The sequence below is a fragment of the Hydrogenophaga sp. genome (assembly GCF_030158645.1).
In the GTDB taxonomy this organism is placed as follows: domain Bacteria; phylum Pseudomonadota; class Gammaproteobacteria; order Burkholderiales; family Burkholderiaceae_C; genus Hydrogenophaga.
On sequence record NZ_JAOASO010000085.1, the window covers coordinates 54133 to 110191 of the forward strand.

The window sequence follows — 56059 nt, forward strand, 5'->3', positions numbered from 1 at the left end:
ACCTGATCACCGGCGATCAGCCCCAGCGTGGCAGCCAGCCCGCCGCGCATGCCGCCTTTGCCGGTGGAAGTGACCAACGCCAGATTGCCTGGCCCCGGAATGAGCAGAAACACGACGATGGCGGCGACAAAAGCGCCGTAATCTGCGATGCCGAACATGGAGAACCCCCGGGAAGTGGAGGGTCGAGTTTACGTGAAGGGTGTTGGCGTCACGGGCGCCATCCGCGCGCCGCCTTGCTCAGGCCATCGCGGCAGGGCCGGGACGCATCCAGACGATGCAGCGCTCGGCGTCCAGCCCGGGCACGTGAAGCTGTTCCACGTGAAACACATCCACGGCAGGCGCCTCGGCAGCCAGCGTGGCCAACTCGTCACCGGGGTGTTTGCCCTTCATGGCCATCCAGACGCCGCCTTCGTTCAACGCGCCGCTCGACCAGTTCGTGAAATCCACCAGCGAGGCAAAGGCGCGCGAGCACACGACGTCGAAGCCCTGCCCCGACAAGGCGTTGAGGCTTTCCACGCGGGCGTGCAGCCCCCGCAGGTTGGGCAGCTTGAGCGTGGCGGCCGCCTGCTGGATGAACGCCGCTTTCTTGGCCACCGTGTCCACGCAGGTCACGTCGATCTGGGGACAGGCGATGGCGATCACCACGCCGGGCAGCCCACCGCCGGACCCGACGTCCAGCAGTTTCACCGGTCGTTCACCCACCTGTTGGAGCAAAGGCCGGATGGCCGCGAGGCTGTCGAGCAGGTGGTGGGTCATCATCTCGGCCGGGTCGCGCACGGCCGTGAGGTTGTAGACCTTGTTCCACTTCTGGAGCAGGCCCAGGTAGTCAAGCAACAGATCGACCTGGCGCGCGTCGAGCGCGAGCTGGAGCGACTGCAGCCCGGCCTGCAGTGTCGTCTTCAAATCGCTCATGCCTCGGCGTCCGCCGCCACCGCCAGGGTGGCGAAACCCTTGAACCCGCCCTTCTTGAGGTGGATCAGCAGCAGCGAGATGCTCGCCGGGGTGATGCCCGAGATGCGCGAGGCCTGGCCCAGCGTTTCGGGCCGGTGCTTGGCCAGCTTCTGCCGCGCTTCAAACGACAAGGCCGTGACCTGCAGATAGTCCAGGTCGGTCGGGAGCTTCAGGCCTTCGTAGTGCGACGCCCGCTCCACCTCGTTTTTCTGACGGTCGATGTAGCCCGAGTACTTGGCGGCGATCTCCACCTGCTCCACCACCACGGCGTGCAGATCGCCCAGGGTTTCACGTGAAACATCCGGGTGCATGTGTTGATGGCCGTTCATGGCCATCAAGGCGTCGTAGTGCACGCCCGGCCGGCGCAACAGGTCAAACAGGTTGTGCTCGTGCTCGATCGACTTGCCCAGCACCCGCTCGCTCTCCACCGGCGGCAGGTTGCGCGGGTTCACCCAGGTGGCTTTCAGCCGCTCTGTTTCACGTGAAACAGCGTCGCGCTTGCGGCAGAAGGCGTCCCACTGCGCGTCGCCCACCAGACCCATGCGGCGGCCGGCTTCGGTCAGGCGCATGTCGGCGTTGTCTTCGCGCAGCTGCAGGCGGAACTCGGCCCGGCTGGTGAACATGCGGTAGGGCTCGGTCACGCCCTGGGTGATCAGGTCATCGACCAGCACGCCCAAGTACGCTTCATCTCGCCCCGGCAGCCAGGCGCCCTCGCCGCGGCACTGCAGCGCGGCGTTGATGCCGGCGAACATGCCCTGCGCTGCAGCCTCTTCGTAACCGGTGGTGCCATTGATCTGGCCCGCGAAAAACAGGCCCTGGATCTGTTTGGTCTCGAAACTGCTCTTGAGCGAGCGCGGGTCGAAGTAGTCGTATTCGATGGCGTAGCCGGGCCGCAGGATGTGCGCGTTCTCCAGTCCCTTCATGCTGCGAACCAGCTGGTACTGGATGTCGAACGGCAGGCTGGTGGAGATGCCGTTGGGGTAGACCTCGTGCGTGGTCAGGCCCTCGGGCTCCAGAAAGATCTGGTGGCTGTCCTTGTCGGCAAAGCGGTTGATCTTGTCTTCCACGCTCGGGCAGTAGCGCGGGCCCACGCCCTCGATCTTGCCGGTGAACATGGGGCTGCGGTCAAAGCCGCTGCGGATGATGTCGTGCGTGCGCTCGTTGGTGTGCGTGATCCAGCACGGCACCTGCTGCGGGTGCATCGCCGCGTTGCCCATGAAGCTGAACACCGGCACGGGCTGGTCGGCGTTCATGCCGCCGGGCACCCCGTCGCCGGGCTGTTCGGTGCACTGGCTGTAATCGATGCTGCGACCGTCCAGGCGCGGGGGCGTGCCGGTTTTGAGACGGCCCTGTGGCAGCTTCAGCTCTTTCAGGCGGGCCGACAGCGACACCGCCGGCGGGTCGCCCGCGCGGCCCGCGGCGTAGTTGTTCAGACCCACGTGGATCTTGCCGTCGAGGAAGGTGCCGGCGGTCAGCACCACCGTGCGGCTGCGGAAGCGGATGCCCACCTGCGTCACGGCACCCACCACGCGGTCGCCCTCCACCATCAAGTCATCCACCGCCTGCTGGAACAGCCACAGGTTGGGCTGGTTCTCCAGCATGCGGCGGATCGCGGCCTTGTAGAGCACGCGGTCGGCCTGGGCGCGGGTGGCGCGCACGGCCGGGCCCTTGGAGCTGTTCAAGATGCGGAACTGGATGCCGCCTTCGTCGGTGGCCAGCGCCATGGCGCCGCCCATGGCGTCCACCTCTTTCACCAGGTGGCCCTTGCCGATACCGCCAATGCTGGGGTTGCAGCTCATCTGGCCCAGGGTCTCGATGTTGTGGGTCAGCAGCAGGGTTCTCTGCCCCATGCGGGCGGCCGCCAGCGCGGCCTCGGTGCCGGCGTGGCCGCCGCCGACGACGATGACGTCAAATTCCTGGGGATACAACATGGTGGTGGTCGCTTGTGGGGGGCTGTCTGCCCGGCGCCCCGGGCAACCCGCGATTGTCCCACCGTTGGGCGTTTTCTGCCCCACCCCGCGCGCACCGCCCACGGCGCTGGCCGGATGGCGCCGCCGCGCCCGAATTTCTAACCTGCATGGCAGCCCAATCCCGGGCCCACCACAGGAAACAAGCCCCATGAAAATCCCTTGGCTCGTGGCCAGCACCACCGCGCTGGCCTGTTTCAACGCACAAGCCGCCGGCTTCATGTTCGGCATCAGCCACAACTTCGGCGGCGACACCGGCGTCACTTTCAAGATCCTGTCGACCGACCGGCGCAACCGCCCCGTGGTGGCCGCCGGCGTGAGCTTCTTCCCCGGCGAGGGCCGACGCATCGGCCTGGACGTGGGTGTGGGCTACAACTTCCGCCAGACCACCGTCACCATCGGCCGCGACCTGGTGATGGAGCGGTTCCAGGTGGCCTGGGGCATCGCCAGCCGCCGCTGCCCGCCCGCTCAAGCCGCACCACCAGCCTCTCCCCCCGGGTTTGAAGACAGCGGCTTCTTCGACAGCTCGTTCTGAGCGAAGGCCGCGACAATGGCGGCATGAGCACACTCCCCTCCCTCCTCGTTTTCGCCGGCAGCACCCGCGCCCAGTCCTTCAACCGCCAACTGGCCGCCGCCGCCGCCCGGCACGCCGCAGCCCAAGGCGCCCAGGTCACCCACATCGAACTGGCCGACTTCGACCTGCCGCTCTACAACGCCGACCTCGAAGCACGCGGCACGCCCGCCGCGGCCGTGAAGCTCAAGGAGCTGTTCCACGCCCACCCGGCCTGGATCATTGCCTCGCCCGAATACAACGGCAGCTACACCGGCTTGCTCAAAAACACCATCGACTGGGTCTCCAGCCCCATCAAGGGCGACCCGCTCTGGTCCAGCGGCACCAAACCGTTCGCCGGCAAGGTGGTGGGTCTGCTGAGCGCCTCACCAGGTGCACTGGGCGGCCTTAGAAGCCTGTCCCACCTCGCTCCGTTGCTATCGAATTTGCAGTGCTGGGTGGCACCGAAGCAGTTTGCCCTGTCCCGGGCCGGCGAGGCATTTGACCCCGATGGCCAGCTCTCCACCGAGGCGGCGCGCAACGCGGTGCACGGCGTGGTGGACCAGGTGCTGTGGGCCGGCCAACGCTTGCACGCCTGAGGCTGACGCCACCGCCATGGCCTCAACCGCCCAGGCTTGCCGCCCCGGCTGCGCCGCCTGCTGCACCGCGCCCTCCATCAGCAGCGCGCTGCCCGGGCTGCCGCTGGGCAAACCAGCCGGCGTGGCGTGCCCGCAGCTGGACGCGGATCTGCGCTGCCGCCTGTTCGGCCTGCCCGAGCGCCCGCCGGTTTGCAGCTCGCTCGCACCCGGCCCCGAGATGTGCGGCGGGAGCCGCGAACACGCCATGGCCTGGCTGACCCGGCTGGAACACGCCACCCAACCGCAACGCACATGAACAGCACCGACCGGCAGGCCCTGGCCCAGCTCTACCCATCGCTCGCCGAGGCCGTGCCGGCATCCGATGCGCTGACCGTGATGGAGGTGCCCACCGGCACCACCCTGTTCCGCGAGCAGGAGCCCTGCGGCGGTTTCCCCCTGTTGCTCAGCGGCGAGGTGCGGGTCTCGCGCTCGGCCAGCAGCGGGCGCGAACTGGAGCTCTACCGCGTGGTGCCGGGCGACATGTGCCTGGTGTCGTCGTCGTGCCTGTTCGTGGACCAGCCGCTGAGCGCGCACGGCGTCAGCGTCAAACCGACCCGGCTTGCACTGCTCTCGCCCACCGCGTTTCGCGAAGCGCTGGCCCACGCCGGTTTTCGCGACTTCGTGCTCGGCCTCTTCGCCGCGCGCCTGGCCGACCTCACCGGCCTGATCGAAGCCATCGCCTTCCAGCGCCTGGACAGCCGACTGGCCGCCGCGCTGCTGGGCCACGGCACACAGGTGCACGCCACCCACCAGGCGCTGGCCGACGAGCTGGGCACGGTGCGCGAAATCGTCACCCGGCTGCTGCACCGCTTCGAGCGCGACGGCTGGGTCGAACTCTCGCGCGAGTGCATCACCGTGCGCGACAGCGCCGCCCTGCGGTCGCTGGCCGCGCTGCAGCCGCGCTGAAGTCCCACCGCCCGGCTCTGTGACCCAGGTCACATACCCAGGGCAGACATGAGGGCCCAATGGCTGCACCCCACCCGGTTCTGCGGTGGCCTCAGTCAACGGAGCAACACCATGACCCAAAACGTCGGCGGCATCGACCGCATCCTGCGCATCACCATCGGCCTGGCCCTGATCGCCGCGGCCGCCACCGGCACCGTGGGTTGGTGGGGCTACCTCGGCGTCGTCCCCCTGCTGACCGGCCTCATGGGCTGGTGCCCGCCCTACGCCCTGCTGGGCTTCAACACCTGCTCGATGAAGAAGTGAACGAGGCCATGGGGCTCACCAGCGTGGGCTGAGCCCCCGGCCAACGCCTTTGCGTGCAGCCCGGCGCGTGTGGTCCGCACACCGCTTGGCCAACCTCACCGTTCGTGTCAATCCTTCCGCAGCGCTGGGCGTGCGGGTCAGGGTTTGGTCACACGTTTTCATGCCGGAACATCCAGACTGAAGTCCCGCCGCCACCCGCTGCGGCCCTTCACGAAAGGACGCTCCATGTACGGTGTTCTGAACTGCGACCGCAACCAACTCAACCCCAACCTGCGCTTCTCTTGGGCGACTTACTACTGCGAAACCGGACCTGTGCCAACGACCCCGGCCGATGAGCAGCAGATCACCGCCGTCCTCACGCAACACCAGCCTGCGCTGGCGCCACCCGACCGGGACCGCGTGCACGCCGAGCTGAAGGCGCTGGTTGGATGGGTGTCGGGCTGCGAGGTTGAGATGCTCGAGTTCATGCTGCGGGTCGCCCTGGAGCACCACACGTTGCCGGCCCCTGAGAGGGCCCGGCGCGAGGCCCGGATCAACGCCGTGCTGACCAGTTACTTCGGCCCTGAAACGGGTTGGACAAACGAGCAAGCCGGCGTGCTCGGCGGCGTTCGACGCACCGCGGTGCTCACCCCCGACGACCTGCTGGACAACCACCTGCGATCCGTGTGCGGCAGCAAAACCCTGCAGTGGGAAGAAGCCCGGCTCAAGCAAAAGCCCTCACCACTGACACCCGAAGAAGTCCAAGAGCGCAATGACCTGCTGCGGCTCACCTTGTCGATGTCGGGCGGGCAGATATTTTTGTTCCAGGGCCTGGAAGGCCTTTGCCACCACGCCCTGCCCGGTGAACGCACGCAACGACGGGCATGCGTCAAGCGAATCATGAACTCCAGCCACAAGATTCGCCTGTGGGAATACGTCTACGCCGTCGGCACAGCCCAGACCACGGGACCCACGGTCATCCGCCAGGACGCCCTGTGGGAGGCACTGAGTGCGCTGGACGCCTGGATGAGCCAGCCCGACCATGACCCCAAAACAGACATCAGCACCGAGCTGATCCAGCTCGCCATCACCCGCATGCAGGCGCAACAGCTCGCAGCCGAGCGGCGGGCGCAAGCCGTGACCCTGGCAGCGCTGCACCGGGGTGTGAACCTCGGCGCCATGGGCCGCAAGACGCTGGAGAGTGAAGCAGCCATCGAAGCCTGGATCCTGGCGTTGTCCGCCAACTGGACACCCGCCATCCTGAGGACGCCGACGCCGACACCGGCCCCGGCGACGCCGCGACAACTCACCGTCACCGCCGGACAACGGCCCGAGACGGCCCAGACCTGGCGGACCAAGCGCAGCCTCGAAATTTACAAAGGTCCGGTGGCGCGACGGCGCGGCCCGGCCCAGGAGCGGGTCAACCGGGCAGCGGCGCGCCAGCAACTGCAAGACAGGGCACTCAAGGTCCGCCAACCGGTGCAAACCAGGCAGCCCACGGTCGTCGACACATGGACCGACCGCGACGTCGACCAGCTGCTGCGCGACACGCTCCTCCAGTCGGCCACCTTCTACCTGGCCGAGGCCAACGATCTCATCGAGCTGGCGCGAACGCTGGGTGCGCCCGAGCCAGCCATCCACGCCTGCACGGTCGACGCAGCGTCACTGGCCACCATCATCAAGGCCGAAGCCAGCGACGAGCTGCAGGCACGCGACATGTTTGCGCAGGCTGAACAGGCCATCACCGACCTGCGCAGGCAGGTGACCCTCGCCGAGGCAGAGGCCCGGCTGCGCGGGCGGTTCGACCACTGCCTCACGCTGGCCCTTGCCCGCGAGCCGATGGAGCATGGCAAAGCCCACGGTGGCGTGATCGCGCAACCCCTCGGACCCAAGGACTGGGGCTGGGTGCAGGCCCGCTACCACCGGCGCTGGCTCAGCGGCGTCACCCGCTACACCACCGAAGACGGCATCTCCACCGCCTTGCCCGACGACTGCGCCCTGGCCCTGCACGTGACCGCCAAAAGCCTCAGTGGCTACGCCTTCGACATCTCGGTGCACCTCTGGTACCGCCAGCCCGGGAAGAGCAGCGCCCCGAGCACCAACACCGAGCCCTACCCGCCCATGAACGAAGAGGACTGGTACGACAGCTACATCCCGTGTGCGGTGCTGCACATCCCGCACGCCACGTGAAGCCGGCCCGCCACCCACTCCTGACGAAACGGAGCAACCACCATGTACGCCTGGATCGAAAAAGCACCGCCCGACGACAAGCTGCAACTGCGGTGGTGGACATTGGACTGCACGTCTCCACCCGCGGCACCACCGCGGGGGCTTGAGGCGATCCGTGCGCTGCTCGAAGAACGGCGGCACACACAACCCGACGCCGAACAGACGCGCCTGCAGACCGCGTTGGAAGCGATGCTGCCGTGGCTCCCGGCCGAACCGGTGGCGCTGGAGCACGGACTGCGCCTGGGGCTGCTGCACCACAGCCAGCCCGCTGCTGAGCGTGCCCAACGGGAGCAAACCATCGCGCAGCACATGGCCGAAGTGCTCGGACCACCTGCGCAATGGCCAGCGAGTCGGCGCGAGGCACTGCAAGCCGTGCAACGCATGGCCGTGCTCACCCCCAACCCGTTCATGCACGACCACCTGCCCTCGGTCATCTATACCCATCTGGCCGCTGACTTCAGCGCTCGCAGCAGCATGCAGGCACTGACGAAAGATGAGCAAGCGTTGGAGCAGGCCGTCAACCACATCATCGAGGTCTGTGGTGGGCGCCACGTCCCTTGCGCCAAGTCAACCCTGATGGCAGCCTCGCTGCTCGCACCCCCTGGACTTCGGCTGAGCATGGTCGCAATGCTGCTCGATTTCAAAAACGCAGGACGCGCAGATTGGATCAACGCACTGTTGACAGGGGTGTCAGATCCTTCGTTTCCCGGCTACATCACAGCCCGCTGCGATGCCCTCAATCAGGGAATGATGCAGCTCAGGCACATGGTTGACAACAAGCTGGAAAGCCCTGCCGAGGCCGCCGAGATCGCCGCCGCGACCGGCCAACACATGCACAACGGCTTTGTTCAGGCTGCAGCAAAAGCCATGAACGAACTCGTCAACGCACTCGACCAGGGCGTGCCCATGGGCCAGCGCGGCACGCAGGCGCTGCAATGGTGTGCCGAGCAAGCGCAACGGGAGCAGGAACAGGCCGTGGCGCGAAGCGGCGGCTGGCTTCGCCGCCAGGCCGTCGGCAACCGCCCCCCCGAGACCGCGCCGCTGCCCGGCGCGATGTCGTCCGACGACGTGACCACGGCGTGGATCGACCAACAAACCGTCGACCTGCTCGAGGGGCCTGTGGCCACCACAGAAGAAGCTCCACCCCTCGACCGCCGCAAAGCCCGGGAAAAACTGCAGGCCCGCAACACCCGGGCACGCACACCATCCAGCGTGGTGCCCAACACCCCCCGCCAGACCCAACCCGCTGCGCCGGCCAAACCCACAAAAAACGACGACGACTGGACCGACAACGACGTCACCCTGCTGCTGCAGCAAGCCCTGAGCCACTCGGCGCACTACTTCCGCGACGAGATCAACGACCTGATCGAGCGCGCGAAGTTGCTGGGCGCGCCCACACCGGTGATCGAACAAGCGCATTCGCTGGTGTCCACGCTGGACGCCATCGCCAAAGACCCGCCTGTGCGTGAGTCGGGTCCTCGGCGCACCTTTGCACAAGCCGAGCTCGTCATCCAAGCCATGCGCCAGGCCATCAAGAAGGCCGAGGGCGACGAGCGCCTTCGCGAGCAGTTCGACCGGGCCCTGACCCTCGCACTGGCCCGCGAAACCCTCAAGCGCGGGCGGCGTTCGGGTGGGCAGATCGCCTGCCCCCTGAGTCCGGCCGATTGGGGCTGGGTAGAACAGCGCTACCACCGGCGATGGCTCAGTGGCGCGTCCACCCTGGTCACAGAAGACGGCGTGGTGACCCCGCTGCGCAACAACGAGGCCTTGGCGCTGCACGTCACCGCCAAAAGCCTCAGCGGGGCCTTGTTCGACGTGTCGGTGCACCTCTGGCGCCGCCACGGCGCAGCCCGCAGCGCCCCCAGCGACAACCAGGAGCCCTATCCACCCATGAACGAGCACGACTGGTACGACACCTACATCCCCTGCACGGTGCTGCACATCCCGCCCAAGTGACGCGGGGAATACCTGTCGTCGCCGCGACCCCCACGGGCCGCGGAGGTGCGTACAGTGAAGCGGCCACGGCCATCCGCTGCCGTGCCACCGGAGACACACCATGCACATCCCATCCCTCAAAGAAGTCGTCAGCGCCGAAGAATGGGCGCTGCGCTGCGACCTCGCCGCCTGCTACCGGCTGGTGGCGGCCTACGGCTGGAGCGATCTGGTCTTCACCCACATCAGCGCCAAATTGCCCGACTCGGTCACCGGTGGTGAACACCAGTTCCTCATCAACCCCTACGGCCTCATGTTCGACGAGATCACGGCGAGCAGCCTGGTCAAGGTCGACATGGCCTGCAACAAACTGCTGGACTCGCCCTTCCCGGTGAACCCGGCCGGCTTCGTGATCCACAGCGCCGTGCACGAAGCGCGGCCCGAAGCCGGCTGCGTGATGCACACCCACTCGCGCGCCGGCGTGGCCGTGAGCGCGCAGAAGGCCGGCATCCTGCCCATCAGCCAGCAAAGCACCTTCGTGCTCGCCTCGCTGGCGTATCACACGTACGAAGGCGTGGCCCTGCGGGCGGAAGAAAAGGTGCGCTTGCAGGCCGACCTGGGCACCGCCAACCACCTGGTGCTGCGCAACCACGGCCTGCTCACCGTGGGCAAAACCATCCCCGACGCCTTCCTGGCCATGTACACGCTGGAGAACACCTGCCGCATCCAGATCGACGCGATGGCCGGCGGCACCGAACTCACCCAGGTCGACCCCGCCATCCTGGCCGGCATGGCCGACGTGATGCGCGTGGCCACCGCCGGGCTGGGCTCGCAGCTGGCCTGGCCGGCGTTGTTGAGGAAGGTGGAGAAGTTGGATGCGGGGTACAGGTCCTGAGGATCTCTGAACGGCCAGGCAACACGACGTCCAACGGTGTGAAACGCAGAGGTCGTACGCTCATTTGCCCTCTGCGCAGCTACGCGTTGTTCGGTTTCTCCACGTAATTGCGAATCAGGTATTCGTTGAACATGGGAACGGTGAACGCAATGTCGCCATGCGATGGGCTGTAGATCATTCCCTTGCTGATGATCTGCGCACGCCGCGGGCCCAGGCTTTGGTGGGTTTCTTTCAATGCTTCCGCGACATCCGATGACCTGTATGGCCCGGCCCCAAGTTTGGCCATCGCAATGACATACTCCCGCTCCTTTGGCGTCAAGCGATCAAATCGCACCTTGAAGAAGCCTTCGTCCAGCCGTTTTGTCGCTTCTCCTGCAGCCTTCGTTGCATCGTCCAGCTGGATGCGCGGTCCCTTCGCGATATTCCAGCACTGATAGCCCCACTCTTGCAAAAAGTAGGGGTATCCCTTGGTCTTTGCCAGGATGTCTCTGATCGCCTTGTCGTCAATTTGCTCACCTTCATCCTCGATGGGCTGCCTGATTGCGATCCTCGCATCCCCCTCCGCAAGCGCACCAACCGCAGGGTAGTGAAAGAGACGCTCAGCGTAGGACTTCGCGTCTCCAGAAAGCGCTGCAACCTGTGGCAACCCTGCACCGAAGAACAAAACAGGCAAATCTTTCTGGTTGACCTTGTGGAGGGCGACGATCAGAGCTGCCAGATCCGCCGGACGCAGGTACTGAACTTCGTCAATGAGAAGTGTCCAGGCCTTACCAGCGGCTTTTGCGGCCACCCCTACGCGCACAAACAGTTCTGGCAGGTCCGTCTCCATATCGCCGCTGTCAGCGACCCCGACTTCCGGATCCACCGAAATGGAAGCATCGCCGTAAGAAAGCTTGAACGCAGAGGCGAACGAGCGAAGTGCCCGAAGAGCCTGATGGACTTTGGCCTTTGCGTTCGCTGAAGACGAGAGTTTGCGCAAGGCTTGATTGATCTTCGGTACGAGCAACTCACTGAGCGCCTTTCCCTCTGGCGCTTCGATCGAAGATGTGACGTGCCCGGCGGTTTCGGCCATCTCTTCGATCGTGTTCAGCAGTACCGTTTTTCCAACGCCACGCAGACCAAGCAGCATCTGCGAACGGCTTGGCTTGCCCAACAGCGCCCTTTGAATGGCTGTCTGCGCGTCTTGGAGGATTGCTTCACGTCCGGCAAGCTCTGGCGGCTTGCTCCCGGCGCCCGGAGCAAAAGGGTTTCTCACGGCATCCATGGGATCTCCTGCGGCTTGAACTCTATGGGTTGTTATCAAAGTATATCTCCATGAGACTATACATCCATAGAAAAAGGTAGGGATCCGAGGGACGGCAGCGACAGCCGTCTGCTTTCTCGACCCACGACCAGCCTTCAGACCTCCCGCGCCACGAACGCTGTCATGCCTTCGAGCACCGTGCGCAAGCGCATGAGTTCGCGCGAACCGTCCAGCCGGGGTGACCACGACGCCAGCTTCGACACCCAGCCCAGGCGCGGCAGCAGGTGCGCGATGAAGTCGCGCAGGGCGGGACCGCCGGTGCCCGCGTCGGCGTAGGCCTGCAGCACGGCGCGCACTGCATCGGCCCCCAGCGGCTGCAGGTAGCGCGCCAGCGACAAGAGCAGCTGCAGCGCGTCGTACACCTGCACCGTGGACAGCGCCATGCCGGGTTGCAGGCGCTCTTCAAAGTCAAGCCGGGCGAAGTGCTCGCCGTTCCAGGTGAGGTTGCGGGTCTGGGCGCCGCCGTGCCAGTGGCCGCGCGTGTGGAACGCAGCCAGGTCGGCGCTGGAGGCGCACATCAGCGCCAGGCGTTCGGCCTCGGGCAAGCGGTGCAGCACGTGGTCCAGCGTCTCGCCGATGTCGCTGGTGGTGAGCGAAAACCCGTCGAAGGCCAGCACGGTGGGCACGCGTTCGCCGGCGGCGGCCAGGGCCAGCAGGCGCTGGTGTTCAAAGGCCAGCAGCTCGGCGCCATCGGTCTGGCGCACCGCGTGCCACGGCACGGGCACGCCCACGACATGCGCAAACACCCAGATGCTGGCGGACTTGCGCCAGCTGCGCAGCGGCCGGTCGGCGGTCTTGGTCCAGGTCTTGGCGGACGCGGTGGCGGCGGCAGTGGCGGCGGGGGTGTTCAAGCAGCCGGATTATCCAGAAAGCCAGAGCACCCGCGGAACTGGCTTTGCCAGGCCGCAGGGTGCGCCCCCTTGAGGGGGTGACGCCGCCGGCGGCGCGGGGGGGTGCATTTGGTCAGGGCGCGTTCGCGTAGCGCTCCAGCTCCCAGTCGCTCACCTGCTGGCTGTAACTGGCCCACTCGGCGTGCTTGAGCGCGAGGAATTCAGCGCAGAACGATTCGCCCACGGCGGCGCGCAAGGGCGCGTCCTGCGCCAGCGCCTGCAGTGCGGCGAACAGGTCGCGCGGCAGCCGCTCGGGCAAGGGCTCGCCACGCGCGTGCAGCTCGTACAGGTCGTCGGCGCAAGGCGTGGCGGCGGGCAAGGCCTGCTCGATGCCGGAGAGGCCGGCGGCCAGCGTGCCGGCGATGGCGGCGTACACGTTGCACGACGGATCGGGCAGGCGCCATTCGATGCGCCCGGCCACCGTGCGCACGAGGCAGGTGCGGTTGTTGTCACCCATGGCCTTCCACACCGGCGACCAGGTGGTGCCCGAGGCGCTGCGGCTGGCGGCCAGGCGCTTGTAGCTGTTGACGGTGGGCGCGCACAAGGCGGCGAGTGCGTCGGCGTGGTGCAGCAGGCCGGCGGCGAACTGGTGGCCGGTGCGGCTCAGGCCCAAGGCGCCGGCCGGATCGGCCATCACGGCGTTGCCGTTCGCATCGGTCAGGCTCAGGTGGAAATGCAGCCCGCTGCCCGGCGCGTGCGCCAGCGGCTTGGGCATGGTGGAGAACACGGTGCCGTGTTGGGCCGCCACGGCCTGCGCCGTGAGTTTGAACAGCTGGTAGCGGTCGGCCGCGGCCAGCGCGTCATCGTGCTGGTAGTTGATCTCGTACTGTCCGCAGGCGTCTTCGTGGTCGATCTGCTCCAGCCCGAAGCCCAGCGCGGTGAGCGTCTCGCGCATGGTGTCGAGAAACGCGAAGTTGCGGCCGATGGCCTGCAGGTCGTACGAGGGTTTGGCGTGCGTGTCCAACGCATCGGCCACCTGCCAACGGCCCTGCGCGTCGCGCTTGAGCAAAAAGAACTCGGGTTCGATGCCGACCCACAGCGTCCAGCCGCACGCTTTCAAACGTTCCACCTGACGCTTGAGCACCTGGCGCGAGCAGGTGTCCAGCGGCTCGCCGCCGGCAAAGCCGTCGCACACTGCGTGCGCCACGCCAGGCATGAAGGGCAGCGGGCGCAGGCTCTCGGGCACCACGCGGCCCATGTATTCGCTGCGCGGGCCCATGCGCGGCAGGCCGGTGCCGCTGATGCTGGGGCCGGAAAACCCCGCACCGCTGCTCACCGCACCGGGCAGGCCATCCAGCGGCACCAGCTTGCCCTTGGGGCCGCCGGGCAGGTCGGTGAAGGTGGTCAGCACCGAGTGGATGCCCTGCGCGCGCAAGGCCTGGATGCGCTCATCCAGCGAATCAGCAAAACCTCCGTGCTCCGCACTGCGGTGCGAGCTTGCTTGGGAGCGGCCCGGCGCTGCGCTCAAGCGAGCACCTCGGCCAGCGCAGCGTCAAACTTGGCCAGGCCTTCGGCGAACACGCTGTCTTCAATGGTGAGCGGAAAGAGGAAACGGATCACGTTGCCGTACACGCCGCAGGTCAGCAGCAGCAGGCCGCGCTTGAGCGCGGCGGCCTGCACCTTCTTCGTGGTGTCGGCGTCGGGTGCACCTTTGGCGTCGATGAACTCGCAGGCCACCATGGCGCCCAGACCGCGCACATCGCCCATGCGCTGGGGGTACACGGCGCGTTTGGCGATGAGGTGGCCGATGAGCTGGTCGCCCAGCTTCTGCGCGCGTTCGGGCAGGCGCTCCTCCGCCATCACATCCAGCACCGCGTGCGACGCGGCGATGGCCAGCGGGTTGCCGGCGTAGGTGCCGCCCAGACCGCCCGGCGCCGGGCCGTCCATGATGGCGGCCTTGCCTGAGACGGCCGAGAGCGTGGTGCCACCGGCCATGCTCTTGGCCATGGTCATGAGGTCGGGGCTCACGCCGTAGTGCTCCATGGCGAACATCTTGCCGGTGCGCGCAAAACCGGTTTGCACCTCGTCGGCCACCAGCAGGATGCCGTGCTGGTCGCACAGCTCGCGCAGCCACTTCACGGCCGCCGGCTGGATGGGGTTGAAACCGCCCTCGCCCTGCACCGGCTCGAACACGATGGCCGCCACGCGGCTGGGCTCGATGTCGCACTTGAAGAGCTGTTCCATCGCGTGCTTCGTGTCGTCGAGCGACGCGCAGTGGCACGGAAACGGCACGTGGTAAATCTCGGGCGGGAACGGGCCGAAGCCGGCCTTGTAGGGCTGCACCTTGCCGGTGAGCGCGACCGAGAACATGCTGCGGCCGTGAAACGCGCCGCCAAACGCGATGACGCCGGTGCGCCCGGTGCTGTAGCGCGCGATCTTCATCGCGTTCTCGATGGCTTCCGCGCCGGTGGAGAAAAACGCGGTCTTCACCGGGCCGTCGATCGGCACGATGGCGTTGATGCGCTCGGCCAGCGCCACGTACTCGGTGTAGGGCACCACCTGGTAGCAGCTGTGCGTGAAGCGCTGCAACTGCGCGGCAATGGCCGCCTGCACCTTGGGGTGCACATGGCCGGTGTTGAGCACCGCGATGCCGCCGGCGAAGTCGATGAAGCGACGCCCTTCGATGTCCCAGAACTCGGCGTTCTTCGCCTTCTCGATAAAGAAGTCGCCCATCACGCCCACACCGCGCGGAGTGGCGTCGAGTCGGCGCTGGTGCCAGGCGGCATTGGTGTTGTCGGTCTTGAGTTCGTTCATGGCGTTCATGGGTGTCTCCTTCATTGAGGGGAAGTTACCCCCTCTCCCCCTGGGAGAGGGTTGGGGTGAGGGCTCGCGTCACACGGGGCTGTCGATCCTGATCCACGTCGTCTTGGTCTCGGTGTACTTGTCGAACGCGTGCAGCGACTTGTCGCGCCCCACGCCGCTCTGCTTGAAGCCGCCGAACGGCACGGTGATGTCGTCCTCGTCGTACTGGTTCACGTGCACCGTGCCGGCGCGCAGCGCACGCGCCACGCCGTGCGCCTTGTTGATGTCGCTGGTCCACACGGCGGCCTGCAGGCCGTACACGCTGTTGTTCGCCTCGCGCACCACCTCGGCCGCGTCGGTGAAGCTCAGCACCGAGAGCACCGGGCCAAAGATCTCTTCGCGCGCGATCGTCATCTGCGGCGTCACGCCGTCAAAGATCGTGGGCAGCACGTAGTGGCCACCAGCCACCGGCATCGACGCCTCGCCACCGGCGAGCAGCGTGGCGCCCTCGCTCTTGCCCGACTCGATGTAACGCAGCACCGTGTCCATCTGCACCTTGTCGACGATGGCGCCCATGACAGTGGCCTTGTCCAGCGGGTTGCCCGGCTGGTACTGCGGCACCAGCTTCAAGGCCTTCTCCAGGAACGCGTCCTTGATCGAGGCCTCGATGAACAGGCGCGACGGTGCGTTGCAGCTCTCGCCCTGGTTGAAGAAGATGCTGCCCACGGCCGCCTCCACCGCGCGGTCGAGGTTGGGGCAGTCGGCGAACACGATGTTGGGCGACTTGCCGCCGAGCTCGGTCCAGGCGCGCTTGAGGTTGCTCTGACCGGCCATCACGTGGATCTGCTTGCCCACGCGCGTGCTGCCGGTGAAGGCGATGCAGTCCACGTCCATGTGCAGCGCCAGCGGGCTGCCGGCCTCCGGGCCGTAGCCCGGCACCACGTTGAACACACCGGGCGGAATGCCCGCCGCCAGCGCCAGCTCGGCCAGGCGCAGCGCGGTGAGCGGGCTCTTCTCCGAAGGCTTCAACACCACCGAATTGCCGGCGGCGAGTGCGGGCGCGATCTTCCAGGCCGCCATGATCATGGGGTAGTTCCACGGCACGATCACGCCCACCACGCCCACCGGTTCGCGCGTGATCATGGCCAGCGCATTGCGCCCCGTGGGTGCGATCTCGTCGTACACCTTGTCCACCGCCTCGCCATACCAGCGAATGCAGTTGGCCGCGCTGTTCACGTCCACGCCCTTGGCGTACTTGATGGGCTTGCCCATGTCCAGCGTTTCGGTCAGCGCCAGCTCGTCGGCGTGGGCGGTGAGCTGCTCGGCGAACTTGATCATGATCCGCTTGCGGTGCGCCGGCGCCAGGCCGCTCCAGCGGCGGTCTTCAAACGCGGCACGCCCGGCCGCGACGGCGGCGTCGATGTCGGCCTCGCCGCAGCGCGCCACCGCCGTCAGCAGGCGGCCGTCCACGGGTGAAATGCAGTCAAAGGTCTGGCCGTCGCGCGCGGCGATGCGTTCGCCGTTGATGAAGGCGCGGCCGTCAAAGGTCGGGGTGGTCATGGATCGGTGTCTCGGGTGTGCAGGGAAGCCGCAAGTGGCCTCATGCTACGCCCGAAACCCGGGCCGCAGAGCATCCACTTGCCCTCACCCACAGCGATCCAGTGACCCCGGTCGCGCCCCTCAGTTCGGGTTCAGCGCCACCAGTTCGGCCCGGGTGGCCGCCGCGATCTCCCGCTCGCGCCGCCGCGTGGAGCGCGCCACCCACACCGCGTACGCCACGATGCCGATGGTCACCGTCACGATCAGCAGCGTGGCCGCCGCGTAGATGGTCGGGTTGATGCCGCGCCGGGCGTAGCCGAAGATCACCTGCGGCAGCGTGTTCACGCCCGGTCCGGAGAGGAATTCGGAGATCACCACGTCGTCGAACGAGAGCGTGAACGCCAGCAGGAAGGCCGCCAGGATGCCCTGGAAAATGTTGGGCAGCGTGACGAGAAAGAAGACCTGCAGCGGCTTGGCACCGAGGTCCATGGCGGCCTCCTCGATGGCGCGGTCCATCTCCATCAGGCGGCTCTGGATCACCACCATGCCGTAGGCCATGCCCAGCAGCGTGTGGCCCAGGATGATGGTGAGCATGCCGCGCTCGGGCCAGCCGAACGCGTTCTGCGCGCCCACCATGAGCAGCAGCAGCGACAGGCCGATCACCACCTCGGGCATCACCAGCGGCGCGTTGACCATGCCGCTGAACACGGTGCGGCCCGGGAAGCGCCGGTAGCGCACGAGCACGAAGGCCGCGAAGGTGCCGAGCACCGCCGAGAGCACGCCCGTGACGGCCGCGATCTTGAGCGAGAGCCAGAAGCCCTCGACGATCTTGGTGTCGCGCGTGAGCGCTTCGTACCAGCGCAGCGAGAAGCCGGTGAAGTTGGCGTCCTGCCGTGTGCTGTTGAAGCTGAACACGATCATGAAGAGCAGCGGCAGGTACAGGAACAGGTAGACCAGTGTCAGCCAGAACTTGCCGAAGTGTTTTTCGAGGAAGGGTTTCATGCTCGGCCTCACTTGCGGGGTTCAGCGGCTTCGCCGGTGTAGTGGTAGTAGATCGCGAGTGGCACAACGATCAGTGCGATCATCACCACCGCCAGCGCGGTGGCGCGCGGCCAGTTGTTGCTGGTGAACATCTCGTCCCAGACCACGCGGCCGATCATGATGTTCTCCGGTCCACCGAGCAGCGATGGAATCACAAACTCGCCCACCGAGGGAATGAACACCAGCATGAAGCCGGCCACGATCCCGGCCTTGGACAGCGGCACCGTGATCAGCCAGAAGGCCTTGAAGGGCGTGGTGCCCAGGTCGTAGGCGGCCTCCAGCAGACGAAAGTCCATCTTCACCAGCGTCGCGTAGAGCGGCAAGATCATGAACGGCAGGTACACATAGGTCATGCCCACCAGCATGGAGACGTTGGTGTAGAGCATGAGGATGGGCTCATGCGTGATGCCCACGGCCATGAGCAACTGGTTGAGCACGCCCTGGTCGGCCAGGATGCCTTTCCACGCGTAGACACGCAGCAGGAAAGAAGTCCAGAACGGCAGCATCACCATCATCAGCAGGGCCGGCCGCACGCTGGCCGGCGAGCGGGCGATGAAGTAGGCGAACGGGTAACCGAACACCAGGCACAGCAAGGCCGTCCACAGCGCATACCAGATCGAGCGCAGGTAGGCCTCGATGTAGATGGTCTTGAACAGGGCACCGCCTTCGTCGCGGAAGATGGTCCAGTAGTTCTCGTACTTCAGGCTGAGCAGGCCGGTCTGGCTGTCCCAGATCGGCTTGAACGGGTTGATGCTCTCGCCCATGTCCACGAAGCTGATGTACAGCAGGATCAGGAAGGGCAGGAGGAAGAAGACAAACAGCCAGACATAGGGCACGCCGATGACGAAGCGCTTGCCGGGCATGAGGGGTGAGCTGCTCATGGTGGCCTCCCGCTCAGTCCCGCAGCACAACGCCGGCCTTGTCGTTCCACCAGAAGAAGACGTTGTCCTCCCAGGTGATGTCCGACAGGTCCTGGCGGGACGTGTTGGCTTCGGTGATCTTCACGCGCAGGCCGTCGCTGGCCTGCACGATGAAGGTGTTGTACGAGCCGAAGTAGGCGATCTCCTTGACCGTGCCGGTGAAGAGGTTCACCGCCACGCCCTCGGGGCGCTGCTTGCTGATCTCGATCTTTTCGGGCCGCACGGCCAGGCCCACCGCCATGCCCAGGTGGCCCGGCACACCATGCCCCACCTCGATCTGGCCGATGGCGGTGCTCACCGCGCAGCGGTTGGGCTCGTCCACACTGAGCTTGCCCTCGAAGAGGTTCACGTTGCCGATGAAGTCGGCCACGAAACGGTTGGCCGGGTGCTCGTAGATTTCTTCGGGCGTGCCCACCTGCAGCACACGCCCCTTGCTCATGATGGCGATGCGGCTGGCCATGGTCATGGCCTCTTCCTGGTCGTGCGTGACCATCACCACGGTCACGCCCACCTTCTCGATGATGTTCACCAGTTCAAACTGGGTCTGCTCGCGCAGCTTCTTGTCGAGCGCGCCCAGGGGTTCGTCGAGCAGCAGCAGCTTGGGCCGCTTGGCCAGGCTGCGAGCCAGCGCCACGCGCTGCTGCTGCCCACCAGACAACTGGTGCGGCTTGCGCTTGGCGTAGGGGGTGAGCTGCACCAGCGCCAGCATCTCGTCGGTGCGCTGCTGGATCTCCGCCTTGGGCAGGCCTTCGCGCTTGAGGCCAAAGGCCACGTTCTCCCAGATGTTGAGGTGGGGGAACAGCGCGTACGACTGGAACATCATGTTGACCGGCCGCTCGTAGGGCGGCATGGCCGCCACGTCCTGGCCACCCAGCAGGATGCGCCCCGAAGTCGGCCGCTCGAAGCCGGCGAGCATGCGCAGCAGTGTCGACTTGCCACAGCCCGAGCTGCCCAGCAGCGCGAAGATCTCGCCCTTGCCGATGGACAGCGACACCTCGTCCACGGCCACCGCCTCGTCAAAGCGCTTGACCAGTTTTTCGGTGACCAGATAACCCGCCTGGGTGCCCGTCTCTGCCATGTTCGTTCCTTGTGATTGTCGGGAAAAGGATCAACAAAAAGGGCTGTTCATACGGTGCGTACGAACAGCCCTGGGTCGGGTCTGAAGGAAACCGGACGCCTTATTTGCCTTTTTTGAAGCCGTTGTAGGCGTTGGCCATGGCTTCGCGCGCTTCGTTGGTGAAGCTGCTGGGCGGGATCATCTTGGCGAAGTAGTCGGACTCGACAAAGATCGTCTTGTTGCCGGCGATCTCGGGGTTGATCTTGTCGGCCGCCGCCTTGTTGCCGGTGGGGTAGGTCATCTCGTTGGCCATGGCCGCTGCGTTTTCGGGGCGCAGGTAGAAGTCGATGAAGGCCATCGCGTTGTTCGGGTGCTTGGCGTCCTTGGTCACGGCCATGGTGTCAAAGAAGATCAGCGCGCCGGTGCTCGGCAGCAGGGCTTCGATCACGTCCTTGGAACCGTTTTCCTTGGCGCGGCCGGCCGCGATGTTCACGTCACCCGACCAGGCCACGGCCACGCAGGCCTTGCCGCCCGCGATGTCGTCGATCATGGTGGAACTGAACAGGCGCACGTCCTTGCGCACTTTCATCAGCATCTCGTTGGCTGCCTTGTAGTCAGCCGGGTCGTTCGAGTACGCGTCCTTGCCGATGTAGTGCAGCGCCACCGGGATGATCTCGGTGGGCGAGTCCAGGTAAGCGATGCCGCAGGACTTGAGCTTGCTCGTGTACTCGGGCTTGAACACCAGGTCCCAGGCGTTCTCGGGCATCGGCATGCCGCCCAGGGCCTTTTCGACCTTGGTCTTGTTGATGCCCACGGTGGTGAAGCCCCAGGCCCACGGCACCAGGTGCTTGTTCTCGGGGTCGGCTTTGGTCAGCGTGGACATGATCGCCGCGTCCATGTTGGCCAGGTTCGGGATCTGTTCCTTCTTCAGCGGCTGCAGCAGGCCGCCTTCGATCTGGCCCTTGGCGAACACGGTGCCGGGCACGACGATGTCGTAGCCGGTGTTGCCCGCCACCAGCTTGGCGTGCAGGGCTTCGTTGGTCTCGAAGGTGTCGTAGTTGACCTTGATCCCCGTTTCCTTCTCGAAGTTGGCGATCATGCCTTCGGGGATGTAGTCGGGCCAGTTGTAGATGTTGAGCACCTTCTCGTCGTCGAGCACCGGGCCGGCGGGCACGGGTGGAGCGGCCGGCGCGGCGGCGACCGGCGCCGGCGCGGCGGGTGCTGCCACAGGCTCTTCTTTCTTGCCGCAAGAGGCCAGCAGGATGGCCGACATGGCAATAACCAAAACGTGTTTCTTCATGGTGGTGCTCGCTCCTGAGAGGGGTTGATCAACGACAAATCGAACCGAAAGGCGTGGAAAAGATTCAAAAACAATCTAGCAAGTTCCAGACCCGCCACCACCCGGACCGCACCTCATCGGTGCGCTCCAGGGTACCGCAGGGGGCATTCTATTCACGCGTGCAGGCCAGCGGCCCGCAACTGGGCCAGGGTGGCGTCCAGGCAGGTGTGGATCAGCGCCATCATTTCGTCGATTTGCTCGCGCGTCATCACCAGCGGCGGCGCGATGATCATGCGGTCGCCCACGGCGCGCATGATCAGACCGTTCTTGAAACAGTGGGCGCGGCACATCATGCCCACGCCCAGGTCGGGCTCAAAAGTGGCGCCGGTCGCCTTGTCCTTCACCAGCACCAGGCCGGCCACGAAACCGCAGGTCTCGGCCACGCCCACCAGCGGGTGCTGGTTGAGCTCGGCAAACCGCTCGGCCAGGTAGGGGCCCGTGTCGTCGCGCACCCGGCCCACCAGGTTCTCGCGCTCCATCAGCTCGATGTTGGCCAGCGCCACCGCACACGCCACCGGGTGGCCGCTGTAGGTGTAGCCGTGGTTGAACTCGCCGCCCTGCTCGATCAGCACCTTGGCCACGCGGTCGCCCACCATCACGCCACCCAGCGGGATGTAGCCGCTGGTCACGCCCTTGGCGAAGGTCACCAGGTCGGGCCGGATGCCGAATTTCTCGTAGGCGAACCAATGGCCCAGACGGCCAAAGGCACAGATCACCTCGTCGGCGATCAGCAGGATGCCGTACTTGTCGACGATGCGCTGGATCTCGGGCCAGTAGGTGGCGGGCGGAATGATCACGCCACCCGCGCCCTGCACCGGCTCGGCAATAAAGGCCGCCACCTTGTCGGCACCCAACTCCAGGATCTTGGTTTCCAGCCAGCCGGCGGCGCGCAGGCCAAACGCATCCTGGCTCTCGCCGGGCAGCGCGTTCTCGAAAAAGTAGGGCTGCCCGATGTGCGTGATGTTGGGAATGGGCAGGTCGCCCTGCGCGTGCATGCCGCTCATGCCACCCAGCGAGGCGCCGGCCATGGTGGAGCCGTGGTAGGCGTTCATGCGGCTGATGACCACCTTGCGCTGCGGCTGGCCCAGCAGGTCCCAGTAGCGGCGCACCATGCGCACGTTGGTGTCGTTGCTCTCGCTGCCGCTGCTGCTGAAGAACACGTGCTCGAAGCTGCGGCCACCCACCTTGGGAGCGAGTGCAGCCAACTTGGAAGCCAGTTGCACCGCCGGCACGTTGGTGGTCTGGAAGAAGCTGTTGTAGAACGGCAGCGTCATCATCTGCTGGTAGGCAGCGTCGGCCAGTTCCTTGCGGCCGTAACCCGCATTGACGCACCACAGACCGCTCATGCCGTCGAGGATCTTGTGGCCTTCGGAATCCCACACGTAGATGTTGTCGGCCCGCGTGATCACGCGCGAGCCGCGCGTGGCCAGGTCACCGTGGTCGGTGAAGGGGTGAATGAAATGCGCGCTGTCGGCGGCCTGGATGGCTTTGGTGTCGTGCTGTTCGGCGCGGCGCACCAGGGCGGGCGGGGCGATGAGGGTCGAGGTGTTCATGGTCGGTCCTGTTTGGCTGATCAAACGTGGAGAAGAAGGTGCTCGCGCTCCCACGGCGAAATCACCTTCATGAACTCGTCGAACTCGAGTTCCTTGATCTCGGTGTAGATGGTGATGAATTCCTTGCCCAGCACGTCGTGCAGGTCGGTCTCGCGGCGCAGCCAGTCGAGGGCCTCGCCCAGGCTGCGCGGCAGCGCATAGGGCGAAAGGTAAGCGTCGCCCTTCATCTCGGGCTTGGGCTTGATCTTGTTCTTGAGGCCCAGGTATCCGCAGGCCAGCGTCATGGCCATGGCCACGTACGGGTTGGCGTCGGCGCCGATCACGCGGTTTTCCACGCGGCGCGCTTCGGGGCTGGAGATCGGCGAGCGGATGCCCACCGTGCGGTTGTCGTGGCCCCACTCGATGTTGATGGGTGCGGCGGTGTGGCGCGAAAGGCGGCGGTAGCTGTTCACGTACGGCGCCACCAGCACCATGGCCGCCGGGATGTAGCGCTGCAGGCCGCCGATGTAGTGGTAGAACGATTCGGACGGTGTGCCGTCGGCGTTGCTGAAGATGTTCTTGCCGGTCTTCTTGTCCAGGATGCTCTGGTGCACGTGCATCGCCGAACCCGGCTCACCGGCGATCGGCTTGGCCATGAAGGTGGCGTACATGTCGTGGCGCAGCGCCGACTCACGCACCGTGCGCTTGAAGAAGAACACCTCGTCGGCCAGACCGAGCGGGTGGGCGTGGAAGAAGTTGATCTCCATCTGCCCGGCGCCGGCCTCGTGGATCAGCGTGTCCACGTTGAGCTTCATCTTGTCGCAGTAGTCGTAGATCTCTTCGAACAGCGGGTCGAATTCGTTGACCGCGTCGATGCTGTACGACTGGCGCGAGGTCTCGGCGCGGCCGCTGCGCCCGATCGGGGGTTTGAGCAGCGTGTTCGGGTCGGTGTTGCGCGCGGTCAGGTAAAACTCCAGCTCGGGCGCCACCACCGGGTCCAGGCCCTCGGCGTCGAACAGCTCACACACATGGCGCAGCACGCTGCGCGGCGCAAAGGGCACCAGCTTGCCGTCGTGGTCGAAACAGTCGTGGATCACCTGCGCGGTGGGGTCGGTGGCCCAGGGCACGATGCGCGCGGTGGTCGGGTCCGGACGCAGCTGCATGTCGCGGTCGGTCGGCTCGATCACGTCGTAGTACGGCCCGCTGGCCGGGAATTCGCCGGTGACGCCCATGGCCACGATGGCCTGCGGCAGCCGCATGCCGCGGTCTTCGGTGAACTTTTCGCGCGGCAGGATCTTTCCGCGGGCCACGCCGGTCAGGTCGGGCACGAGGCACTCGACTTCCGTCACGCGGTTCTGGTTGAGCCAGTTCTCCAGATCGTTGAAGGTCATTTTCTTGTCAGTGGCTGTCATGTGCCGTCTCCTGCGGTGTGTGGTGTGAATCGATCTGGGAATGGAATCAGGCGCTTGAGCTCGCCGCGCTGCGCGACAGGTCGGCGGCCTGCAAACGCAGGCTGTTGCGCGAGCGGCAGGCGCGGCCAAAGGCCTCGAAGATGGCGGCATAAAACGGCGTCTCCCAGCAGCGCCATTCGGGGTGGAATTGCACCGCGTAAGCAAAGGTGCGCGCACCGCGCACACCAAAGGCCTCCACCACACCGTCGGGTGCGTGGGCCAGCGCTTCCAGGCCATCGGCCAGGCGGTTGATGCCCTGGCCGTGCAGCGAATTCACCTGCGTTTCGGGGCCACCGGCCCATGCCTCGAACACGCTGCCGGGCGCAAACCGCACGCTGTGGCGCGGGGCGTACTGCTCGTCGGGCGGCGCGCTTTTGGGTTCGCGGTGGTCCATCAGGCCGGGCACCTCGTGCACCCGCTGGTGCAGCGTGCCGCCCAGGGCCACGTTGATCTCCTGGAAACCGCGGCAGATGCCGAGCAGCGGCACACCTTCGCGCACGCAGGCCTTGACCAGCGCCAGCGTGAGCAGGTCGCGCTCGGCGTCCAGCGGCAGGCTGGGGTCGGCCACGTCTTCGGCAAAGTGCGAGGGGTGCACGTTGGAAGGCGAGCCGGTCAGCATCACGCCGTCCACCAGCGCCAGCAGGTCGCCGATCTGGTCGGTGTCGGCCAGCGGAAACATCACCGGCTGGGCGTTGGCCCCCACCTTGACCGCCCGGGCGTACTTGTCGCCGAGCAGCAAAAAGGGCATTTGATGACCGTGGTCACCCATGAGGCGGTGGTCGGCGGGCAGCCAGACCATGCACGGCGGCTTGTTCATGTTCTCTCCAAGGCAATGGGTCCCATTGTGGTCACCGAAGTGGATCACAATCAGAGCCAGTTGAGCCCACTCCGTGGAGCCACTTCACGATCAAACCGCCATGCTGTCCGAATTCCTGCTCGCCGAAATGAACCGCCTGGGCACCCAGGACGCATTGCCGCTGCACCGCCAGCTCTACGAAGCGCTGCGCCGCGCCATGCTCGACGGAAAGCTCGGCGCTGGTGAACGGCTGCCCTCCAGCCGCGACTTGGCCGAAGACCTCTCGCTCTCGCGCAACACCGTGGTGGCCGCGATCAACCAGCTCAGTGTCGAGGGCTATCTCGCCAGCCGCGTGGGCAGTGGCACCTATGTGAACGACAACGTGCCGCGCGCCGCACCCAGCCGGGGCGCCCGCAGCGGCGGCCAACCCGCCACGCTGCAGGCCGGGCGCCTGTCCACGCGCGGCGTTGCGCTCTCCACCACCTTCTGCGCCACCGAGCTCGAAGTGCAGCCCTTCACCCCCGGCATGGTCGATTTCAGCGCCTTCCCGGTGGCGCTGTGGCAGCGGCTGCAAAACAAGCACTGGCGCATGACCTACCCGGACATGCTGGACTACAACACCTCGGGCGGCTACGCGCCGCTGCGCCGTGCCGTGGCCGACTATTTGCGCGTGTTCCGCAGCGTGCACCTGGAGGCCGACCAGGTGGTGATCACCAGCGGCACACAGCAGTCGCTCGAACTCTGTGCCCGCCTGCTGGCCGACCACGGCGACACCGTGTGGGTGGAAGACCCGGCCTACTGGGGCGCGGTCAAGGCCTTCATGGCCACGGGTCTCGCCATCCACCCGGTGGCGGTGGACGAAGAAGGCATCAGCCCCAGCGCGGCCGACAGCACCAAACCGCCCCGCCTGATTTACGTGACCCCCTCGCACCAGTACCCCACCGGCGCGGTGATGACGCTGCCCCGGCGCCACCAGCTGCTGGCCACCGCACGCGCCCACGACGCCTGGGTGCTGGAGGACGATTACGACAGCGAATACCGCTTCAGCGGCCCGCCCATCTCCAGCCTGGAAGGCCTGGACACCGACGGGCGCGTGCTCTACATGGGCACCTTTTCCAAGGTGCTCTACCCCGGGCTGAAGCTCGGCTACCTGGTGGTGCCAAAACCCATGGTGGCCGCCTTCAAACAGGCCCACTACGACCTCAACCGCCCGGGCCAGATGCCGGTGCAGGCCGCGCTGGCCGAGTTCATCGAGATGGGCCATTTCGCCAGCGCCCTGCGCCGTGCGCGGCAGAACTACGCCGAGCGCCGCCAGTGCCTGCTGGAAGCCCTTAAGCCCGTGCTCACGCCGGGCGGTCCCTTCATCAGCGGCGCCGAACAAGGCCTGCACCTGTGCCTGCGCCTGCCCGGTCACATCGACGATCAGGCGCTGGCCCAGCGCATCGCCCAGCAAGGCCTCACCGTGCGCCCGCTCTCGGCCTACTGCCTGCAGCGCACCGATCTCCAAGGCCTGGTGATCGGCTACGGCTACGCGCCGCTGGCCGACATTGAACGCTGCGGGCCGGTGCTCGCGGCGGCCGTGCGGCAAGCGCTGAAATCTTGAACAAGGTGCCGTAAATCACGCTGCCGGTATCTGTCGGGTAAAGACCCTGCGAAGTCCATGTTTTGCACCACATGGGGGTGCGGCAACGCACAGACCACGTTCGGGCCAGCCCCCAGTCTCGCCTCCACCCCCACAGGAGACGTTGACATGAAACAGATTTTTGGCCTTTTGCTCACCACCGCCGCCGTGGCCTTCAGCGCCCAGGCGATGGCCCAGGCCACCCTTTACGCCAACGACGGCTTCACCGGACAGTCGCTGCGCATGAGCGGCGACACCCCCAGCCTGCAACGCTACAACTACAACGACCGCGCCTCGTCGGTCGTGGTGGTCGGCAATCGCTGGGAGGTCTGTGAAGACGACAACTTCCGCGGCCGCTGCACCGTGCTGCGCCCGGGACGTTACGCCGCGCTGTACGACATCGGCCTGGAGGACGGCATTTCGTCGGCGCGAATGATCGCCACCAACGAACGCGTGGCCGACAACCGCTACGCACCCCTGCCGGGCGCCGCACCGGCCACCGTGAACATCACCTTCTTCGACGACGAACGCTTCCAGGGCCCGTCCTACGTCGCCACCGGTCAGATCCCCAACCTGCGCCGCACCGGCTTCAACGAACGCGCCTCGTCGGCCGTGGTCTCGGGTGAGCGCTGGGAAGTGTGTGAGAACAACCGCTACAAAGGCCAATGCATGGTGCTGCGCCCGGGCCAGTACCCCTCGCTGGCCTCGATGGGCCTGAGCGGCGAGATCTCGTCGGTGCGCGTTCTGACGCGCAGCTCGCGCGTGGCCGACAACCGCTACGCTCCCGCCCCGATGCAGGCCTTTGATGCCCGCCGCCGCAACGGCGAGCGCCTGTATGAAGCCGACATCACGTCTTCACGCGCCGTGCTGGCCACCTCGGGCCAGCGCTGCTGGGTCGAGAGCACGCAAGTGCCGGCCGAGCGCAGCGGCGCCAACATCCCCGGTGCCGTGGTCGGCGCCCTGCTGGGCGGCATCCTGGGTCACCAGGTCGGCAACGGCACGGGACAGGACATCGCCACGGTGGGTGGTGTCGTGGCCGGTGGCGCCATCGGCGCGCAGTTCGGCCGCGACGGCAAGCCCACGACGCAGGACGTGCAGCGCTGCGAAAACGTGCCCGGCGGCGCACAACCCGCGTACTGGGATGTGACCTACAACTTCCGCGGCACCGACCACCGCGTGCAGATGGCCTCGGCACCCGGCGACCGCATCACGGTCAACGAACGCGGCGAGCCCCGCGCGCAAGACCCGCAGCGCTGATCCGGCTCAGAGCACGTCGCGCAAGCGGTGCCAGAGCATGCCCAGCGCCAGGCTGGGCGTGCGCAGCAGCGGCCCGCCGGGAAACCGGCGGTGCTGCAGCCGCGCAAACACATCGAAGCGCCCGGCCTGCCCGGCCACCGCTTCGGCCACCAGCTGCCCCGCCAGCCCGGTGAGGGCCACACCGTGGCCGCTGAAGCCCTGCAGGTAGTAGACGTTGTCGCCCAGCCGCCCGAAGTCGGGTGCGCGGTTCATGCTGATGTCCACGAACCCACCCCACACAAAGTCGATCGGCGTCTGCGCCAGCGCCGGGAACACCTCGCCCATGCGCTGTGCCATCACGGCGGACAGGTTGGCCGGTGTGCGCGTGGTGTAGCTCACACGCCCCCCAAACAGCATGCGGTGATCGGCGCTGAAGCGGAAGTAATCGAGCACGAAGTTGTTGTCGCACACCGCCGCGTTGCGCGGGATCAGGCGCGCGCAGAGCGCGGGGTCCAGCGGTGCGGTGCCCACGATGTAGGTGCCCACCGGCATGATGCGCGGCGCGATCTCGGGCGCCACCGCCGGGCCGTACTCGGGCAGCATGCAGTTGCCCGCGAGCACGGCGAAGCGCGCCGTCACCTGGCCTTGCGCCGTGCGCGCCACCACCGTGGCGCCGCGCTGCAGACCGGTCACGGGCGAGTGCTCGAAGATGCGCACCCCGGCGGCCTGCGCAGCGCGCGCCAGACCCAGCGCGTACTTCAGCGGGTGCAGGTGGCCCGAGCGCTGCTCGCGCGCGGCGGCCACGTAACGCGGACTGTTGATGAGGCGGGGCAAATCCGCGCCCTCGGCCCAGTCGATGTCGATGCCGCGCCGCTGCAGGCCTTCCATTTCCTCGTGCAGGGCGTTGCGCTTGCGCGCTGAATCGGCCACGTACACATAGCCGTTCACCCGGTCGCAGTCGATGCCGTGCTGTGCGATGCGTTGGTCGATCAGGTCGATGGCTTCGAGCGACATGTCCCAGGCCCGCCGGGCGTCGGCGGCGCCCAGCTGCGCCTCGAACGGCTCCTGGCCACTGGCGAAGCCCACGATGGCCTGGCCACCGTTGCGCCCGCTGGCACCGCTGCCGACGCGGTCGGCCTCCAGCACGACCACGGAGAGCCCGCGCTGCGCGAGCTCGAGCGCGGCGCTCAGGCCGCTGAAGCCCGCACCCACCACCACCACGTCCACGTCGAGCGACTCGCTCAACGCTGGCGACGCCGCCGGGCGCTGCACGCTGGCTTCGTAGTAGCTTTTCTGGTTGAGCTGGGTGTCGGAACCGATCAACGAGGCCATGCTCAGGCACCTTTCCGTTTCGCCACCTGGCCGCTCAGGTAGGTCCAGACAAAGGTGGCGGCCGCGTTGCTGGTGAGCTCGGCGTGGTCGTAGGCGGGGGCCACCTCCACACAGTCCATGCCCGCCCAGTTCAGGTCGGCCAGGTCTTCCAGCAAGGTCAGCACCTGCGAACTCGTCATGCCGCCGGGCTCGGGCGTGCCGGTGCCGGGCGCGAACGCCGGGTCCAGGCAGTCGATGTCCAGCGTGAGGTACACCGGCCGCTGGCCGATGCGCGCGCGGATCGCATCGATGGTGGGCTGCAGGCCCGCGCCGTCCCGGCCACGCAGGGCGCGCGCGGTGAAGATCTGCCCGCCCTGGTCGGCCACGTATTCGCGCGCGCCTCGCTCGCCGCTGGAGCGGATGCCGATCTGCACCGTGTGCGCCGCGCTCACCAGACCCTCCTGCAGTGCCTCATAGGTCCAGGTGCCGTGGCCCGAGGGTTCGCCGAAGTGGTCGCTCCAGGTGTCGCAGTGCGCGTCGAAATGCACCAGGGCCAGCGGCTCGCCACCGTGGCGGGCTTTCAAGGCGCGCAGCAGCGAGAGCGTCACCGAATGGTCGCCGCCGAGAAATACGCAGTGGTGCCGTGCCATGAGCGCCGCGGCCTGCGCCTCGATGTGGCGGCGCACCTCGGGCAGGGGCGAGGCGTTGGGCAGGCGCATGTCGAGCGCGTCGCCCAGGTGATCGATGGGCGAGACGTTGAACACCGGGTGGATGCCGTCGCACAGCATCAGGCTGGCCGAGCGGATGGCCTGCGGGCCAAAGCGCGCGCCGGGCCGGTTGGTCACCACGCCGTCGAACGGCACACCGGCCACCGCAAACGGTTGGTCGGCCAGCGGCGCGCAGCCCAGGAAACGGTTGCTGTTGTTGGCGTATGCGAACTGACCCATGGCCATGCTTGGTCCTCGGTGGGGTGGGGCGAAGTGGAGCCAGAAGATACCCCCGAGAGACCGGGCGCGTGAGTCCAATTCCCTCGGGTGAACGGCGTCCACCCCGGCGCCCGGCTCACTTGCCGAAGAGGTCTTTCAAACCTTCGCCGAGACGGTCACCCAGGTTGGCGCCCGCCCCGGTGCCCACGCCGGGCATGAGCGCGGTGCCGATCGCCGCGCCCAGCAAGGCCGAGCGGCTCAGGCTCACCGAGGGGTCGTCCACCGTGCCGCCCACCACCAGCGGCACGCCCACCACGTCGCCACCGGCGCCGCGCGTCACGTCCACCCGCACCCGGCCCGACAGGGCTTTGGAGGGCGCCACCGTCACCTCGCCGGTGGCGGCCAGCACACCGGAGCTGGCCACGAGGTTGGTGAGCTCCACCAGCTGCCCCCGCGTGCGCACCTGGCCGGCCAGTGTGTCCAGCGCGGTGCTGCCACCGCGCGACAGGCCCACCGTGGCCACCGCCTTGGCCAGATCCACGCCCTGCAACACCGCGTCCTTGACCGTGAAGCGGGTTTGCGTGCGCAGCGCATCCGTCACCGACGCGGCACCCGCCTTCGGGTTGATGCGCGCCGAGAGCGTGGTGCTGGCGTCCAGCCGACCGGTGAGTGTGCGGCTGGGCGCGGTCAGCGCCGAGACCTCCACGCCGCGCGTCTCCAGCGTGCCTTCGAACACCAGGTCGCGCGCCTGGGCGCCGGGCTCGGGCAGCGTCAGCTTCAATGGCCCCTGCAGCGTGCCGCCGCCCACGTCCACCTTCAAATTCCACGCCGTCGCGTTCTCGGCTTCACGTTGCAGCTCGGCCTTGGCACCTTCCAACGCGCCACGCAGCACCGCCACCGTGGCCACCGCCGGCCAGCCATCCTCGTCCAACGCCAGTTCGGCCTGCACCGTGCTGCTGCGGCCCTGTGCGCCGATCCAGGTCACGTCGTCGAGCAGGATCTTGCGCGGCAACCAGCTCAGGTCCGTGGCTTCGTCATCGGGTCCGGGTGCGCCGGGCTTCCGGGCGGGGTCCTGCATGCGCGCACCCAGCAGCACGATGGTGGTCTGCGGCAGCACCGCCTCGCGCACGATGAGGGTGGACACCGCGAGCCGACCCATCAGCAGCGCCGACCACACGGGACGGGCTTCGACCCGCGCCAGCGTGAGGGCCGGTTTCGCCTGGATGTTCAGGCCTTCGAGTGCCACCGCCGGCAGCGGGAACACCTCCACCGCCACGCGCGACAGCGTCACCGGCACCCCGAGCGCGACGGTGGCCTCGCGCTCCACGCGCTGGCGAAAACCGTCGCTGCCGGTCCATTGGCCCAAGGCCCACACGGCCAGCAACAACACCACCACCACCAGACCGAGACCGGCGCCTGTCCAGATGAAGATTCGACGCATCGGGCTATTGTGCGCAGGCGTTCACAGCGCGCGCTGGCGCAGTGCCAAAACCGCACCGATCCACAGCGCGACGGCGGAAAACACCAGGCCCTCACGCAGGCCCTGTGCGCCACTCGATCCGTCGGCAATGAAGCCGACCACCGTGGGCCCGACGATCTGCCCGGCCGCGAACACGATGGTGAAGGCGCTGATGCCCGCGGCCCACTGCGCGGGCGGCAGGTTGTGCCGCACCAGCGCGGTGGTGGAGGCCACCACCGAGAGGAACACACCACCAAACAGCAGGCCCGAGGCCATCACCAGCCAGGGCGAACTGGTGAGCGCCGGCACGATGGCCGCGAGGCCCAGCAGGGCGTTCAACCGCGCCAGCGCCTGGCCGCTGCGGTGGCGGTCCAGCAGCCCCGCCCAGATGCGCGAGGAAGCGATCACCGCCAGGCCGAGCAGGGCGTAGAAGGTGGTGATGGCGGTGGGCGAACTGCCCTGTTCGCGCAGCAGCGCGATCACAAAGGTCATGTAGCCGATGTAGCCCACACCGAAGCCGGCATAGCCCGCGAGCGCAAACCCGAAGTCGCGCACCCGGAACACCCGGGCAGACCCGGCCACCGTGCTGGCCACCGGCGGCGGCTGGTTCGCCAGCACCCGCGCCGGCCACGCCATGAGCGCGGTGGCCAGCAGGCACACCAGCGCCAGTGCCCACCAGGCCCAGGCCCAGCCGTGCGGCTGCTGTGCTGCCGCGGCCAACACCGGTGGCACCCCCAACGCCGAGATCACGATGCCCAGGCCGGTGCCGCCGTAATAGATGCCGAGCAAAAAGCCGCTGCGCTGCGGCTGCCGCGCGCCCAACCGCGCGGCGAGGAGACCGCCCGCAACGAACACCCATGCGCTGGCCACGCCGGCCAGCAGGCGCTGCGCCAGCAACGGAGCGGCCGCCGTGAAAAAGCCGCTGAGCGCCATGAACAGCGAGGCGCCAAGGGAGCCGGCGATCAACAGCACCATCGGCGACAACCGCCGCATCAACCACGGCGTGGCCATCGCGCCCATGAGGTAACCCAGGGCATTGAAGGTGTTCATGGCACCGGCCAGCGTGTAGCTCCAGCCGAGGTCTTCGCGCATGGGTGGCAGCAGCAGGCCGTAGGCAAAGCGCGTGATGCCCAGCGACACGGCCGCACCCAGCGACAAGGCCAGCGCCAGGCGGAGGTAGGGCGTGGGATCGGTGGTGGGGTCCAAACGGTTCATGGCCACACCATTGTCGGTGCCAATTCCGTGCGGGCCGAGCCCACCACTGCCCCGCGGGCGACCACCAAACCCGCATCCCGCTTAAGCTGATCACCATGACCGACTTCGCCCACGCGACCCTGCTCGACCTCCAGCACACCGAGCGCGAACGCTTCATCGCGCGCCACCCGCAATCCATCGCGCTGGCCCGGGACGCGCAACAGCACTACCTGTTCGGCGTGCCGCTGCACTGGATGCGCGACTGGCCCAGCCCCGCCACGTTGTTCGTGGCGCAGGCGCAAGGCGCCACGCTCACCTGCGCCGACGGTCTGGTTTACGCCGACTTCTGCCTGGGCGACACCGGCGCGATGTTCGGCCACAGCCCCACACCGCTGGCGCAGGCCATGGCCAGGCAAGCGGCGCAGGGTCTCACCTGCATGCTGCCGGCCACCAACGCGGCCACCGTCGGCGAGTTGCTTTCCAACACCTTCGGTTTGCCGATGTGGCAGATGGCCTTGTCGGCCAGCGACGCCAACCGCTTCGTGTTGCGCTGGGCGCGCGCCATCACCGGTCGGCCCCGGTTGCTGGTGTTCGACGGCTGCTACCACGGTGCGGTGGACGACACGCTGGTGGACCTGGACCCGGTGACAGGCCACACCTTGCCGCGCCGTTCGGTGTTGGGCCAGGTTCACAACCACGCCGACTTCACCCGCGTCGTGCCGTTCAACGACCTGGGTGCGCTGGAGGCCGCGCTGACACAGGGCGACGTGGCCTGCCTGCTGGCCGAACCGGCGCTCACGAACTTCGGTCTGGTGCCGCCCGCGCCCGGCTACTGGGAACAGGCGCGCGCGCTGTGCCGCACCCACGGGGCGCTCTTCGTCTGCGACGAGACCCACACCATCTCCACCGCCCTGGGCGGCTACGCACGCGCCCATGGGCTGGAACCGGATTTCATGGTGGTCGGCAAGGCCGTGGCCGGGGGTCTGCCGTGTGCGGTGTACGGCTTCACCCAAGCCGTCGCCGATCGCATGGTGAGCGCCAAGAACACCGCACCCGAAGGCCACAGCGGCATCGGGACCACGCTGGCAGGGAACGCGCTCACGCTGGCCGCACTGCAAGCCTCGCTGGAGCACCTGCACACCACGGCGAATTACGCTCACATGCTGGACCTGGCCGCGGGGCTGGAACACGGTCTGCGCGAACGCATCGCCACCGCCGGGTGGTCATGGACCGTCACCCGGTTGGGCGCGCGCATGGAACTGCAGTTCATGCCGCACACACCCAGCAACGCGCAAGACGTGCGCGACCACGCACAGGGCGAACTGGAAGCCCTCACCCACCTTTTCATGCTCAACCGGGGCGTGCTGCTCACACCCTTCCACAGCATGATGCTGGTGTCACCGGCCACCACACACGGCGACGTGACGCGGCTGCTGGGTGTGTTTGACGAACTGCTCGCTGCGCTCAGGTCTCTCCCACACCCACCGGCGCCGGTGCCCGCATCACGATTCGTGTGAAGAGCCGGTCGAACTGGGGGTCGCGCGCCAGCTTGTCGTTGAGCGGGTCGCGGTGGGTGGCAAAGGCCACGTTGAGCGCATGCCAGTCGGCCTCAGTCAGACTCTTTTCTGCCTCGGGCAAGAGCACGGATTCTTCCAGCCGCATGTGGTCGAGGTAGAACTGCACGTAGCGCGTGGCGTCGGCCTCAAAGGCAGCGCGGCGCGTCTCGCCCAGGTACTCCCAGGCCATCAGCAGGTGCATGAGTTCACGCACCCGCACCTCGCCGGTCATGTGGTCGCTCTCCAGACGCTCGATGGTGGCCATCACGTGCGGCGCCGCGCGCGCGATGCGCGGAAACAGCAGATCCGACTCCTTCGGGTGGTGCAGCTTTTCCGGGAACTCGTCGATGTAAAACAGCATGGCGCGCAGCACATCGAAGTACTGCTCGGGCGCGTGTTTGCCATCGGCATCCGGACCGCGTTTGATCATTTGCAGCATCGACTTCAGCATGGCGGCCAGGCTGGCGTGTTCGTCGCGGATCACGCGCAGGGCAGAGTGGTTCATGGGGCGTCTCCTCGGGCCTCGTTCGGGTCGCACAAGCTTCGCTCAAGAACCAGGAAAAGGCATTGACCTGCATCAACCAGCGAACCTGCACGCTCAGCGCTGCGGCGGCTTCCAGCGCTTGAGCAGCAGGGCATTGCTCACCACGCTCACCGAGCTCAACGCCATGGCCGCACCCGCCACCACCGGGCTCAGAAAACCGAGCGCCGCCAGTGGGATGCCGGCCACGTTGTACGCAAACGCCCAGAACAGGTTCTGCCGGATCTTGCTGACGGTGCGGCGCGAAATGTCGAGTGCCGCCGCCACCATCAGCGGGTCGCCGCGCATCAGCGTGATGCCGGCGGCGTGCATGGCCACGTCGGAACTGCCGCCCTGGCTGTGGCTCATGGCCATGCCGACGTCGGCCGACGCCAGGGCGGGTGCGTCGTTGACCCCATCACCCACCATCGCCACCACGTGGCCCCCCTCTTTCAAGCGCCGGACCACCGCCGCCTTGTCACCCGGCAACACCTCGGCGATCACCTCACCCGCGTCGGCACGCAGGCCCAGCCGTGCGGCCATGGCCATCGCCGCGCCCTGGTTGTCGCCCGACACCATGAACAGCCGCATGCCGGCCGCGCGCAGCTCCGCAATGGCGGCCGCCGCTCCGGCCTTGGGTTCGTCTCCAAAGGCCATCAGGGCCAGGGGCGACCACTGTGTGCTGCCCGCTGCCTGGCTGGCCAGCACCGACACCGTCGAGCCTTGTTGTTGCAAGGCCTGTGCACGCGCCGCCAGCGGACCCAAGGCCACCGGGAGTTCGTCCATCCAGCGCAGGCTGCCCAAGGCCAGGCGGCTGCCTTGCACCGTGCCCTGGCTGCCCCGCCCCGACACGGCCTGCACATCGGTTGCGGCATCGGGCAGCACCACCAGCGAGCGGGACTTGGCCGCTTCGACCACGGCGCGTGCCAAGGGGTGTGCGCTCTGCGCCTGCAGCGCCGAAGCCGCTTGCAGCACCGAGAGCTCGTCCACGCCCGCCGCCGCCTCGATCAGCAGCAAACGCGGATGCCCTTCGGTCAACGTGCCGGTCTTGTCAAAAGCCACGGTGTCCACCTTGTGCGCGATCTCCAAGGCCTGCGCGTCCTTGATCAGGATGCCGTGTTTCGCCGCCACACCGGTACCCGCCATGATGGCCGCCGGCGTGGCCAGGCCCAGGGCACACGGGCAGGCAATCACCAGCACCGCCACCGCGTGGATCAGCGCCTCCTCCATGGGTGCACCGGTCCACAGCCAGCCCAGCATCGTCGCGAGCGCAATGACCAGCACCACCGGCACGAACACCGCGGCCACCTGGTCCACCAGGCGCTGCACCGGCGCCTTGCCGGCCTGCGCGTCCTGAACCAGCGCGATGATCTGCGCCAGCACACTTTGCGCACCGATGGCACGCACCTTCACCTCCACCGCGCCTTCGCCGTTGAGCGAGCCACCGGTGACACCATCGCCCACCTCCTTGGGCACCGGCATCGCTTCACCGGTGAGCATGGATTCATCGGCCTGCGTGCTGCCCTGGACCACCGTGCCGTCGGCCGCAAAACGCTCACCCGGCAGCACCCGCACCACGTCACCGGGCAGGAGCTCATCCACCGCCACATCGGTGATCTCGGTGCGGCGCACACCATCAGGAAGCAGGTGAGCACGTTCAGGCCGCAACGACTGCAAGGCCCGGATGGCGCTGGTGGTCTGGCGCTTGGCGCGCGCCTCCAGCCACTTGCCCAGCAGCACCAGCGTGATCACCACCGCCGAGGCCTCGAAGTACAGATGCAGCATCTCGCCCGGTTCCGAGCGCCACCACAACCAGGTGGAGAGCGCCCAGGCCGCGCTGGTACCGATGGACACCAGCAGCTCCATGTTGCCGGTGCGCGCCTTGAGCGCATGCCAGCCCGCGCGGTAAAAGCGCGCACCCAGCACAAACTGCACCGGTGTGGCCAGCACGAACTGCATCCAGGCCGACAGCATCCAGTGCTTGCCGATCAGGTCGCCCACCATGGGCAGCACCAGCGGTGCCGACAGCACGATGCCGATCAGCACGGGCAGGAAGTCCACCGACACACCCATCCAGCGCGCGTCGGCCGCCGCGTCCATGGCTTCCATCGAACGCGGCTCGTAGCCGGCGTCGCGCACCGCGCGCTTGATGCGCGCCAGCGATTCGGGCGCTTCACCATCGACCATCAGCACGCGCGCCGATTCGGTCGCCAGGTTCACCGTGGCTTCCGACACCCCGGGTTGTTTCTTCAAAGCCTTCTCCACGCGCAAAACGCAGGAGGCACAGGTCATGCCGCCGATGCCGAGGTCGATCTGGGCGGGCGAAACGGGTGGGGTGATCGTGTTCATGCACGCAGCATAGGCTTTACCACCATGGGAAGGTCAAGCACCCCACCTCGCTTGACCTTCACACCGTGTCAAGGATGACAATGGATTTTTCCAACCCATCCAGGAGTTTCCATGAACGAAGTCTTCACCGTGCAAGGCATGACCTGCGGCCATTGCGAAAAAGCCGTGACCACCGCCATCAAGCTGGTCGATCCCCAGGCGCAGGTCGCGATCGACCGGACACAGAACCGGGTCGAAGTCACCACCACACAGCCCCGCGACACGCTGGCGGCGGCCATCCGCGAAGAGGGTTACCAGGTGGCGGCCTGAACGCCATGAAAGACGTCGACATCGATCGGCTCACCACGTGGCCGGTGAACATCGGCAAGGCCGCCGAGCTCAGCGGCATCTCGCCCAAGATGCTGCGCCACTACGAAACCCTGGGTCTGCTGGGCGATGTGGTGCGCACCGACAGCAACTACCGCCAGTACAGCCTGGCCGACGTGCATTCGCTGCGCTTCATCCGGCGCGCACGCGACATGGGCTTTGGCCTGGACGCCATCGCCGAGCTGGTGAGCCTCTGGCACAACCGCAAGCGCAGCAGCGCCAGCGTCAAACGCATCACGCAAAAGCACCTGGACGACCTGGCGCAGCGCATCGAAGCGCTGCAGGCCATGCAGCGCACGCTGGCCGGCCTGATGGACGTCTGCCCCGGCGATGGCCGACCGGACTGCCCCATCCTGGACGACCTCGCGCACCCGGCAACACCGTGCGCAGCACCCACAAAAAGCGGCACAAAACTTTACAAGCCCGCGACATCGGCCGCACCGCGCAGAAACACCCCCCGCCGAGACTGAAGCCATTCCACAGCCCACGGACCCAAGCTGTGGTGGCTCTTCTTCAACGGTCACAAGGAGTGAACATGACATCGATTCCCAAGCGCGCACTGATGGCCGCGGCCCTGGCAGCCGCCGTTGCCGGCCTCTCGGCCACCGCCATCGCCCAGAACGCCCCGGCACCCGCTGCCACCCAACAGGCGCAGGAAGGTGCCAAGGAAGGCCAACGCGACGCCAAACGCGCCGAGCGCATGGCCCGCATGCAGAAACACATGGCCGAGCGCCAGGCGGCCCTCAAGGCCGAACTGAAGATCACTGCCCAGCAGGAACCCGCCTGGAACGCCTTTGTGGCGCGCACAGCGCCCGAAGCCCGCCCAGCCCGCCAGGGCCCGCGCGAGGACTGGTCCAAGCTCACCACGCCCGAGCGGCTGGACAAGATGGCGGCCATGAAAGCCGAACGCGACACCCGCATGAGCCAGCGGCACGAAGCCATCAAGAGCTTCTACGCAGCGCTGGATGCCGAGCAGAAAAAAGTGTTTGATGCCCAGCAGATGCAGGGCTTCCAACGGGCGGGCATGAAAGGCCATGGCAAAAAGCACCACCATGGTGGCGGCCACCACCGCATGGGCGGCACGGTCTGATCGGCTGCCAAGCCGGTTGTCTTCTGTGTTTCTTGTTCTTATAGATCCATTTAATTCAAGATAGCAGTAGTAGTAGAGGGCGCTGTCCGCTGTGGACAAGCGCCCTTTCTCTTTTTCGATCAAGGACTTGCAGGCGTTCGAAGTCTGTGTGAAGGACCCCGGCGCGGTTCAGGCGAAAAAAGGACAACTGCCCGAAACACGCCGAGCCTGTGGATAAGTCATGGTTTGTTCAAAAGATATACACAGGGTTGTTGAGCCGGGTCCGGAAACATGCCCTGACACCTGGGCACAAGCGCTTGCCGGCCGCTGTGGACCCGGCTGTTAAACTGCGCCGCTTCCTGACCGACTTCGCTGCTTTGCGGCGCCTGTGTCGGCTGCTTTTTTTGTGAGCCTGTTTCGCCCATGTCTGTTGCCCTCGCAGGAAACGCGCCCACCACCTTCGAAATCAAGAGCGCTCACCTGCCCCTGGTGGCGCTCATGCTCAAGTCCTCCGATCTGGACCGCCTGGCGCAGGAGCTGACCCAGCGCTTCGGGGACATGCCCGACTTCTTCGATAACGATCCACTGGTGATCGACCTGCACCCGCTGAACGTGGCCGAGGCCAACGCCCTGCCCGATTTCAGCGCCCTGCAGACCTTGTTGCGCCAATACCGCTTGATGCCCTTGGCTGTGCGCGGCGGCACCATTGAACAAACCCGCCTGGCGCTGGCTGCCGGTCTCACGAACGCGCCGGATGCGTCGGTGCAGCGAGCGGCCCCGGCTGTGCAGCCCACCGAGATCTCGACGCCGCAGGAACCGGTGGCAACGCCCGCACCCACACCCGGTGCGCTGGTGATCGACAAACCCTTGCGCTCGGGCCAGCAGGTGTATGCCCGCGGACGCGATCTGGTCGTCATGGCCATGGTCAACCCGGGTGCCGAAGTCATTGCTGATGGCCACATCCACGTGTACGCCCCCTTGCGTGGCAAAGCCATTGCCGGCGCGCGTGGCAACGCCGATGCCCGCATCTTTGCGCTGGGCATGGCGCCCGAGCTGATTTCGATCGCCGGCATTTACCGCACCAGCGAAGTGGCATTGCCCGAGTCGATCCAGGGCAAGACCGCGCAGGTGCGGCTGGTGCCCGGTCCCGACGGAGACAAACTCCTGATCGAGGCCATCGGCGCCTGATCCAACCCCCAATTTTTCGAACAGAAGGACCTTCACCATGACCAAGATCGTTGTCGTCACCTCCGGCAAGGGCGGTGTGGGCAAGACCACCACCAGCGCCAGCTTTGCATCGGGCCTCGCCTTGCGCGGTCACAAAACCGCGGTGATCGATTTCGACGTCGGCCTGCGCAACCTCGACTTGATCATGGGTTGCGAGCGCCGCGTGGTGTACGACCTGATCAACGTGATCCAGGGCGAAGCCAACCTGAACCAGGCGCTGATCAAGGACAAGCAGTGCGACAACCTGTTCGTGCTGGCCGCCAGCCAGACGCGCGACAAGGACGCACTGAGCCAGGAAGGCGTGCACAAGGTGCTGACCGACCTGTCCGCCATGGGCTTCGAGTACATCGTGTGCGACTCGCCCGCCGGCATCGAGACCGGCGCGCTCATGGCCATGCACTACGCCGATGAAGCGCTGATCGTGACCAACCCCGAGGTCTCCAGCGTGCGCGACTCCGACCGCATCCTGGGCATGCTGGGCAGCAAGACGCAGCGCGCCATTGAAGGCAAGGAACCCATCAAGGAACACCTGCTGATCACTCGCTACAACCCCACGCGCGTGGCCGACGGCCAGATGCTCTCGCTCGAAGACATCCAGGACATCCTGCGCATCAAGCTGATCGGCGTCATCCCTGAGAGTGAAAACGTGCTGACCGCGTCCAACCAGGGCACGCCGGCCATCCACCTCAAGGGCACCGACGTGGCCGAGGCCTACAGCGACGTGATCGACCGTTTTCTCGGTGCGGACAAGCCGCTGCGTTTCATCGATGCGCAGAAAGCCGGCTTCTTCAAACGCCTGTTCGGGGGGAAATGACGCATGTCGATCTTTTCCTTTCTGCTCGGCGAGAAGAAAAAAACCGCCAGCGTCGCCAAGGAGCGGCTGCAGATCATCCTGGCCCACGAGCGCAATGGTCGCAGTGCGTCGGAGCCCGACTATTTGCCCGCGCTGCAGCGTGAGCTGGTCGCTGTGATCAGCAAATACATCAAGATCAACCCGGACGACATCAAGGTCCAGCTCGAGCGCCAGGACAACCTGGACGTGCTTGAAGTCAAGATCGAACTGCCCGACAGGAAATAGCTTGGTCTGCGCCGGCGCGTGAACCGCATCGCACGCAGCAACGCCTGTCCAGAGATACCGAGGAACCGGCTTTGCCGGGCCTCTGGTGTCGCTCCCCTTGCAAGGGGGGACGCGCGCAGCGCGGCGGGGGGTCCTATCATCCCTTCATGCTGATCGAAACGCTGGGCGCCGCCCGCGACATGGGCCGACTCAACACCATCCTGGGTGTTTTGATCCGCCATGGATTCGGCGACAGCGTTCGCCGCCTTGGACTGGCCGATTCGCTGGAGCGCGCCGGGCACGCCCTCAAGTGGGACCACGCAGCCGATCTCGCCCGCCTTGAACCGCCGGTGCAGGTGCGCCTGGCCCTCGAAGAGCTGGGCCCTGCGTTCGTGAAACTGGGTCAGATCCTGGCGGGGCGGGCCGATCTTTTTGGTCCCGACTGGATCGCCGAGTTCGAAAAACTGCACAGCCAGGTGCCCGCCGTTCCGCTGGACCTGTTGCGCCCCCAGTTGCGCGAAGACCTCGGCGGTGAGCCCGAAGCCGTGTTCGCCCGCTTCGACACCGAGCCCCTGGCCGCTGCTTCGATTGCGCAGGTGCACCGCGCCCAACTGCACGATGGCACCGAGGTGGTCGTCAAGATCCGCCGGCCCGGCATCACCGAGACCATCGACGCCGATCTGCGCCTGCTGGGCCGCCTGGCGGTCCTGGCCGAAGACCAATTGCCCGCCCTCAAGCCCTACCGGCCCCAACAACTGGTGCGGGAGCTGGCGCGCTCGCTGAAACGGGAGCTTGACCTCGCCAGCGAATGCCGCAGCGCCGAGCGCATCGGCGCCAACCTGGTGGGCTTGCCCTGGATCGTGGTGCCGCGCGTGCACTGGGCCCACACCACCGCCCGGGTCAATGTCCAGGACTTCGTGGCCGGCGTGCCGGGGCACGCACTCGACCGGCTGGACAGCGAGGGCTTCGATCGCCCGCTGCTCGCGCGGCGTGGCGCACAGGCGGTGCTCAAGATGATCGTGCAGGACGGCCTGTTCCACGCCGATCCTCACCCCGGCAACGTCTTCTACCTGAGCGAGAACCGCATCGCTTTTATCGATTTCGGCATGGTCGGGCGCCTGTCGCAGCGCCGCCGCGAAGAACTGCTCCAGTTGCTGCTGGGTTTGGTGGAACACAACCCCCAGGGCGTGGCCGAGGTGCTGATCGACTGGACCGGTGATGAACACGGCATCAACCTGTCGATGCTCGAGACCGAGATCGAAGCCTTTGTGGACCAATACCAGGGCGTGCCACTGGCCCAGCTCAGCCTGGGCCAGATGCTGGCCGACGTGACCGCCATCCTGCGCGAGCATCACCTGGCCTTGCCACCCGATCTGGCGTTGCTGATCAAGGCTTTCATCACACTCGAAGGCATGGGCCGCGGTCTGGACCCCGGATTTCACATGGCCACCGAGGCCTTGCCTCTGTTGCGCGAGGTGGTGCGGGCGCGTTACCGGCCCAGGGCCATGGGTGCAAGGGCGTGGCAGACCTTGCGCCGCACGCTGAGCGTGGCCGAACAGTTGCCACACGATCTCTCGCGCCTGCTGCGCAACGCGCGCCGCGGTCGGGTGCAGGTCGGTATCGAACTGGCCCACCTCAAACGCGTGGGCGACCAGATCGATCGCGCCGCCAACCGCCTGGCCATGGCCCTGGTGATCGCGGCGCTCATCATCGGCTCGTCCATCGTCATGACCGTGCAAGGCGGCCCGACCCTCATGGGCCTGCCGCTGTTCGGCTTTCTGGGCTTCACGGGTGCGGTGTTGGGCGGGCTGTGGCTGGTGCGTGCGATCTGGCGCAGCAGCAAAGGGCGCGACGCCGTCGACCCCTCCTGAGTGGCTCGGCGCAAATCACCACCACGTGTTATCATGCGCAGTCGCCTTGAGCGACCAGCCGCGCCCAGACCCCCAAGTCCAAACGCACCGCCCCCGGCAGAGGGGTTGCTGGTCCAGCCCCTACAAGGTGCGCCACCCCGCTCTCTCACAGCACCGTGGCCTTTCCCTCCCTGCTTTGCCTGAACCCCTGCCGTGGTTCGTGCGCCGGTCCCGGTTGATGGCTTCTTGCATCGACCCGTGTCCGGATCAGGCGGTGAGACACCCCGGCGCAGGGGCTGCCAATGGTTTTTGATTTTTGATTCGGGTCTTTCCGACGCAGTGGCGAACGCCGCGCGCCCTGGCCCCACGATGTTTTTGATGATTCACACGATTTCCACGATTCCGACCACGACTCCCTCCCCGCTCACCTTGGGTAAGTACCGCATCGCGGCCTTGCCGCGTCCCCTGCCTTGCGGTCAGTTTGCCGCCCAGGTGTCGATCGCCAGCGGCGTGGGCAGCGCGTCCACCGCCCGCGTCATGCGCTTTGACAGCGCCTTCCCCACCCACGCCGCCGCGGCCGACTACGGCCTGGCGCAGGGCATCGACTGGGTGCACGACACCACCCGTCTGGCGGCCCGCCCGAACTGAACCGTACACTTCAAGCAAAGGAAACACCATGGCCAAAGAAGAACTGATCGACATGATGGGCATCGTCAACGAGGTGCTGCCCGACACGCGCTTTCGTGTGACGCTGGACAACGGTCACCAGCTGATCGCGTATTCCGCCGGCAAGATGAAGAAAAACCACATCCGCATCCTCGCGGGTGACCGCGTCTCGCTTGAACTCTCGCCTTACGACCTGACCAAGGGCCGGATCAACTTCCGCCACATCGAAGGCCGCGGCCCGATGGTGCCGCGCAAGCCGCGCTGATCTTTTCCTGAGTTGGTGATGACAGCGCCCGGGCCGGCGCTGTCTTGCTTTGTGCGCCGCCTCAGGCGGTGGCGCTGCCACGCACCCGGCGCGCCCGCACGGCCGCCGCCAGGCCCTGCAGCACCGGCACCGTCTGCTCGAACCCGATGCAGGCGTCGGTGACGCTCACACCCGGGCGCAAGGGCTGCCCCGGCACGATGTCCTGCCGTCCCTCCTGCAGATGGCTTTCGATCATCACGCCCACGATGCGTTGGTCGCCCGCCGCCACCTGCGCCGCCACGTCGGCCGCCACCTCGATCTGCCGCTGGTGCTGCTTGCTGCTGTTGGCGTGCGACACGTCCACCATCACCTGCTCGCGCAGGCCCGCCTTGTGCAGCAGCGCGCAGGCCGCGTTCACGTCGGACGCGCTGTAGTTGGGCTGTGCGCCGCCGCGCAGGATCACGTGGCAGTCGTCGTTGCCGCGCGTCTCGAAGATCGCGGCCTGTCCCATCTTGGTCATGCCCATGAACGCGTGTGAGGCCTGGGCGGCCTGGATCGCGTCGGACGCCACCTTCACACCGCCGTCGGTGCCGTTCTTGAAACCCACCGGGCAGCTCAGCCCGCTGGCGAGCTGGCGGTGGCTCTGGCTCTCGGTGGTGCGGGCACCGATGGCGCCCCAGCTCACCAGGTCGCTGATGAACTGCGGGCTCAGCAAATCCAGGAACTCGGTGCCCACCGGCAGGCCCAGCGCCAGGATCTCGAGCAACAAAGTGCGCGCCATCTCCAGCCCTTCGTTGATCGCGAAGCTGCCATCGAGGTGCGGGTCGTTGATGTAGCCCTTCCAGCCCACGGTGGTGCGCGGCTTCTCGAAGTACACGCGCATCACCACCAGCAGGTCGTCCTGCAAGGCGTCGGCCTGTTCCTTCAGCCGGCGCGCGTAGTCGATGGCCTGCGTGTGGTCGTGGATGGAGCACGGTCCCACCACCACCACCAGGCGGTCGTCCTGCGCGTGCAGCACGCGGGAGATGGCTTCACGGCTGTGCTGCACCAGGGCCTGGGCGTCGGTGTTGGCGGGTTGCCATTCCTGCAGCAAGGCGGGCGTGATGAGCGGGCGAACCGCCCCGATGCGCAGGTCGTCGATGCGGGTGGTGTCGAGGGTGGATGGGCGCGTGGCGTGGGTTTTCATGGAGATGGGCGGGCCGCCAAAGGGGAGGAGCGGCAAAGGCTGCGATTGCGGGGTGATGGGTGCCTATTTTGGGGCTTGACCGATTCAAGAAGGGCCGGCGCGAGACCGAAACACAGGAACCACGTTGCCGTTGGTGCAACGCGTTTGAAAGGCCCCTCATGAAAACCCTCTTCACCACCGCCACCCTGTGGCTGACCCTGGCGTTCGGTTCACCCGCAGCCTGGGCGGAATCGTCGGCCACCACCTTGAACCTCACGCCGGTGTCCACCTCACAGCTCTGGCTCAATGTCGGTGGTTTCTCGCGCCACTTCCACCGCGACGCCGGCTACAACGAAAACAACCTGGGCATCGGCATCGAATACCGGACCAGCCCGGAGTTGTCGTACATGGCGGGCAGCTACTACAACAGCGTGCGCAAGAACACGGCCTATGCGGCGGTGAACTGGCAGCCCTGGATGGTGGGCCCGTTCAAGCTGGGTGCGGCGGTGGGCCTGATGAACGGCTACCCGGCCATGAACCGGGGCGGTCATTTCTTTGCGGCCCTGCCGATGGCGACCTACGAGGGCGAGCGCTTCGGCCTGAACGTCGGGCTGATCCCGTCCATCAAGAACGTGGATGGCGCGGTGATCGTGCAGTTCAAGCTGCGGGTGAACTGAGCGCCCCGGGCGTTCGCTGCGCGCTGAAGAAACGCGGCAACTGGTTGCGCGCGCAACGCTGCAGCCCCATCAGGAAACCGTGGTCGGGCCGGACCACACCGTGCTGCACTTGCAGGTCGTGCTGGATGCGCGCCAGCAGCTCCGCCGCCATGTTGGCGTCGGCCATGGCGCGGTGGGCCTGCCCGGTGCGTGGCAGGCGGAAAAAATCCACCAGCGAGCCCAGCTTGTGGCTGGGTGCCTGCGGGTACAGCCGGCGCGAGAGCAGGACGGTGCAGGCGAAAGCGTGTGGCGCGGGCTCGCCGGCGAGTGCCAGCTCGGCCTGCCAGTAGCGACGGTCGAAAGACGCGTTGTGCGCCACCATGGGCACCGACCCGACGAAGCGCGCTGCGTCGCGCATCACCACCTCGGCGGCGGGGGCATGGGCCACCATGTCGTTGGTGATGCCCGTGAGTTGCGTGATGAACGACGGAATGTGCACACCGGCGTTCATGAGGCTCTGGAACCGGTCCACCACGCGACCCCCTTCGGTGATCACGATGGCCACCTCGGTCGCACGGTCGCCCATCGATGGCGAGATGCCGGTGGTTTCAAAGTCGATGACGGCGATCGGTGAGGACATGTCGGTGGCGGTGGCGGTATCCGGGGAGGCTGCGAGCTTAGCCTTGTTGTGCCGACCCGCTCGAACCCATTTCCATGGGCGCCCCGGTCTGCGCCTTGCAGGGCAGCTCGGCCGCGATGTGCGTGCCCTGCCCCGGGCTGCTGTGGATGCTGAGGTGCCCGGCGTGGGATTCCACGCGCACGCGCATGCCGATCAGGCCGTGGTGGCGGGCGGGCACGTTGTCCGCGTTGAAGCCGCAGCCGTCGTCGCGAACGTTCACCCGCACCCAGTCGCCCCGGGGCTCCAGGCTCACCCAGACCTGCCGGGCCCTGGCGTACTTGCTGATGTTGGTCAGCGACTCCTGCACCAGGCGGTACACGGTGAGCTCGCATTCCTTGTCCAGACTCACCGCCTGCAGCGCCGTGTGGACGGCAATGCCCAGGCTGCCGGCGGCGTCCTGGCACAGACCCTCGAGTGCCGACACGAGGCCCAGCTGGTCGAGCGACGACGGGCGCAGGTTTTCGATGATGCGGCGTTTCACCGCGATGCCTTCGTTCAAGCGCTGTTCGATGCCGCCCATGCGCTCCAGCGCGGTGGTCGGCAGCTCGGTCACGCGGCGCAGGCGCGCCAGTTCCAGCTTCATGGCCGTGAAGAGTCCACCGAGTTCGTCGTGCAGCTCGCGCGCCAGCCGGCCGCGTTCGTCTTCCCGTGTCGTGACCAGGTGCCCCGCGAGCTCACGCAGCTCGGCGGTGCGCAGCGCCACCTGCGATGCGAGGTACTCGCTCTCGCGCGCTTTCTGCTCGTCGCTGTCACGCAGCTGGCGCGTGAACAGCACCAGACCCACCACCGAGATCAGCACGAGCAGGTGCAGCGCCACCCGGTTGATCATGATGGCGTCAAAGAGCGACACGCGCGCGGTCTGCTGCAGGGCGGCGGCCCGCTTGAGCACCAGGTCGAACTCGGTGCGCAGGCTGGCATAGCTGGAGCGGCCGCGATCGCTGCTGGCCATCAGGCGGGCCTGCGTGCGCTGGCCGCGCTCGGCGGCGTCCATCCATTGCTCCATGGCGGTCACACGCGCCTGGATGGCCATGCGCACCGCTTCCACCGACACCGTGCGCTGCGGGTCCACGTCGGCGATCAGCTGGAAAGCCCCGCTCTGCGCTTGCGCCAACGCGGCGATGGATGCGCGGTGGTCATCGCGGTCGGCCGCCTGCCCGTTGATGAGGAAGGCGCGTGCGGCGGTTTCGGCGTCCGTGAGGTGCTGCAGCACGCGCCCGGCCTGCAGGCGCGCATCGGTGAGCGCAATGCCTTGAGTCAATGTGGTGCGCGAATGCTGGAAGGCCCCTTCAATGACCACCACGGCGATCACCGCCAGGGCCAGCACCACCGGCATCACGTACCGCGTGCGCGCCACGCGCTCGATCGACGACTTGATCATGCCGGCTCCGCTGGCCCTGCGTGCCGCGGGCCTTGTGGTTCTGAATCTAACGCAGCTCTCCCGGCTGGGTGGACGAGCCATCGGACACCCGGGCGCAATAGGCAATCAGGTCATCGAGCTCGCACGACTTGTCGAACACACGGTCAGCCCCCAGCACGGCGCAGCGTTTGCGGATGTCGTCGGTCGCGTAGTTGGTGAGCACCACGGTGCGCGCGCCCAGGTGGGCCTCTTGCGCCGCCTTGAGCACGCCCAGGCCCGAACCCGAGCGCAGGAAGATGTCGACGATCAGGAGATCGAGCGCGGCGCCATCGTTGCGCAGCCAGCGCACCGCGCCCGGTTCGTCCACCGCATGCCCCACCACCTTCACCTCGGTCAGCTCTTGCAGCGTGGAGACCAGGTTGTCGTAGATGACCGTGTTGTCTTCGACGATGAAGGTGTTCAGGGGAGGCATGGTGGTGGGTGGTGAAAACAGGGCCAGGGCGCCGAAGCATCGCTGCGTCGGGCGCCCGGCAGAGCGTCGTTGAAAAAGCCCGTTGTGTCTGTAGGCGGCTTCCTACATCGCGCAGGGCAGGGCGTTGTCAGCGCACCAGGATGTCGTTGCGCACCGCTTGCACGCCGGGGGTGGTCCGGGCGATCCGCTCGGCGGTGGCGCGCTCATCGGCGGACTTGGCGAAGCCCGACAGCTGCACCGTGCCCTTGAGCGTCTCCACGCTGATCGAGGTGGCGCTGACCGACTTGTCCTCGGCCATGCGCGCCTTCACCCGGGTGGTGATGGTGGCGTCGTCGATGTAGGAGCCCACGGTCTGCTGGTCGCGGGCGACCGCGCAGCCGGTGAGTTGAACGAGAGAGACGGTGGCGGCAATGGCCAACACGGCGTGAGCGATTTTCATGGGGTCCTCCAAGTGTTGTTGCGCCGTGCTCAGCTGTTCTTGGCCACGGTCAGGCGGTTCTCGACCGTCACCACGCCATCGACAGCGGCGGCCAGGGTGGTCGCGCGTTCGCGCGAGGCCTCGTCGGGTGCGGTGCCGGTCAGCGCCACGTTGCCGGCTTCGGTGTCCACATCGATCTTCAAGGCGCTGAGCTGGTCGTCAGCGGCCAGCGCTGCGTTCACCTTGGTGGTGATGGCCATGTCGGTGGCGCTCTGGGTCGCGCTGTCGGCGGCTTTGGAGCCGGCGGCCTGCATGTCGCTGGCAGCCACCTGGGCGTCGTTCTTCATCTCCGTGGCGGCGGATTGCACCGTGGCGGTGGCGTTGTCGACTTGCTGGCCGACGGTGGTGTTGTCGACCTTTTCGCCGCAGGCGGCGATCAGCACGGTCGCCGCGGCGGCGGCAAAGAGGGCGGTGTAGCGGTGGTTGGATGTCATGATGTTTTCCTTTGAACAGCGTTGTGAACGGTGCGCCGGCGGGCGCCGGCGCGGGTGTTCAGGTTTCAGGTTCTGGCGTGGTGGTCGGTGCGCTTCAAACCTTGTCGGTGGGGCGTTTGGTCAGCTTGTCGAACCAGTCATCACCGGCTCGGCGTTCCCATTCGGTCACCTGGCGCTCGGCTTCGTCCTTGGCCACGCCGTAGCGTTCCTGGATCTTGCCGGCGAGCTGTTCGCGCCGGCCGTTGACCACATCAAAGTCGTCGTCGGTCAGCTGACCCCATTGCTCGGTCACGCGGCCTTTGAGTTGTTTCCAGTTGCCTTCGATTCGGTCCCAGTTCATGTGCTTCTCCTGTTGAGGTTGCGAAGTGTTGGAGCGGTGGGTTCACCGTCCTCGACCCGGTGCTGAAGGTCAGCGTCAAGCCGTGCCTTCACTGTAGGCGGGGGGTCACCGCCAGCGTGTCGGGCGGCGCGCCGTCGCCTTGTAGGACAACGCCCCTGGTCCCCACGGCCGTGTGTAGGCGTTGTCCGACGCGCCCCTGGGGCCCGGGCCTGTTAGATTTCCGGCTCCACCCGAAGGCAACCACCCTTGCGAGACCCCCATGATCAGAATCGGCATCGTTGACGACCACGCCATCGTGCGCACCGGCCTGCGGCAGTTTCTGTCCGAGCATGTGGACCTGCGCGTGACGGGTGAAGCCAACAACGGTCGCGAGGCGCTCGATCTCGTGCGCGGGGGCGAGGTCGACGTGTTGCTGATGGACATTTCCATGCCCGAGCACGGCGGCGTGGACGCACTGCAGGCGATCAAGGCGCGCTTTCCCGATCTCGCGGTGCTCATCCTGAGCGGTTTCCCCGAGGCGCAGTACGCCACCACCCTGCTGCGCTTTGGCGCCAGCGGTTACCTCAACAAGGAATGCGCGCCCGAGGACATCGTCAACGCCATCCGCACCGTGTCGCGCGGTCGCCGTTACGTGAGCCCGGCGGTGGCCGAGTTGCTGGCCGACGGGGCCGCCGGTGCGGTGGAGCAACCAGCGCACGAACTGCTCTCCGAACGGGAGATGCAGGTGTTCCTGCGCCTGGCGAAGGGCGAAACCATTGGCCACATGGCCGAGCAGATGTTCCTGAGTGTGAAGACCGTGAGCACCTACCGCTCGCGCGTGCTGGAAAAACTCAAACTCGCCAGCAACAGCGATCTCACGTACTACGCACTCAAGAACGGCCTGATCCAGTGATGCCCGCCTGAGGGTCTCAGAGCATCCGCTCCATCAGCCGGCTCAGCGTTTCCATCGCGCGGTCGTCCAGGCCGCGCCGGCGCCATGCCTCCAGCGTGATCGCTTGGGATGCGTCGCGGTCGCGTTCGAACAAGCGGTTCATCTCGGCGCCGAAATCGTCGCCCAGCACGATCACGTTGAGTTCGCTGTTGGCCACAAAGCTCAGCCAGTCGAGGTTGCTCGACCCCACGGTGGAGAACACGCCGTCGATCACGGCGGTCTTGGCGTGCATCAGCGCGTGTTCCATCTGGTAGATGCGCACACCCGAGCTCAGCAGGTCGTCGTAGTAGGAGCGCCCGGCGTGGAACGCCAGCGTGGAGTCGCTGCGACCGGGCAGCACCATCTCCACCACCACGCCGCGCTCGGCCGCCTTGCGCAGGGCGGTCACGAAGTCGTTGCCGGGGGCGAAGTAGGCCATGGTGAAGCGCACGTTGACCTGCGCCGCGTCCACCGCGGCCAGAAGCGTGCTGTAGATGCGGTTGTCCTTGTCGCGCGGGTCGCTGGCGATCACCTTCACCACGCGCGTGCCGGGCTCGGCCGCGGCCTTTTGCGGGGCCGGTTGTCCCAGCTCGCCTTGGCAGCCCTGCTCGCGCCAGGTGGTCTCGAACACCTGGCCGATCACCGGCACCACGGGGCCGCGCAGTTCGATCTGCGTGTCGCGCCAGCCGTCGTCGAGCGCGCCTTCGCCGGTGGGTTGGCCGCGGCGGCCGAACGAGCTGGAGCCGTACACGCGGCTGATGTTGATGCCGCCGGTGAAGGCCACGTCCTCGTCGACCACGAGCAGCTTGCGGTGGTCGCGGTGCGTCAGGCCCCAGAAGCCGGGGCGTTTGGTCGGGTTGATCGGGTTGAAGGCGCACACCGCCACACCGCCGTCCACCAAACGCTTGAAGAACGCATCGGGCGTGGTGATGGAGCCGACCGCGTCGTAGATCATGGCCACTTTCACGCCCTGCGCGGCGCGTGCGAGCAGCAGCTCGGCCACCTCGGCCGCCACGCCTTCGTCCTCCACGATGTAGCTCTGCAGCAGCACGCGGCCGCGCGCCTGTGCAATGGCCGCCTTCATGGCGCCGAAGGTGGCGGGCCCGTCGACCAGCAGGCGCGTGCGGTTGCCCTGGTAGAGATCGGCATCGCCGGTGGCGGTGAGCGTCTTCAGGTGGTGGATCGCCAGATCCTTCTTGCCTTCGTTGACCATGCCCTGCAGCGCCTTGCGCTCGGCCGTGGCCGATACCTGGCCGGCGGCCCCGCTCACATTGACCGTGCCGGCCTGTTCCACGGGCAGGTCGGCGGTTTTGGGTGGCAGGCTGGAACACCCCACCACCGCGAGCAGCAGGCCCGAGAGGACGAGGCCGCACAGCCGGCGCAGGCCGGGCGTTTGGGGTGAGCGAGTCTTGTGCATGGGTGCTATGGGTGAAGGGATGACCGGGGCGCCACGGTGGCGCAGACCCGAGTGTGCTCGTGCCGGGGCCGAGTGTGCGTCGGCGGGGGCAATGTGGGCGTGTCGGACCCGGCCGACAACGCTGGCTGTCTCCCGCGCGGCTTCATGGTGTGCCGGTGATGCGCTGGGCCAGGCGCCAGAGCGCCAGCCGGTGGCCCGCGGCCAGGGCGTCGGGCGAGCGGTCGGTCAGCGCGGTGTCGATCTCGGCGGCGCCGGTGGTGGGGGGCGTTGAGGGCGGGTCGTTGGTGAACCACCAGCGCGCCCGCAGGCGCAGCGTCTGGCGTGTTTCATCCGCCACCAGCGTGTCGATGGCCACGCGCAGCCGGCGTGCCACCACCACGCCCGCCGGCGCGGGTGACAACCACACCAGGTCCTCGCCGCGCAACAGCGCGAGATCGGCCGCGAGCCGCATCGGAATGCTTTCGCGCAGCGGCACCACCCAGCGGTGGCCCGGCAGCGGCACCACGCCAGCCGCGCCGCTGGCCACCACCAGCGTGTCGCGCTCCAGCGCGTCGGGCAGGGGCAGGCGGCCCGAGAGCTCCCACACCGCGCCGTCACCGGGTCGGGGCGCGGGCACCGCCTCGGGTGGCTCGCTTTTGAGTTCGTACCAGCGCGTGGGCGCCTGGGTGGAGGCGCAGCCCGCCAGCCACAGCGGCACCGCACCCGCACACGTGAGGATCCGGCGGCGCTTCATGGCGTCATCCTTCGGCCGCGCAGCACCGAATCGGGCTGCTGCTCCAGTGTTTCGGCCAGATCGCGCAGGGCGCGCGCGGCGCGCGAGAGGTCGTCCAGCGCGCGGTCGGCGCCCAGGCGCAGGCTGGAGTCGTCGGCGGTGGCTTCCCGCAACGACGCGGCGCTGCGGCCCACCTCGTCCGCGGCGCGCTGCAGGTTCTGCACCAGCGGCGCGTTGGGCGCGAGCAGCTCGCCCACCTGGTCCGAGGTCTTGTTGATCGACTGCGCGGCTTCGCCCAGGCCGTCCATGGCCTTGCGGGTGGAGGTCAGCGAGCGTTGCAGCTCGTTGGCCACCGGGTCGATGCGCTGGTCCAGCTTGGTGGCCACGCGGTTCACGGTGGCGGTGATCGCGGCCAGGTCGGTCAGTGCCTGCTTGAGTTCGGGGCCGGACACCATGGCGCGCGCCGAGGCCGCGATGGCCGAGAGGTCTTCCGCGATCTTGCGGAAGTCCATGCCTTCGAGCTGGTTCTTCAGCGCCTGGATGGCGGTGGCGGTGGTCGGGATCTCGGTCATGTCGCGGTAGGTGCCGCGCAGGTCGCCCGGGCGCTCGGGTCTCAGGTCCAAGTCGACATACAACTGCCCGGTCAGCAGACTCTGCATCGAGAGCTGGGCGCTTAAGCCGCGCTCCACCAGCGCGGGCAATGCCAGCCCCACGCCCTGGGTGCGGCGGCCATCGAGCCCGCTCACCGCGTCGCCTTCGAGCCCGACCACCACGGGAATGGAGAAGTCGTCGGTCTTGCGGTCGTAGAAGACCGCGATCGACTCCACGCTGCCCACCCGAACACCGCGAAACACCACCGGTGCGCCCACTTGCAGGCCATAGACCGAGCCTCTGAAAAACATGACGGCTTTCTCCTTGCGGGTGAAGAGGCTGTTGCCCGCCAGCGCGATGACGGCGGTGGCGATCAAGGCCAGACCGACGACCACAAAGGTGCCGATGAGGGTGGGGCTGAGCTGGCGCTTCATGCGGCTTCGGTCTCGGATTCGGTGGCGCCGCGGCGCAGGAAGGCCCGCACGCCGGGCGGGCCGCGGTGCAGCAATTCGTCGGGGGGGCCGAGGGCGGTCATGGTCTTGGTCTGGGCGTCGAGAAAGAGGACGCGGTCGGCCAGCGCGAAGAGGCTGCCCAGCTCGTGGCTGACCATCACCACGGCCGTGCCCAGGTCGTCGCGCAGGTGGCGGATCAGGTCGTCCAGGTGGGCCGAGGACAGCGGGTCCAGGCCGGCCGAGGGCTCGTCGAGAAACAGCAGCGGTGGGTCGAGCGCCAGCGCGCGCGCAATCGCCGCGCGCTTGCGCATGCCGCCGCTGAGCTGGGCGGGTTCGGCCTCGAAGCTGCCGCCCAGCCCCACCAGCGCGAGCTTGAAGCGGGCATCCTGCTCGCAGGCCTGCGCATCGCGGTCGGTGAACAGCTGCATCGGCAGCATGACGTTTTCGCCCACCGTCATGCTGCTCCACAGGGCGCCGGCCTGGAACGCCACACCGAAGCCCTGGCGCAGCACGCCCAGGGTGTTGGCATCGGCCGTGTACAGGTTTTGCGTGCCGTGCAGCACCTGGCCGGCGGCGGGCGCCTGCAATCCGATGAGGTGGCGCAACAAGGTGCTCTTGCCGCAACCGCTGCCGCCCGCGATGGCCAGCACCTCGCCGGGCAACACGTCGAACGTGAGGTCGCGCTGCACGACGTGGTCGCCAAAGGCCATCGTCACATCCTGCACGCGGATCAGGGGAGCCGTCATCGCGTCACCAGTCCAGTTGTTGAAAGACCACCGTGAGCACCGAGGCCGCGACCACCATCCACACGATGGCCTGCACCACCGCGGCGGTGGTGGCGTCGCCCACGGCCTGCGCGCTGCGCCCGGCCGACATGCCCTGCAGGCAACCGGCGAGCGCCACCAGCACCGCGTACACCGTGCCCTTGAGCAGGCCGATCAGCACGTGCGGCAAGGTGAGGGCCTGCGCGCTGGCGTACACGTATTCGAGCGGCGTCACGTTGTAGAGCCCCACCGCCACCAGCCAGCCCACCGCCATGCCCACCAGCGCGGCGAACGCCGTGAGCAGCGGCCCCACGATGAGCAGCGCCAGCACGCGCGGCAGCACCAGGAAGTCCACCGGGTTCACACCGAGCGTGGTGAGGGCGTCCACCTCTTCGTTGGCCCGCATGCTGCCGATCTGCGCGGCAAACGCCGCGCCCACGCGGCCCGCGAGCACGATGCCCACCAGCAGCGCCGCCACCTCGCGCACCACGCCCACGGTCACCAGATCGGCGATGTAGTTCTGCGCGCCGAAGCGCTGCAGTTGTGCCGCCCCCATGTAGGCCACGATCAGGCCGACCAGAAAACTCACCAGCGCCACAATGGGCAGGCTGCGTGGGCCGGTCTGTTCCACCTGCCAGGCCAGGTCGCGCCAGCGCATGCCGCTGTTGCCGCGCAGCCAGCGGCCCACCGACAGCAGCACCTCGCCCACAAACGTGAGCGAGCGGCGACCATCGGCCCACCAGGCCTGGGTGCTCGCCCCCAGGCGGGCGATGCGGCCCGGCGCGGGCGCAGCGGCTGCGCCCGCGGGTGTCTCCGCCAGCGCCATCGAGAGGATCTCGCGCAGGCCTTCGGGCAGGCCTTGCAGGTCGATGGTCACCGGCGGGCGGGCCAGTCCGCTCAGGCGCTGCCACAGGGTGGAGGCGAGCGCCACGTCCCACGAAGCCAGTGCCGTGGTGTCAAAGCGCACCTCGCCTTGCACCAAGGCGGTGGGTGCATCCGGCAAGGCGGCCCGGTGGCCGCGCCATTCCCCGACGATGCCGAGCACCCAGGCGTTGCCGTGTTGCCCCCATTGCGCACCCGCCGCGGACCGGACGCCGCCGGGCGCAGCTGCGCGCGGTTCGGTGTTGGGAAGCGGTTCGGTCATCGCCACAGACTAGGCGCGCAAAGTGCCCCGGTCGGTTCGCTGCCACACATACGCCGCGCTCTCGGGCCTCCACAATGGTTTGCATGACCCATTTGCGCAACACACCGTGCCGTTGAACCCCGGCGCAGACGCCCCTCCCATGCCCGCCCCGGCCGGGCGCTGGCCCCGCCCGGCTTGGGTGGCGGGGGGATTGGCCGGGCTGTTGGTGCTCGGTGTGGTGGTGGGTGAAACGACCGGCTGGCCCGTGCTGCGCCAACCCATGGAGCGCGCCATGACCCGCGCAGCCGGCGTGCCGGTGGTGCTGCAGGGCGACGTCCAGCTCCACCTGATCTGGCGCCCGCGCCTCGAGGTGGGCGGCCTGCAAGTCGCCTCCGGCGAGCGCTTCGAGGTGCCGCACCTGCTCGACGCGCAAGGTGTGGAGCTGGCCTGGACCTGGGGCGATGTGTGGCGCTGGCGCCAGGGCCAGGTCTTGCGCATTCACAGCCTGCAGGCCGACGAACTCGACGCGCAACTGGTGCGCCTGAAGGACGGCAGCGCCAACTGGCAGCTCGGAGCGCCCCAACGCGATGAGAAGCCCGATGCGGTGGCGAGCCTGCCGCGATTCGGCACGCTGCTCATGAAGAAGGGCCGCATCGACTGGAACGACGCGGTGCAGGACGTGGACCTGAAGGTGGCTGTGCAGGGCAGCGAAGGCGAGGCCGTGTCGGGCGCCGACGCGGGCTACGTGGCCACCTTCAGCGGCCGCTACCAGGCCTTGCCGCTCAAGCTCGACGTGCGCGCCGGCAGCACCCTGCCCTTGCTGCAGGATGCGGAGGGTGCGGCCGCGGCGCCGTGGGTGCCGCTGCGCGTGGAAGGCAGCGTGGGCACCTCGCGCCTT

The 56059-nt window shown here is 67.2% G+C and carries 56 protein-coding genes (2 of these 56 running past the window's edge); 23 read left to right on the forward strand and 33 right to left on the reverse strand.

Translation table 11 applies throughout. The features are described from left to right. From Q1W68_RS08490 to mnmG, 3 genes are all read right to left on the reverse strand, one after another. Window positions 1–158 carry the 5' end (the start) of a LysE family transporter gene (locus tag Q1W68_RS08490; RefSeq protein ID WP_300716164.1) on the reverse strand. 457 nt of this gene lie to the left of the window's left edge, so only the first 158 of its 615 coding nucleotides appear in the window; its start codon is at window positions 156–158; its stop codon lies beyond the left edge, outside the window. A gap of 79 nt (window positions 159–237) precedes the next feature. Next, on the reverse strand, window positions 238–912 hold the full coding sequence (gene rsmG, locus Q1W68_RS08495; RefSeq protein WP_300655986.1) for a 16S rRNA (guanine(527)-N(7))-methyltransferase RsmG: 675 nt from the start codon (window positions 910–912) through the stop codon (window positions 238–240). After that, window positions 909–2882 (reverse strand): tRNA uridine-5-carboxymethylaminomethyl(34) synthesis enzyme MnmG, encoded by a 1974-nt coding sequence (gene mnmG, locus Q1W68_RS08500; RefSeq protein ID WP_300716166.1) that lies wholly within the window; start codon window positions 2880–2882, stop codon window positions 909–911. The genes rsmG and mnmG overlap by 4 nt, the downstream gene beginning before the upstream one ends. 187 nt (window positions 2883–3069) lie before the next feature. Between mnmG and Q1W68_RS08505 the strand changes: the two genes are divergently transcribed. The 8 genes from Q1W68_RS08505 to Q1W68_RS08540 all read left to right on the forward strand — a co-directional run bounded on the left by Q1W68_RS08505 (window position 3070) and on the right by Q1W68_RS08540 (window position 10350). Then, entirely contained in the window at window positions 3070–3453 is a 384-nt protein-coding gene (locus Q1W68_RS08505) for a hypothetical protein (protein WP_300661559.1), read from the forward strand. 23 nt (window positions 3454–3476) lie between these two features. Further along, complete coding sequence (locus Q1W68_RS08510) at window positions 3477–4067, forward strand: NAD(P)H-dependent oxidoreductase (RefSeq protein WP_300716169.1); 591 nt, start codon at window positions 3477–3479, stop codon at window positions 4065–4067. A 16-nt stretch (window positions 4068–4083) separates the two neighbouring features. Further along, complete coding sequence (locus Q1W68_RS08515) at window positions 4084–4362, forward strand: YkgJ family cysteine cluster protein (RefSeq protein ID WP_300716172.1); 279 nt, start codon at window positions 4084–4086, stop codon at window positions 4360–4362. Next, on the forward strand, window positions 4359–5012 hold the full coding sequence (locus Q1W68_RS08520; RefSeq protein ID WP_300716175.1) for a Crp/Fnr family transcriptional regulator: 654 nt from the start codon (window positions 4359–4361) through the stop codon (window positions 5010–5012). The genes Q1W68_RS08515 and Q1W68_RS08520 overlap by 4 nt, the downstream gene beginning before the upstream one ends. Before the next feature lie 111 nt (window positions 5013–5123). Continuing rightward, entirely contained in the window at window positions 5124–5315 is a 192-nt protein-coding gene (locus tag Q1W68_RS08525; protein WP_300655977.1) for a DUF2892 domain-containing protein, read from the forward strand. A gap of 225 nt (window positions 5316–5540) precedes the next feature. Next, window positions 5541–7484 carry a hypothetical protein gene (locus tag Q1W68_RS08530; protein ID WP_300655975.1) on the forward strand — a complete coding sequence of 648 codons (1944 nt, stop codon included), beginning with the start codon at window positions 5541–5543 and terminating at the stop codon, window positions 7482–7484. Between the two features lie 42 nt (window positions 7485–7526). Continuing rightward, entirely contained in the window at window positions 7527–9479 is a 1953-nt protein-coding gene (locus Q1W68_RS08535; protein ID WP_300655973.1) for a hypothetical protein, read from the forward strand. Window positions 9480–9579: 100 nt separating this feature from the next. Further along, the gene (locus tag Q1W68_RS08540) at window positions 9580–10350 is read left to right on the forward strand and encodes a class II aldolase/adducin family protein (protein ID WP_300716178.1); all 771 of its coding nucleotides are present in this window, start codon (window positions 9580–9582) and stop codon (window positions 10348–10350) included. A 79-nt stretch (window positions 10351–10429) separates the two neighbouring features. Here the strand turns inward: Q1W68_RS08540 and Q1W68_RS08545 are convergent, their stop codons facing one another. The 12 genes from Q1W68_RS08545 to Q1W68_RS08600 all read right to left on the reverse strand — a co-directional run bounded on the left by Q1W68_RS08545 (window position 10430) and on the right by Q1W68_RS08600 (window position 24981). Next, complete coding sequence (locus tag Q1W68_RS08545; protein ID WP_300655518.1) at window positions 10430–11614, reverse strand: ATP-binding protein; 1185 nt, start codon at window positions 11612–11614, stop codon at window positions 10430–10432. A gap of 134 nt (window positions 11615–11748) precedes the next feature. Next, window positions 11749–12504, reverse strand: a complete 756-nt coding sequence (locus Q1W68_RS08550; RefSeq protein WP_300661568.1) for a hypothetical protein — start codon at window positions 12502–12504, stop codon at window positions 11749–11751. A gap of 112 nt (window positions 12505–12616) precedes the next feature. Next, complete coding sequence (locus tag Q1W68_RS08555) at window positions 12617–14011, reverse strand: type III glutamate--ammonia ligase (protein ID WP_300653453.1); 1395 nt, start codon at window positions 14009–14011, stop codon at window positions 12617–12619. After that, window positions 14008–15306 carry a 4-aminobutyrate--2-oxoglutarate transaminase gene (gabT, locus tag Q1W68_RS08560; RefSeq protein WP_300716180.1) on the reverse strand — a complete coding sequence of 433 codons (1299 nt, stop codon included), beginning with the start codon at window positions 15304–15306 and terminating at the stop codon, window positions 14008–14010. Before gabT ends, Q1W68_RS08555 begins: the two co-directional genes overlap by 4 nt. 69 nt (window positions 15307–15375) lie before the next feature. Further along, complete coding sequence (locus Q1W68_RS08565) at window positions 15376–16845, reverse strand: aldehyde dehydrogenase (RefSeq protein WP_300653455.1); 1470 nt, start codon at window positions 16843–16845, stop codon at window positions 15376–15378. Between the two features lie 120 nt (window positions 16846–16965). Next, entirely contained in the window at window positions 16966–17826 is an 861-nt protein-coding gene (locus Q1W68_RS08570; protein ID WP_300716182.1) for an ABC transporter permease subunit, read from the reverse strand. An 8-nt stretch (window positions 17827–17834) separates the two neighbouring features. Further along, on the reverse strand, window positions 17835–18746 hold the full coding sequence (locus Q1W68_RS08575; protein WP_300716184.1) for an ABC transporter permease subunit: 912 nt from the start codon (window positions 18744–18746) through the stop codon (window positions 17835–17837). 13 nt (window positions 18747–18759) lie between these two features. Then, complete coding sequence (locus Q1W68_RS08580; protein WP_300716186.1) at window positions 18760–19863, reverse strand: ABC transporter ATP-binding protein; 1104 nt, start codon at window positions 19861–19863, stop codon at window positions 18760–18762. A 100-nt stretch (window positions 19864–19963) separates the two neighbouring features. Next, on the reverse strand, window positions 19964–21142 hold the full coding sequence (locus Q1W68_RS08585; protein WP_300716187.1) for an extracellular solute-binding protein: 1179 nt from the start codon (window positions 21140–21142) through the stop codon (window positions 19964–19966). A 152-nt stretch (window positions 21143–21294) separates the two neighbouring features. Continuing rightward, complete coding sequence (locus tag Q1W68_RS08590) at window positions 21295–22734, reverse strand: aspartate aminotransferase family protein (RefSeq protein WP_300716189.1); 1440 nt, start codon at window positions 22732–22734, stop codon at window positions 21295–21297. 20 nt (window positions 22735–22754) lie between these two features. Continuing rightward, entirely contained in the window at window positions 22755–24125 is a 1371-nt protein-coding gene (locus Q1W68_RS08595; RefSeq protein ID WP_300716192.1) for a glutamine synthetase family protein, read from the reverse strand. Between the two features lie 46 nt (window positions 24126–24171). After that, complete coding sequence (locus Q1W68_RS08600; protein WP_300716194.1) at window positions 24172–24981, reverse strand: gamma-glutamyl-gamma-aminobutyrate hydrolase family protein; 810 nt, start codon at window positions 24979–24981, stop codon at window positions 24172–24174. 100 nt (window positions 24982–25081) lie between these two features. Here Q1W68_RS08600 and Q1W68_RS08605 point away from each other — a divergent pair, with 100 nt between their 5' ends. Both Q1W68_RS08605 and Q1W68_RS08610 read left to right on the forward strand, forming a co-directional pair. Further along, window positions 25082–26563 (forward strand): PLP-dependent aminotransferase family protein, encoded by a 1482-nt coding sequence (locus Q1W68_RS08605; RefSeq protein WP_300716196.1) that lies wholly within the window; start codon window positions 25082–25084, stop codon window positions 26561–26563. Window positions 26564–26710: 147 nt separating this feature from the next. Beyond that, window positions 26711–27838, forward strand: coding sequence for a beta/gamma crystallin-related protein (locus Q1W68_RS08610; protein ID WP_300650369.1), 1128 nt, complete (start codon window positions 26711–26713; stop codon window positions 27836–27838). A 6-nt stretch (window positions 27839–27844) separates the two neighbouring features. On the opposite strand, the gene Q1W68_RS08615 is transcribed toward Q1W68_RS08610, so the two are convergent. From Q1W68_RS08615 to Q1W68_RS08630, 4 genes are all read right to left on the reverse strand, one after another. Beyond that, a complete protein-coding gene (locus tag Q1W68_RS08615; protein ID WP_300716197.1) occupies window positions 27845–29149 on the reverse strand; it encodes an FAD-binding oxidoreductase in 1305 nt (434 codons plus the stop codon). 2 nt (window positions 29150–29151) lie between these two features. After that, a complete protein-coding gene (gene speB, locus Q1W68_RS08620; RefSeq protein WP_300716199.1) occupies window positions 29152–30081 on the reverse strand; it encodes an agmatinase in 930 nt (309 codons plus the stop codon). A 109-nt stretch (window positions 30082–30190) separates the two neighbouring features. After that, window positions 30191–31495, reverse strand: coding sequence for a hypothetical protein (locus Q1W68_RS08625; protein WP_300650376.1), 1305 nt, complete (start codon window positions 31493–31495; stop codon window positions 30191–30193). A 21-nt stretch (window positions 31496–31516) separates the two neighbouring features. Further along, a complete protein-coding gene (locus Q1W68_RS08630) occupies window positions 31517–32728 on the reverse strand; it encodes a YbfB/YjiJ family MFS transporter (RefSeq protein WP_300650377.1) in 1212 nt (403 codons plus the stop codon). Between the two features lie 95 nt (window positions 32729–32823). Here Q1W68_RS08630 and Q1W68_RS08635 point away from each other — a divergent pair, with 95 nt between their 5' ends. Then, window positions 32824–34224, forward strand: a complete 1401-nt coding sequence (locus tag Q1W68_RS08635) for an aspartate aminotransferase family protein (protein ID WP_300650379.1) — start codon at window positions 32824–32826, stop codon at window positions 34222–34224. Here Q1W68_RS08635 and Q1W68_RS08640 read toward each other — a convergent pair. Further along, on the reverse strand, window positions 34172–34768 hold the full coding sequence (locus Q1W68_RS08640) for a hemerythrin domain-containing protein (RefSeq protein ID WP_300650381.1): 597 nt from the start codon (window positions 34766–34768) through the stop codon (window positions 34172–34174). The genes Q1W68_RS08635 and Q1W68_RS08640 overlap by 53 nt on opposite strands. Window positions 34769–34861: 93 nt before the next feature. Beyond that, the gene (locus Q1W68_RS08645) at window positions 34862–37132 is read right to left on the reverse strand and encodes a heavy metal translocating P-type ATPase (protein WP_300650383.1); all 2271 of its coding nucleotides are present in this window, start codon (window positions 37130–37132) and stop codon (window positions 34862–34864) included. Between the two features lie 111 nt (window positions 37133–37243). Here Q1W68_RS08645 and Q1W68_RS08650 point away from each other — a divergent pair, with 111 nt between their 5' ends. The 9 genes from Q1W68_RS08650 (at window position 37244) to infA (ending at window position 43632) form a co-directional block, all read left to right on the forward strand. Continuing rightward, on the forward strand, window positions 37244–37441 hold the full coding sequence (locus Q1W68_RS08650) for a heavy-metal-associated domain-containing protein (protein WP_300650385.1): 198 nt from the start codon (window positions 37244–37246) through the stop codon (window positions 37439–37441). Between the two features lie 5 nt (window positions 37442–37446). Next, entirely contained in the window at window positions 37447–37968 is a 522-nt protein-coding gene (gene cueR / locus Q1W68_RS08655; protein ID WP_300716204.1) for a Cu(I)-responsive transcriptional regulator, read from the forward strand. 65 nt (window positions 37969–38033) lie between these two features. Further along, on the forward strand, window positions 38034–38588 hold the full coding sequence (locus tag Q1W68_RS08660) for a Spy/CpxP family protein refolding chaperone (RefSeq protein ID WP_300661596.1): 555 nt from the start codon (window positions 38034–38036) through the stop codon (window positions 38586–38588). Window positions 38589–38990: 402 nt separating this feature from the next. After that, window positions 38991–39755: a septum site-determining protein MinC gene (gene minC, locus Q1W68_RS08665; RefSeq protein WP_300661599.1), complete on the forward strand. Its 765-nt coding sequence runs from the start codon at window positions 38991–38993 to the stop codon at window positions 39753–39755. Window positions 39756–39792: 37 nt separating this feature from the next. Further along, entirely contained in the window at window positions 39793–40608 is an 816-nt protein-coding gene (gene minD, locus Q1W68_RS08670) for a septum site-determining protein MinD (RefSeq protein ID WP_300661602.1), read from the forward strand. Between the two features lie 3 nt (window positions 40609–40611). Then, the gene (gene minE / locus Q1W68_RS08675) at window positions 40612–40872 is read left to right on the forward strand and encodes a cell division topological specificity factor MinE (protein WP_300661605.1); all 261 of its coding nucleotides are present in this window, start codon (window positions 40612–40614) and stop codon (window positions 40870–40872) included. 146 nt (window positions 40873–41018) lie between these two features. Then, window positions 41019–42722, forward strand: a complete 1704-nt coding sequence (locus Q1W68_RS08680; protein WP_300716206.1) for an AarF/UbiB family protein — start codon at window positions 41019–41021, stop codon at window positions 42720–42722. A 357-nt stretch (window positions 42723–43079) separates the two neighbouring features. Next, window positions 43080–43349, forward strand: a complete 270-nt coding sequence (locus Q1W68_RS08685) for a hypothetical protein (RefSeq protein WP_300650399.1) — start codon at window positions 43080–43082, stop codon at window positions 43347–43349. A gap of 28 nt (window positions 43350–43377) precedes the next feature. Continuing rightward, the gene (gene infA, locus Q1W68_RS08690) at window positions 43378–43632 is read left to right on the forward strand and encodes a translation initiation factor IF-1 (RefSeq protein WP_056265133.1); all 255 of its coding nucleotides are present in this window, start codon (window positions 43378–43380) and stop codon (window positions 43630–43632) included. 61 nt (window positions 43633–43693) lie between these two features. On the opposite strand, the gene Q1W68_RS08695 is transcribed toward infA, so the two are convergent. Continuing rightward, window positions 43694–44797, reverse strand: a complete 1104-nt coding sequence (locus Q1W68_RS08695) for a 3-deoxy-7-phosphoheptulonate synthase (RefSeq protein WP_300650401.1) — start codon at window positions 44795–44797, stop codon at window positions 43694–43696. A 158-nt stretch (window positions 44798–44955) separates the two neighbouring features. Between Q1W68_RS08695 and Q1W68_RS08700 the strand changes: the two genes are divergently transcribed. Further along, a complete protein-coding gene (locus Q1W68_RS08700) occupies window positions 44956–45453 on the forward strand; it encodes a hypothetical protein (protein ID WP_300650404.1) in 498 nt (165 codons plus the stop codon). Here Q1W68_RS08700 and Q1W68_RS08705 read toward each other — a convergent pair. The 6 genes from Q1W68_RS08705 to Q1W68_RS08730 form a co-directional block, all read right to left on the reverse strand. Next, window positions 45434–46072, reverse strand: a complete 639-nt coding sequence (locus Q1W68_RS08705) for a 3'-5' exonuclease (protein ID WP_300650406.1) — start codon at window positions 46070–46072, stop codon at window positions 45434–45436. The genes Q1W68_RS08700 and Q1W68_RS08705 overlap by 20 nt on opposite strands. A gap of 37 nt (window positions 46073–46109) precedes the next feature. Further along, complete coding sequence (locus Q1W68_RS08710) at window positions 46110–47489, reverse strand: ATP-binding protein (protein WP_300650408.1); 1380 nt, start codon at window positions 47487–47489, stop codon at window positions 46110–46112. A gap of 46 nt (window positions 47490–47535) precedes the next feature. Further along, complete coding sequence (locus tag Q1W68_RS08715) at window positions 47536–47940, reverse strand: response regulator (RefSeq protein ID WP_300650411.1); 405 nt, start codon at window positions 47938–47940, stop codon at window positions 47536–47538. A 127-nt stretch (window positions 47941–48067) separates the two neighbouring features. Further along, window positions 48068–48379: a BON domain-containing protein gene (locus Q1W68_RS08720; RefSeq protein ID WP_300650413.1), complete on the reverse strand. Its 312-nt coding sequence runs from the start codon at window positions 48377–48379 to the stop codon at window positions 48068–48070. Window positions 48380–48408: 29 nt separating this feature from the next. Next, the gene (locus tag Q1W68_RS08725; RefSeq protein WP_300650416.1) at window positions 48409–48852 is read right to left on the reverse strand and encodes a BON domain-containing protein; all 444 of its coding nucleotides are present in this window, start codon (window positions 48850–48852) and stop codon (window positions 48409–48411) included. 94 nt (window positions 48853–48946) lie between these two features. Then, on the reverse strand, window positions 48947–49192 hold the full coding sequence (locus tag Q1W68_RS08730; RefSeq protein WP_300650418.1) for a CsbD family protein: 246 nt from the start codon (window positions 49190–49192) through the stop codon (window positions 48947–48949). Window positions 49193–49451: 259 nt separating this feature from the next. Between Q1W68_RS08730 and Q1W68_RS08735 the strand changes: the two genes are divergently transcribed. Continuing rightward, entirely contained in the window at window positions 49452–50084 is a 633-nt protein-coding gene (locus Q1W68_RS08735) for a response regulator transcription factor (protein WP_300661609.1), read from the forward strand. A 16-nt stretch (window positions 50085–50100) separates the two neighbouring features. On the opposite strand, the gene Q1W68_RS08740 is transcribed toward Q1W68_RS08735, so the two are convergent. The 5 genes from Q1W68_RS08740 to Q1W68_RS08760 all read right to left on the reverse strand — a co-directional run bounded on the left by Q1W68_RS08740 (window position 50101) and on the right by Q1W68_RS08760 (window position 55182). After that, window positions 50101–51519, reverse strand: a complete 1419-nt coding sequence (locus Q1W68_RS08740; RefSeq protein WP_300661611.1) for a phospholipase D-like domain-containing protein — start codon at window positions 51517–51519, stop codon at window positions 50101–50103. A 142-nt stretch (window positions 51520–51661) separates the two neighbouring features. Continuing rightward, window positions 51662–52252, reverse strand: a complete 591-nt coding sequence (locus tag Q1W68_RS08745) for an ABC-type transport auxiliary lipoprotein family protein (protein ID WP_300651802.1) — start codon at window positions 52250–52252, stop codon at window positions 51662–51664. Next, the gene (locus Q1W68_RS08750; RefSeq protein WP_300651804.1) at window positions 52249–53256 is read right to left on the reverse strand and encodes an MlaD family protein; all 1008 of its coding nucleotides are present in this window, start codon (window positions 53254–53256) and stop codon (window positions 52249–52251) included. Before Q1W68_RS08750 ends, Q1W68_RS08745 begins: the two co-directional genes overlap by 4 nt. Then, complete coding sequence (locus tag Q1W68_RS08755) at window positions 53253–54020, reverse strand: ATP-binding cassette domain-containing protein (RefSeq protein WP_300651807.1); 768 nt, start codon at window positions 54018–54020, stop codon at window positions 53253–53255. Before Q1W68_RS08755 ends, Q1W68_RS08750 begins: the two co-directional genes overlap by 4 nt. A gap of 4 nt (window positions 54021–54024) precedes the next feature. Continuing rightward, complete coding sequence (locus Q1W68_RS08760) at window positions 54025–55182, reverse strand: ABC transporter permease (RefSeq protein WP_300651809.1); 1158 nt, start codon at window positions 55180–55182, stop codon at window positions 54025–54027. Between the two features lie 139 nt (window positions 55183–55321). Here Q1W68_RS08760 and Q1W68_RS08765 point away from each other — a divergent pair, with 139 nt between their 5' ends. Beyond that, on the forward strand, window positions 55322–56059 hold the 5' portion of the coding sequence (locus Q1W68_RS08765; protein ID WP_300661613.1) for an AsmA family protein. Its footprint extends 1359 nt past the window's final position; the window shows 738 of its 2097 coding nt (coding positions 1–738); the start codon lies at window positions 55322–55324; the stop codon falls past the right edge of the window.

Coding starts and splice junctions, on each gene's coding strand:
- minD (WP_300661602.1), top strand. CDS start 39,793: ATGACCAAGATCGTTGTCGTCACCTCCGGCAAGGGCGGTGTGGGCAAG.
- Q1W68_RS08745 (WP_300651802.1), bottom strand. CDS start 52,252: ATGAAGCGCCGCCGGATCCTCACGTGTGCGGGTGCGGTGCCGCTGTGG.
- Q1W68_RS08595 (WP_300716192.1), bottom strand. CDS start 24,125: ATGACAGCCACTGACAAGAAAATGACCTTCAACGATCTGGAGAACTGG.
- Q1W68_RS08725 (WP_300650416.1), bottom strand. CDS start 48,852: ATGACATCCAACCACCGCTACACCGCCCTCTTTGCCGCCGCCGCGGCG.
- Q1W68_RS08650 (WP_300650385.1), top strand. CDS start 37,244: ATGAACGAAGTCTTCACCGTGCAAGGCATGACCTGCGGCCATTGCGAA.
- Q1W68_RS08515 (WP_300716172.1), top strand. CDS start 4,084: ATGGCCTCAACCGCCCAGGCTTGCCGCCCCGGCTGCGCCGCCTGCTGC.
- Q1W68_RS08570 (WP_300716182.1), bottom strand. CDS start 17,826: ATGAAACCCTTCCTCGAAAAACACTTCGGCAAGTTCTGGCTGACACTG.
- minE (WP_300661605.1), top strand. CDS start 40,612: ATGTCGATCTTTTCCTTTCTGCTCGGCGAGAAGAAAAAAACCGCCAGC.
- infA (WP_056265133.1), top strand. CDS start 43,378: ATGGCCAAAGAAGAACTGATCGACATGATGGGCATCGTCAACGAGGTG.
- Q1W68_RS08760 (WP_300651809.1), bottom strand. CDS start 55,182: ATGACCGAACCGCTTCCCAACACCGAACCGCGCGCAGCTGCGCCCGGC.
- Q1W68_RS08680 (WP_300716206.1), top strand. CDS start 41,019: ATGCTGATCGAAACGCTGGGCGCCGCCCGCGACATGGGCCGACTCAAC.
- Q1W68_RS08685 (WP_300650399.1), top strand. CDS start 43,080: ATGATTCACACGATTTCCACGATTCCGACCACGACTCCCTCCCCGCTC.
- Q1W68_RS08615 (WP_300716197.1), bottom strand. CDS start 29,149: ATGGCCTCGTTGATCGGTTCCGACACCCAGCTCAACCAGAAAAGCTAC.
- Q1W68_RS08520 (WP_300716175.1), top strand. CDS start 4,359: ATGAACAGCACCGACCGGCAGGCCCTGGCCCAGCTCTACCCATCGCTC.
- Q1W68_RS08715 (WP_300650411.1), bottom strand. CDS start 47,940: ATGCCTCCCCTGAACACCTTCATCGTCGAAGACAACACGGTCATCTAC.
- Q1W68_RS08605 (WP_300716196.1), top strand. CDS start 25,082: ATGCTGTCCGAATTCCTGCTCGCCGAAATGAACCGCCTGGGCACCCAG.
- Q1W68_RS08660 (WP_300661596.1), top strand. CDS start 38,034: ATGACATCGATTCCCAAGCGCGCACTGATGGCCGCGGCCCTGGCAGCC.
- Q1W68_RS08700 (WP_300650404.1), top strand. CDS start 44,956: ATGAAAACCCTCTTCACCACCGCCACCCTGTGGCTGACCCTGGCGTTC.
- Q1W68_RS08630 (WP_300650377.1), bottom strand. CDS start 32,728: ATGAACCGTTTGGACCCCACCACCGATCCCACGCCCTACCTCCGCCTG.
- Q1W68_RS08640 (WP_300650381.1), bottom strand. CDS start 34,768: ATGAACCACTCTGCCCTGCGCGTGATCCGCGACGAACACGCCAGCCTG.
- Q1W68_RS08735 (WP_300661609.1), top strand. CDS start 49,452: ATGATCAGAATCGGCATCGTTGACGACCACGCCATCGTGCGCACCGGC.
- cueR (WP_300716204.1), top strand. CDS start 37,447: ATGAAAGACGTCGACATCGATCGGCTCACCACGTGGCCGGTGAACATC.
- mnmG (WP_300716166.1), bottom strand. CDS start 2,882: ATGTTGTATCCCCAGGAATTTGACGTCATCGTCGTCGGCGGCGGCCAC.
- speB (WP_300716199.1), bottom strand. CDS start 30,081: ATGGCCATGGGTCAGTTCGCATACGCCAACAACAGCAACCGTTTCCTG.
- Q1W68_RS08730 (WP_300650418.1), bottom strand. CDS start 49,192: ATGAACTGGGACCGAATCGAAGGCAACTGGAAACAACTCAAAGGCCGC.
- Q1W68_RS08540 (WP_300716178.1), top strand. CDS start 9,580: ATGCACATCCCATCCCTCAAAGAAGTCGTCAGCGCCGAAGAATGGGCG.
- Q1W68_RS08750 (WP_300651804.1), bottom strand. CDS start 53,256: ATGAAGCGCCAGCTCAGCCCCACCCTCATCGGCACCTTTGTGGTCGTC.
- Q1W68_RS08535 (WP_300655973.1), top strand. CDS start 7,527: ATGTACGCCTGGATCGAAAAAGCACCGCCCGACGACAAGCTGCAACTG.
- rsmG (WP_300655986.1), bottom strand. CDS start 912: ATGAGCGATTTGAAGACGACACTGCAGGCCGGGCTGCAGTCGCTCCAG.
- Q1W68_RS08545 (WP_300655518.1), bottom strand. CDS start 11,614: ATGGATGCCGTGAGAAACCCTTTTGCTCCGGGCGCCGGGAGCAAGCCG.
- Q1W68_RS08695 (WP_300650401.1), bottom strand. CDS start 44,797: ATGAAAACCCACGCCACGCGCCCATCCACCCTCGACACCACCCGCATC.
- Q1W68_RS08610 (WP_300650369.1), top strand. CDS start 26,711: ATGAAACAGATTTTTGGCCTTTTGCTCACCACCGCCGCCGTGGCCTTC.
- Q1W68_RS08705 (WP_300650406.1), bottom strand. CDS start 46,072: ATGTCCTCACCGATCGCCGTCATCGACTTTGAAACCACCGGCATCTCG.
- gabT (WP_300716180.1), bottom strand. CDS start 15,306: ATGAACGCCATGAACGAACTCAAGACCGACAACACCAATGCCGCCTGG.
- Q1W68_RS08645 (WP_300650383.1), bottom strand. CDS start 37,132: ATGAACACGATCACCCCACCCGTTTCGCCCGCCCAGATCGACCTCGGC.
- Q1W68_RS08720 (WP_300650413.1), bottom strand. CDS start 48,379: ATGAAAATCGCTCACGCCGTGTTGGCCATTGCCGCCACCGTCTCTCTC.
- Q1W68_RS08710 (WP_300650408.1), bottom strand. CDS start 47,489: ATGATCAAGTCGTCGATCGAGCGCGTGGCGCGCACGCGGTACGTGATG.
- Q1W68_RS08590 (WP_300716189.1), bottom strand. CDS start 22,734: ATGAACACCTCGACCCTCATCGCCCCGCCCGCCCTGGTGCGCCGCGCC.
- Q1W68_RS08755 (WP_300651807.1), bottom strand. CDS start 54,020: ATGACGGCTCCCCTGATCCGCGTGCAGGATGTGACGATGGCCTTTGGC.
- minC (WP_300661599.1), top strand. CDS start 38,991: ATGTCTGTTGCCCTCGCAGGAAACGCGCCCACCACCTTCGAAATCAAG.
- Q1W68_RS08580 (WP_300716186.1), bottom strand. CDS start 19,863: ATGGCAGAGACGGGCACCCAGGCGGGTTATCTGGTCACCGAAAAACTG.
- Q1W68_RS08525 (WP_300655977.1), top strand. CDS start 5,124: ATGACCCAAAACGTCGGCGGCATCGACCGCATCCTGCGCATCACCATC.
- Q1W68_RS08510 (WP_300716169.1), top strand. CDS start 3,477: ATGAGCACACTCCCCTCCCTCCTCGTTTTCGCCGGCAGCACCCGCGCC.
- Q1W68_RS08740 (WP_300661611.1), bottom strand. CDS start 51,519: ATGCACAAGACTCGCTCACCCCAAACGCCCGGCCTGCGCCGGCTGTGC.
- Q1W68_RS08575 (WP_300716184.1), bottom strand. CDS start 18,746: ATGAGCAGCTCACCCCTCATGCCCGGCAAGCGCTTCGTCATCGGCGTG.
- Q1W68_RS08565 (WP_300653455.1), bottom strand. CDS start 16,845: ATGACCACCCCGACCTTTGACGGCCGCGCCTTCATCAACGGCGAACGC.
- Q1W68_RS08600 (WP_300716194.1), bottom strand. CDS start 24,981: ATGAACAAGCCGCCGTGCATGGTCTGGCTGCCCGCCGACCACCGCCTC.
- Q1W68_RS08585 (WP_300716187.1), bottom strand. CDS start 21,142: ATGAAGAAACACGTTTTGGTTATTGCCATGTCGGCCATCCTGCTGGCC.
- Q1W68_RS08635 (WP_300650379.1), top strand. CDS start 32,824: ATGACCGACTTCGCCCACGCGACCCTGCTCGACCTCCAGCACACCGAG.
- Q1W68_RS08625 (WP_300650376.1), bottom strand. CDS start 31,495: ATGCGTCGAATCTTCATCTGGACAGGCGCCGGTCTCGGTCTGGTGGTG.
- Q1W68_RS08530 (WP_300655975.1), top strand. CDS start 5,541: ATGTACGGTGTTCTGAACTGCGACCGCAACCAACTCAACCCCAACCTG.
- Q1W68_RS08505 (WP_300661559.1), top strand. CDS start 3,070: ATGAAAATCCCTTGGCTCGTGGCCAGCACCACCGCGCTGGCCTGTTTC.